This window comes from Ruthenibacterium lactatiformans (genome assembly GCF_000949455.1).
Taxonomy (GTDB): domain Bacteria; phylum Bacillota; class Clostridia; order Oscillospirales; family Ruminococcaceae; genus Ruthenibacterium; species Ruthenibacterium lactatiformans.
In genome coordinates, this window is record NZ_JXXK01000011.1 from 56646 (window position 1) to 108630 (window position 51985).

At 58.0% G+C, this 51985-nt stretch carries 53 protein-coding genes, 3 tRNA genes, 1 pseudogene and 1 riboswitch (1 of these 58 running past the window's edge); of the genes and pseudogenes, 32 read left to right on the plus strand and 25 right to left on the minus strand.

Annotation, left to right across the window (positions count from 1 at the left end; translation table 11 throughout):
• The 4 genes from serS to TQ39_RS09305 all read left to right on the plus strand — a co-directional run.
• Positions 1–40: the final stretch of a serine--tRNA ligase gene (serS, locus tag TQ39_RS09295; protein ID WP_009323683.1), read on the plus strand. 1247 nt of this gene lie to the left of the window's left edge; the window shows 40 of its 1287 coding nt (coding positions 1248–1287); the start codon falls outside the window, past its left edge; the stop codon is at positions 38–40.
• Between the two features lie 10 nt (positions 41–50).
• Positions 51–212: a hypothetical protein gene (locus tag TQ39_RS21235; RefSeq protein ID WP_167541530.1), complete on the plus strand. Its 162-nt coding sequence runs from the start codon at positions 51–53 to the stop codon at positions 210–212.
• Between the two features lie 68 nt (positions 213–280).
• A tRNA-Met gene (locus tag TQ39_RS09300) sits at positions 281–357 on the plus strand.
• Positions 358–448: 91 nt separating this feature from the next.
• Positions 449–523, plus strand: a tRNA-Glu gene (locus TQ39_RS09305).
• A 166-nt stretch (positions 524–689) separates the two neighbouring features.
• On the opposite strand, the gene TQ39_RS09310 is transcribed toward TQ39_RS09305, so the two are convergent.
• The 6 genes from TQ39_RS09310 to TQ39_RS09335 all read right to left on the minus strand — a co-directional run bounded on the left by TQ39_RS09310 (position 690) and on the right by TQ39_RS09335 (position 5652).
• Complete coding sequence (locus TQ39_RS09310) at positions 690–1229, minus strand: rubrerythrin family protein (protein WP_050005344.1); 540 nt, start codon at positions 1227–1229, stop codon at positions 690–692.
• Between the two features lie 484 nt (positions 1230–1713).
• A complete protein-coding gene (locus TQ39_RS09315) occupies positions 1714–2367 on the minus strand; it encodes an HAD family hydrolase (RefSeq protein ID WP_069955725.1) in 654 nt (217 codons plus the stop codon).
• Positions 2368–2446: 79 nt separating this feature from the next.
• The gene (locus tag TQ39_RS09320) at positions 2447–3826 is read right to left on the minus strand and encodes a PH domain-containing protein (protein WP_050005346.1); all 1380 of its coding nucleotides are present in this window, start codon (positions 3824–3826) and stop codon (positions 2447–2449) included.
• Entirely contained in the window at positions 3823–4239 is a 417-nt protein-coding gene (locus tag TQ39_RS09325) for a PH domain-containing protein (protein ID WP_009323041.1), read from the minus strand. The genes TQ39_RS09320 and TQ39_RS09325 overlap by 4 nt, the downstream gene beginning before the upstream one ends.
• Before the next feature lie 42 nt (positions 4240–4281).
• On the minus strand, positions 4282–4950 hold the full coding sequence (locus tag TQ39_RS09330; protein ID WP_050005347.1) for a potassium channel family protein: 669 nt from the start codon (positions 4948–4950) through the stop codon (positions 4282–4284).
• 63 nt (positions 4951–5013) lie between these two features.
• Positions 5014–5652: a potassium channel family protein gene (locus TQ39_RS09335; protein ID WP_009323039.1), complete on the minus strand. Its 639-nt coding sequence runs from the start codon at positions 5650–5652 to the stop codon at positions 5014–5016.
• A gap of 406 nt (positions 5653–6058) precedes the next feature.
• Between TQ39_RS09335 and ilvD the strand changes: the two genes are divergently transcribed.
• Positions 6059–7726 (plus strand): dihydroxy-acid dehydratase, encoded by a 1668-nt coding sequence (gene ilvD, locus TQ39_RS09340; RefSeq protein WP_009323038.1) that lies wholly within the window; start codon positions 6059–6061, stop codon positions 7724–7726.
• 128 nt (positions 7727–7854) lie between these two features.
• Here ilvD and TQ39_RS09345 read toward each other — a convergent pair whose 3' ends face one another.
• The 3 genes from TQ39_RS09345 to TQ39_RS09355 all read right to left on the minus strand — a co-directional run bounded on the left by TQ39_RS09345 (position 7855) and on the right by TQ39_RS09355 (position 10002).
• Positions 7855–8127 (minus strand): DUF6485 family protein, encoded by a 273-nt coding sequence (locus TQ39_RS09345; RefSeq protein WP_009323037.1) that lies wholly within the window; start codon positions 8125–8127, stop codon positions 7855–7857.
• A gap of 106 nt (positions 8128–8233) precedes the next feature.
• Positions 8234–8779: an NUDIX domain-containing protein gene (locus tag TQ39_RS09350; RefSeq protein WP_050005372.1), complete on the minus strand. Its 546-nt coding sequence runs from the start codon at positions 8777–8779 to the stop codon at positions 8234–8236.
• The gene (locus TQ39_RS09355) at positions 8779–10002 is read right to left on the minus strand and encodes a hemolysin family protein (RefSeq protein WP_050005348.1); all 1224 of its coding nucleotides are present in this window, start codon (positions 10000–10002) and stop codon (positions 8779–8781) included. The genes TQ39_RS09350 and TQ39_RS09355 overlap by 1 nt, the downstream gene beginning before the upstream one ends.
• Positions 10003–10365: 363 nt before the next feature.
• On the opposite strand from TQ39_RS09355, the gene nifJ reads away from it, so the two are divergent.
• A complete protein-coding gene (gene nifJ / locus TQ39_RS09360) occupies positions 10366–14040 on the plus strand; it encodes a pyruvate:ferredoxin (flavodoxin) oxidoreductase (RefSeq protein ID WP_050005349.1) in 3675 nt (1224 codons plus the stop codon).
• A gap of 76 nt (positions 14041–14116) precedes the next feature.
• Here the strand turns inward: nifJ and TQ39_RS09365 are convergent, their stop codons facing one another.
• Entirely contained in the window at positions 14117–14335 is a 219-nt protein-coding gene (locus tag TQ39_RS09365; protein WP_009323033.1) for a sporulation initiation factor Spo0A C-terminal domain-containing protein, read from the minus strand.
• A 94-nt stretch (positions 14336–14429) separates the two neighbouring features.
• Here TQ39_RS09365 and TQ39_RS09370 point away from each other — a divergent pair, with 94 nt between their 5' ends.
• The gene (locus tag TQ39_RS09370) at positions 14430–14639 is read left to right on the plus strand and encodes a helix-turn-helix domain-containing protein (protein WP_040909868.1); all 210 of its coding nucleotides are present in this window, start codon (positions 14430–14432) and stop codon (positions 14637–14639) included.
• A gap of 54 nt (positions 14640–14693) precedes the next feature.
• On the opposite strand, the gene TQ39_RS09375 is transcribed toward TQ39_RS09370, so the two are convergent.
• The 3 genes from TQ39_RS09375 to TQ39_RS09385 all read right to left on the minus strand — a co-directional run bounded on the left by TQ39_RS09375 (position 14694) and on the right by TQ39_RS09385 (position 16463).
• Positions 14694–15119: a DUF2871 domain-containing protein gene (locus TQ39_RS09375; RefSeq protein WP_050005350.1), complete on the minus strand. Its 426-nt coding sequence runs from the start codon at positions 15117–15119 to the stop codon at positions 14694–14696.
• Positions 15116–15787, minus strand: coding sequence for a hypothetical protein (locus TQ39_RS09380; protein WP_050005373.1), 672 nt, complete (start codon positions 15785–15787; stop codon positions 15116–15118). Before TQ39_RS09380 ends, TQ39_RS09375 begins: the two co-directional genes overlap by 4 nt.
• A 112-nt stretch (positions 15788–15899) precedes the next feature.
• Complete coding sequence (locus TQ39_RS09385; protein ID WP_009323029.1) at positions 15900–16463, minus strand: TetR/AcrR family transcriptional regulator; 564 nt, start codon at positions 16461–16463, stop codon at positions 15900–15902.
• Between the two features lie 214 nt (positions 16464–16677).
• On the opposite strand from TQ39_RS09385, the gene TQ39_RS09390 reads away from it, so the two are divergent.
• The 10 genes from TQ39_RS09390 to TQ39_RS09435 all read left to right on the plus strand — a co-directional run bounded on the left by TQ39_RS09390 (position 16678) and on the right by TQ39_RS09435 (position 26287).
• Entirely contained in the window at positions 16678–17589 is a 912-nt protein-coding gene (locus TQ39_RS09390; RefSeq protein WP_009323028.1) for a YitT family protein, read from the plus strand.
• A gap of 247 nt (positions 17590–17836) precedes the next feature.
• On the plus strand, positions 17837–20140 hold the full coding sequence (locus TQ39_RS09395) for a vitamin B12-dependent ribonucleotide reductase (RefSeq protein WP_050005351.1): 2304 nt from the start codon (positions 17837–17839) through the stop codon (positions 20138–20140).
• A 499-nt stretch (positions 20141–20639) separates the two neighbouring features.
• Entirely contained in the window at positions 20640–21299 is a 660-nt protein-coding gene (locus tag TQ39_RS09400) for a rhomboid family intramembrane serine protease (RefSeq protein ID WP_050005352.1), read from the plus strand.
• Between the two features lie 115 nt (positions 21300–21414).
• Positions 21415–21738: a cyclic-di-AMP receptor gene (locus TQ39_RS09405; RefSeq protein WP_009323025.1), complete on the plus strand. Its 324-nt coding sequence runs from the start codon at positions 21415–21417 to the stop codon at positions 21736–21738.
• Positions 21738–22649 carry a hypothetical protein gene (locus TQ39_RS09410; RefSeq protein ID WP_009323024.1) on the plus strand — a complete coding sequence of 304 codons (912 nt, stop codon included), beginning with the start codon at positions 21738–21740 and terminating at the stop codon, positions 22647–22649. Before TQ39_RS09405 ends, TQ39_RS09410 begins: the two co-directional genes overlap by 1 nt.
• Positions 22650–22803: 154 nt before the next feature.
• Positions 22804–23664, plus strand: coding sequence for a PSP1 domain-containing protein (locus TQ39_RS09415; RefSeq protein WP_050005353.1), 861 nt, complete (start codon positions 22804–22806; stop codon positions 23662–23664).
• Positions 23665–23894: 230 nt separating this feature from the next.
• Positions 23895–24065: a DUF362 domain-containing protein gene (locus tag TQ39_RS09420; RefSeq protein WP_009323022.1), complete on the plus strand. Its 171-nt coding sequence runs from the start codon at positions 23895–23897 to the stop codon at positions 24063–24065.
• 178 nt (positions 24066–24243) lie between these two features.
• Positions 24244–24966: a tRNA1(Val) (adenine(37)-N6)-methyltransferase gene (locus TQ39_RS09425; protein ID WP_009323021.1), complete on the plus strand. Its 723-nt coding sequence runs from the start codon at positions 24244–24246 to the stop codon at positions 24964–24966.
• The gene (gene rsmI / locus TQ39_RS09430; RefSeq protein WP_009323020.1) at positions 24963–25790 is read left to right on the plus strand and encodes a 16S rRNA (cytidine(1402)-2'-O)-methyltransferase; all 828 of its coding nucleotides are present in this window, start codon (positions 24963–24965) and stop codon (positions 25788–25790) included. Before TQ39_RS09425 ends, rsmI begins: the two co-directional genes overlap by 4 nt.
• A 26-nt stretch (positions 25791–25816) precedes the next feature.
• Positions 25817–26287 (plus strand): metallophosphoesterase family protein, encoded by a 471-nt coding sequence (locus tag TQ39_RS09435; protein WP_009323019.1) that lies wholly within the window; start codon positions 25817–25819, stop codon positions 26285–26287.
• Between the two features lie 184 nt (positions 26288–26471).
• Here the strand turns inward: TQ39_RS09435 and TQ39_RS09440 are convergent, their stop codons facing one another.
• Together TQ39_RS09440 and cysK are read right to left on the minus strand one after the other, a co-directional pair.
• The gene (locus TQ39_RS09440; RefSeq protein WP_009323018.1) at positions 26472–26660 is read right to left on the minus strand and encodes a hypothetical protein; all 189 of its coding nucleotides are present in this window, start codon (positions 26658–26660) and stop codon (positions 26472–26474) included.
• Between the two features lie 25 nt (positions 26661–26685).
• Entirely contained in the window at positions 26686–27618 is a 933-nt protein-coding gene (gene cysK, locus TQ39_RS09445; RefSeq protein WP_009323017.1) for a cysteine synthase A, read from the minus strand.
• 544 nt (positions 27619–28162) lie between these two features.
• Here cysK and TQ39_RS09450 point away from each other — a divergent pair.
• Complete coding sequence (locus tag TQ39_RS09450) at positions 28163–28618, plus strand: GyrI-like domain-containing protein (protein ID WP_009323015.1); 456 nt, start codon at positions 28163–28165, stop codon at positions 28616–28618.
• A 638-nt stretch (positions 28619–29256) separates the two neighbouring features.
• Positions 29257–29688, plus strand: coding sequence for an RrF2 family transcriptional regulator (locus tag TQ39_RS09455; RefSeq protein WP_050005354.1), 432 nt, complete (start codon positions 29257–29259; stop codon positions 29686–29688).
• A gap of 11 nt (positions 29689–29699) precedes the next feature.
• On the opposite strand, the gene TQ39_RS09460 is transcribed toward TQ39_RS09455, so the two are convergent.
• From TQ39_RS09460 to aspS, 5 genes are all read right to left on the minus strand, one after another.
• Positions 29700–31031, minus strand: a complete 1332-nt coding sequence (locus TQ39_RS09460; protein WP_050005355.1) for an MATE family efflux transporter — start codon at positions 31029–31031, stop codon at positions 29700–29702.
• 153 nt (positions 31032–31184) lie between these two features.
• A complete protein-coding gene (locus TQ39_RS09465) occupies positions 31185–31619 on the minus strand; it encodes a MarR family winged helix-turn-helix transcriptional regulator (protein ID WP_009323012.1) in 435 nt (144 codons plus the stop codon).
• Between the two features lie 256 nt (positions 31620–31875).
• A tRNA-Ser gene (locus tag TQ39_RS09470) sits at positions 31876–31964 on the minus strand.
• 99 nt (positions 31965–32063) lie between these two features.
• The gene (gene trhA, locus TQ39_RS09475) at positions 32064–32741 is read right to left on the minus strand and encodes a PAQR family membrane homeostasis protein TrhA (RefSeq protein ID WP_050005356.1); all 678 of its coding nucleotides are present in this window, start codon (positions 32739–32741) and stop codon (positions 32064–32066) included.
• Between the two features lie 182 nt (positions 32742–32923).
• Positions 32924–34243 (minus strand): aspartate--tRNA(Asn) ligase, encoded by a 1320-nt coding sequence (gene aspS, locus TQ39_RS09480; RefSeq protein WP_050005357.1) that lies wholly within the window; start codon positions 34241–34243, stop codon positions 32924–32926.
• Between the two features lie 513 nt (positions 34244–34756).
• On the opposite strand from aspS, the gene TQ39_RS09485 reads away from it, so the two are divergent.
• The 7 genes from TQ39_RS09485 to TQ39_RS09515 all read left to right on the plus strand — a co-directional run bounded on the left by TQ39_RS09485 (position 34757) and on the right by TQ39_RS09515 (position 43750).
• Positions 34757–35557, plus strand: a complete 801-nt coding sequence (locus TQ39_RS09485) for a GNAT family N-acetyltransferase (protein ID WP_009323009.1) — start codon at positions 34757–34759, stop codon at positions 35555–35557.
• Positions 35558–35662: 105 nt separating this feature from the next.
• The gene (gene ptsP / locus TQ39_RS09490) at positions 35663–37267 is read left to right on the plus strand and encodes a phosphoenolpyruvate--protein phosphotransferase (RefSeq protein WP_167541531.1); all 1605 of its coding nucleotides are present in this window, start codon (positions 35663–35665) and stop codon (positions 37265–37267) included.
• 205 nt (positions 37268–37472) lie between these two features.
• The gene (locus tag TQ39_RS09495; RefSeq protein WP_050005359.1) at positions 37473–37964 is read left to right on the plus strand and encodes an SF0329 family protein; all 492 of its coding nucleotides are present in this window, start codon (positions 37473–37475) and stop codon (positions 37962–37964) included.
• Between the two features lie 170 nt (positions 37965–38134).
• A riboswitch (ZMP/ZTP riboswitch) is annotated at positions 38135–38220 on the plus strand.
• 129 nt (positions 38221–38349) lie between these two features.
• The gene (gene pflB / locus TQ39_RS09500; RefSeq protein ID WP_050005360.1) at positions 38350–40581 is read left to right on the plus strand and encodes a formate C-acetyltransferase; all 2232 of its coding nucleotides are present in this window, start codon (positions 38350–38352) and stop codon (positions 40579–40581) included.
• A gap of 3 nt (positions 40582–40584) precedes the next feature.
• Entirely contained in the window at positions 40585–41340 is a 756-nt protein-coding gene (pflA, locus tag TQ39_RS09505; protein ID WP_242853481.1) for a pyruvate formate-lyase-activating protein, read from the plus strand.
• Positions 41341–41663: 323 nt separating this feature from the next.
• Positions 41664–42236, plus strand: a complete 573-nt coding sequence (locus tag TQ39_RS09510; protein ID WP_050005375.1) for a manganese efflux pump MntP — start codon at positions 41664–41666, stop codon at positions 42234–42236.
• Positions 42237–42376: 140 nt separating this feature from the next.
• Positions 42377–43750 carry a sodium-dependent transporter gene (locus tag TQ39_RS09515; protein WP_050005361.1) on the plus strand — a complete coding sequence of 458 codons (1374 nt, stop codon included), beginning with the start codon at positions 42377–42379 and terminating at the stop codon, positions 43748–43750.
• Between the two features lie 65 nt (positions 43751–43815).
• Here the strand turns inward: TQ39_RS09515 and TQ39_RS09520 are convergent, their stop codons facing one another.
• The 3 genes from TQ39_RS09520 to TQ39_RS09530 form a co-directional block, all read right to left on the minus strand.
• Complete coding sequence (locus TQ39_RS09520; protein WP_050005362.1) at positions 43816–45165, minus strand: S1C family serine protease; 1350 nt, start codon at positions 45163–45165, stop codon at positions 43816–43818.
• Positions 45166–45253: 88 nt separating this feature from the next.
• Positions 45254–46732 (minus strand): sensor histidine kinase, encoded by a 1479-nt coding sequence (locus TQ39_RS09525; protein ID WP_069955726.1) that lies wholly within the window; start codon positions 46730–46732, stop codon positions 45254–45256.
• A gap of 47 nt (positions 46733–46779) precedes the next feature.
• A complete protein-coding gene (locus tag TQ39_RS09530) occupies positions 46780–47469 on the minus strand; it encodes a response regulator transcription factor (protein WP_009323000.1) in 690 nt (229 codons plus the stop codon).
• A 583-nt stretch (positions 47470–48052) separates the two neighbouring features.
• On the opposite strand from TQ39_RS09530, the gene TQ39_RS09535 reads away from it, so the two are divergent.
• From TQ39_RS09535 to TQ39_RS09555, 5 genes are read left to right on the plus strand one after another with little or no spacing between them, the layout of a single operon-like run.
• Entirely contained in the window at positions 48053–48874 is an 822-nt protein-coding gene (locus TQ39_RS09535; protein WP_009322999.1) for a ParA family protein, read from the plus strand.
• Complete coding sequence (locus TQ39_RS09540; protein WP_050005363.1) at positions 48855–49340, plus strand: ParB/RepB/Spo0J family partition protein; 486 nt, start codon at positions 48855–48857, stop codon at positions 49338–49340. Before TQ39_RS09535 ends, TQ39_RS09540 begins: the two co-directional genes overlap by 20 nt.
• Positions 49341–49348: 8 nt before the next feature.
• Positions 49349–49858 carry a hypothetical protein gene (locus TQ39_RS09545; protein WP_050005364.1) on the plus strand — a complete coding sequence of 170 codons (510 nt, stop codon included), beginning with the start codon at positions 49349–49351 and terminating at the stop codon, positions 49856–49858.
• Entirely contained in the window at positions 49855–50217 is a 363-nt protein-coding gene (locus TQ39_RS09550) for a type II toxin-antitoxin system RelE/ParE family toxin (RefSeq protein ID WP_050005365.1), read from the plus strand. The genes TQ39_RS09545 and TQ39_RS09550 overlap by 4 nt, the downstream gene beginning before the upstream one ends.
• Positions 50214–50531, plus strand: coding sequence for a helix-turn-helix domain-containing protein (locus TQ39_RS09555; RefSeq protein WP_050005366.1), 318 nt, complete (start codon positions 50214–50216; stop codon positions 50529–50531). Before TQ39_RS09550 ends, TQ39_RS09555 begins: the two co-directional genes overlap by 4 nt.
• 77 nt (positions 50532–50608) lie before the next feature.
• On the opposite strand, the gene TQ39_RS09560 is transcribed toward TQ39_RS09555, so the two are convergent.
• On the minus strand, positions 50609–50935 hold the full coding sequence (locus TQ39_RS09560) for a type II toxin-antitoxin system RelE/ParE family toxin (protein ID WP_050005367.1): 327 nt from the start codon (positions 50933–50935) through the stop codon (positions 50609–50611).
• On the minus strand, positions 50928–51239 hold the full coding sequence (locus TQ39_RS09565) for a type II toxin-antitoxin system Phd/YefM family antitoxin (RefSeq protein ID WP_050005368.1): 312 nt from the start codon (positions 51237–51239) through the stop codon (positions 50928–50930). Before TQ39_RS09565 ends, TQ39_RS09560 begins: the two co-directional genes overlap by 8 nt.
• Positions 51240–51451: 212 nt before the next feature.
• Between TQ39_RS09565 and TQ39_RS09570 the strand changes: the two are divergent.
• Positions 51452–51985, plus strand: a pseudogene (locus TQ39_RS09570) (OmpL47-type beta-barrel domain-containing protein); the annotation flags it as partial.

Below are 51985 nucleotides of genomic sequence, written 5' to 3' on the forward strand. Positions count from 1 at the left end.
TCCCTACATGGGTGGGAAGGCAGAATTGCAGAAAGCATAATTGGAAAATAATGGAAAATATCCCCGGCTTTTCCAATGTGAGCCGGGGATATTTGGATTTCCATGCTTTTTCACCTGTAAAAGATTCAGACAAAGAATTATTTTGTTTGCCTCTGGGAACACTGGAAAGGCGAAGCGGCGAAAAAGCCGGAATACTGCGGGAATTTCCGTGAAAAATGCTTGACAACAGGGCACCTTTTCTATATAATATCAGATGCACCACTTTTCTGTGGTTGTTTGTGGCGGTATAGCTCAGTTGGCTAGAGCATTCGGTTCATACCCGAAGTGTCACCGGTTCGAATCCAGTTACCGCTACCATATTACAGGGTTTTGCTGAAAGTTGCGGGGTACTTGCTGCAATCGCGGCGGGTGTGAGGCTTTGGCAATATTCAGCAAAATCCTGTATTATGGCCCGATGGTCAAGCGGTCAAGACATCGCCCTTTCACGGCGGTAACCCGGGTTCGATTCCCGGTCGGGTCACCAGATGAAAACCGCACTGTACAGCCAAAAACGGTTGTACAGTGCGGTTTTTTATGCATTTAAAATGCTGTGACAACGAAATGAGAACATCTTTTATGCCCTGTTCGTTTCCGTGCCGGCCAAACAGACCCGCATGGCATGAAGAAAGGGCATGCTGCTATTTTTTACTTCAATAATTTTCCGCCTTGATTTCGGTATAGCTCTGGGAATGCCCGCATACAGGGCAAACTTCCGGCGAGCATGCGGCATACGTTACGTTTCCGCATACCATGCACACCCACACGGTGGGGCGCCCCTTACAAAAAACCTGGCAGTCCTCAATGTTGGCAGCCAGCTTGTTGTAACGCTGTTCATGCGTTTTTTCAATGTTCCCCACGCGGGTGAACAGTTCCGCCAGCTCCTCAAAGCCTTCACAGCGGGCGGTACGGGCAAATTCGGCATACATCTCGGTCCATTCATAGTGTTCCCCGGCTGCCGCGTCCCGCAGGTTTTCCAGCGTGCCGGGCACTTCGCCGCCGGAAAGATGCTTAAGCCAGATCTCGGCGTGTTCCTGTTCATTGCGGGATGTTTCATCAAAGATGTTCCCCATCTGCTCGTAGCCGTCTTCCCGCGCACGCAGCGCATAGATCTTATATTTTGCACAAGCGTGCAGCTCGCCCGAAAATGCGGTCTGCAGATTTTTCCACGTCTGACTGTGTTGCAGTTCCATGGTCAATGCCTCCCGTTATATTGATGTGCCGCAAGACGGCAAAGCGCCGTCAAACCATTGTATGCGGCGGTACCCGGTTCTGACCATGCGCACGGGCACCTTAAAAGGAAGGGACAGAAAAAGCCCCGCCAGATTCTTTTGGGATCTGGCGGGGCTTCAGCATTTGGAGCATTGTTCCCGGCAAGCCGCCTCACATCGAAAGAGGCGTTCCTTCGACACGCGGGCCGTCGGAATATAAAAATACGCTCTGCCGTCGTCGGTGCGCAGCAGAGGGATAACGGTCTCCTGTTTATAAGCCTGTGTGCGCTTCCTCAAAATGCTCAAAACGCGGCAGGAATATGTGATAATGGGGCAAGATTTCCACGTCTGTCAGACAAAGCCCGGTGGTGTCCAACAAGCCGGCGGATTTATCATTTCCGGTGTGCAGCGGGCGACGAATGCAATGGAACACTGCATTACAAAGCGGCCGGCGCTGCAGCTGCTCTTAGGCATCCAGCACCAGCACACGGATATCCTCCGGGCTGCGGACGAGATAGGACGCGCCCGCGCCGCACAGCTCGTCCCCGGTGCGGAAGCCCCACAGAACGCCGCAGCCCGCAAGCCCGGCATTGCGGGCTGTTTCAATGTCCACGCCGCTGTCCCCCACATAAAGCACCTGCTGCGCAGCAAGGCCGAAAGCGGCGCGCATGCCGTTCACAAGATGCGGGTCGGGCTTCGTGGGGGTGCCCAGCGTATGGCCGGCCACTGCGTCAAACAGACCCGGAAAATAATGACTGACAACGCTTTTGGTGAGAGCATCCTCCTTATTGGACACGACGCCCAGTTTTACGCCTGCGCCGTGCAGCGCGGCAAGCAGGGCGGGGATGCCGGGATACGGAGCCGTAGCGTCCTCCTTGTGCGCGTCGTAATAAGGGAAAAACAACCGGGCTGCCTGCGCCTGCGTAGCTTCGTCCCGGTGCCCGGGAGGAAGAAAACGCTCGATCAGCTTGGGAATGCCGTTGCCCACCATGTATTTGTATTCTTCTTCCGTATGGGGCGCAAAGCCCATTTCGGCCAGCGTATGATTGGCCGCGGCGGCAAGATCGCCGATGGTGTTCAGCAGCGTGCCGTCAAGATCGAATATCACAGCTCGATACAAAAGAATCAGCTTCTTTCAAGAATGAGAATAAAACGCGGTGCGGTTCCTGCACAGCGGCGGAAAAGCACGGTGACGCCGCTTACAGCGTGAACGGGATTTCCCGCGCCAGATATTGCAGTACGCCGCGCACGCGGTACTGCAGCCCGCAGGGCAGGTGCACCCGCACGTCGCACCGTCCGCCGCTGACGGAAAATGGGTTTTCCAGCAGCGTATAGGAAAGATCCGGCGTGAACACACAAACCTCATGCCGGGTAAAAAAACGGGTATAACATACGGACAGCGTGCGGTTGGCGTTTTTGTGCAGGCCTTCACGGAAAAAGCCCTCCAACGAAACCAGCAGCCCAGCGAGGGCAAGCACCACCGGTACGAAAAGCATGGGCAGAATCTGCGGCATTGCGTAAGAGGCCACGCCGCACAGCGCCAAAGAAAGAGCGAGCAGCGTGCCGGGCTGCCAAAGATACTGCACCGGGCTTTTGCGTGCAGGCATGCACAGCGGACCGTCCGGCGGGCAGAAGTTGGGCAGCAGGCGCTCCACTGTCCGCTCTTCCCCTTTTTTATAGACCAGCACGGGCAGATCGCCTCCGCGGAAGCTGCCTGCGGAAAGGTATACCGGATAGCGCCGCAGAAGGCGCGCCGGCGGCGTAACGCACACATCGCAGGCGGACACACAGGCCACCAGGATACGCCGCTCGATGAGCGTGACAAAGCCGCCTTTGCTGATGATGACTCCGCCGTTCCGGCATACCTTAAAGCCTGCCGTGTGCAGCAGCGCATACAAAAAGGTGAATCCCGTCACGGCAAAGCCCAGCGTTACCAGAAAAGCCAGGCCCGTGGGCAGATACCGCGCCGCAAACAGCTCGACCTCATGAAAAGTGTCCAGCGCGATTTGCTGGAAATTCTGCCCCAGAACCTCATCCAGCTGTTTCACACCCCACAGGGCAAAAGCGCTGCTGGTGATGATATTGGCACTCAGCATCACGAAGCTCAGACGTTCAAAGCCCGTGGGCTCGAATACGGACGTATCGCTGCGCACAGGCAGAAGAACATCCGCCACCGCAGCCGCGTCCTTTTTATGAAGAAACATGGAATAACTTTTGGGCGAGGCGTTCGTTTTGAAATACAGCGTTATACGGCTTGCGCCCAGCATGCGGCAGTACAAAGGGCGGGCGATCTCCAGCGCCGCGATGCTGGCTCTGCCGAAGGTGTGATAGCTGCGGTAAAACACGCCCTGCGTCACCTTTACGGCGCCGTCCTCCAGCCGGAAGGCTGTGGCACGCCAAAGAGCCAGCGCCGCAGCAGCGCAGGCCAGCAGGATAACGGCGTCCTGCCGGAGCGCCGCCCAAAGGCTGTCCAGGTCGAACGCAAGCAGCGCCTGAAGCATCGGTACCAGGCACAGCAGCAGGCCGTACCGCAGATAATGGACCGCAAAAATGATATGGAACCGGCGTTGCCTGTTCACAGCAGCTTCCCCCCGTGCGTCAGCTTGGCGGAAAGGCACTCCGCGTCCGCCTTGCGCATACCGGGCACCAACGTGGTGCAGCCGCTGGAGTACAGGAAGAACAGGCAGGTGCCCGTCATGCGCTGCAGCGGCGTCTGCACGATGTGGCAGCCCGCAAGGAACCGCAGCGGGATGCGCCGCGTTACGGGAAACAGCAGGCCGCGCCGAAGCGTCAGATGGTTGCCGCCCACACGCACGCAGGACGAAGCCAGCCGCGGCGCCAGCACGCCGAAGCACGCCGCAAGCCACAGCAGAAATACCGCCAGCGTCGGCGTAAAGAAATTTTTCCAGAACGGCAGGCACAGCATCGCGCCCAGTGCGGCGCACCAGCCGCTGACGATGGCGGCGCCGTGCCGCGGGACAGAAAATTCCATAGATCTTCCTTTCCGCCGAAACCGGGAGCCGCCCGTGCGGGGCTATTTTACGTCCGCCAGGTTCCAGCTTTGTGCCAGCTCGTGGAACGCCGTGTTTTTGGCCAGCACCACGACTTTATCGTTCACCAGGATCTGCGTATTGCCGCGGGGGACGATCAGCTCACCGTCCCGCGTGATGGAAATGACCACCGCATCCTTGGGGATGATAAGCTCAGCCAGCGTTTTCCCCGCATGGGCGAAGCCCTGTGGAATGAGCACCTCGGTGAGCGAGGCCGTCCCCCCCGCAAGGCTGAGCAGCTGCTGGATGGCCGCCGTCTCCACCTCGCGCTCGATGAGGTGCGTCAGGTTATCGGTAGCGCTCACGGCAATGTCCACGCCCAGTTTTTTCAGCACTGCGGCGTTTTTGGGGTTGTTCACTCGGGCCACCGTGCGCTTGACCTTGAACACCTGCTTTGCAAGCTGGCATACGATCAAATTGTCTTCGTCCCGGCCCGTTACCGCAACCATGGCGCTGCAGTGAGCCACGTCCGCACTCTCCTGCACTTCGGCAAAAGTGCCGTCGCCGCACACCACGGTCAGGTCCAGGCTGTCGGCCACCTTGCGGCACATGGCCGGGTCGTCCTCGATGAGCACCGGCGTGTGGCCGTGCTCCAGAAGGGTCTTGGCAAGATAGTAGCCCACTTTGCCTCCGCCCACGATACAAACACGCATATTTGTGTACTCCTTATGATGTTTCCCCGCATGGGCCGCTATCCGCGGCGGCGGGAGTATTCCTCAGTCCGCCAGTTCCGCAAACAGGATCTTATCATCCACATGCAGCGTAGGCTGGGTGTTGGCAAGTTCCATCGTGCCGTTGGCGCGCAGCACGCCGAATACCATCATGCCCGCCCGGGGCGGCTGTACGGACGAAAGCGGACGGTTCCACTGATGCTTCGCGGCAGGTACAGCTGAAAAATTTGCCGTGGAGGAACCGAACATCACGCACTGGTCCTCGTCGTCCTCCTCCTGCAGAATACCCGCCAGCAGGCCTTGGGCCGTCAGATTGGTGCCGCACACGATGCGCAGGCCAAAGCGCTCGGTGTAGACCTCTTTGCGGGAGGGCTCGGCCACGCGGGCGATGACGTGCTTCACACCGAACAGCTCGCGCGCGATCTGCGCTACCATCAGATTGATGTTGTCATCCTTGGTGACGGCGGCCACGGCGTCGCAGGCCTCAATGCCCGCACTGCGCAGTACATCGCCGTCGATGGGCACGCCCGCCACGGCCATGCCGGAAAATGGCGGCTCCAGTTCATTGAGCAGAGCCAGATTGGCGGCGTCTTCGTCCAGCACGGAAACATCGTGCCCCAGCCGCTCCAGCACATGTACCAGCCTGCGGCCCACGCGGCCGCAGCCTACGATCAGGATATTCATAGCTTGTCTCCTTCGGTCTCCGCCGGGACGGAGCCCGGAGGCCCGCGCCGCGCGGACAATGGCGCGGCCGTGCGGCGGCGCTCTGCCCTCATTATACCCGTTCCCCGGCGGGGTTGCAACCGATACACATTTATGCTTTGCAGTTTTGCCGCGCCTGTGCTATAGTATCAGTGTATAAAAACAGCGGTTTTCCGCCGCGCGGCGGAAAGCTCCGAAGGCTTCATCCGATGCCGCAGGCGCGAACGGAAAGGCCGCGGAGCGCCGGCCGGGCCCGGGAAAGCGTTCAGCGCCCGTCCGCGGCCTTGGCTGTGCGCCGTTTTTGGTACATTGCGGCTAGTTAAAAAGTACCGCGTCTATTGTACATGGGATACGGTGGGGAAAAAAGCAAAAAAAGGAGAGGAACACCATGCAATTGAACAGCGAATCCGTACTGAAAGGCGCTGAACGTGCGCCGAACCGGAGCCTTTTTTATGCTCTGGGTTATACTGATGAAGAAATCAACCGTCCGTTGATCGGCGTTGTGAGCGCGTACAGCGAGATCGTACCCGGCCATGCTCATTTGGACAAGCTGGCCGAGGCTGTCAAGGCGGGCGTGCGCATGGCGGGCGGTACTCCTATCCTGGTACCGTCCATCGGTGTGTGCGACGGAATCGCCATGGGCCATATCGGTATGAAGTATTCCCTGCCCAGCCGTGAGCTGATCTGCGACAGCGTGGAGACGATGGCGCGCGCCCACGGGTTTGATGGCTTGGTACTGGTGCCGAACTGCGACAAGATCGTGCCCGGCATGCTGATGGCCGCGGCCCGGTTGAATATCCCGTCCATTGTCGTCAGCGGCGGGCCGATGCTCTCGGGCCGGCAGGGCACGCGCCACGTTTCGCTTTCCCAGATGTTCGAGGCGGTGGGGAGCTACAAGGCCGGCATCATCGGCGAAGACGTGCTGGACGATTACACCAAAAACACCTGTCCCGGCTGCGGCAGCTGCTCGGGTATGTATACGGCCAACAGCATGAACTGCCTGTGCGAAGCCATTGGCATGGCGCTGCCCGGCAACGGAACCATCCCTGCGGTATACGCGGCGCGCACGCAGCTGGCAAAGCACGCGGGCATGCGCATCATGGATCTGGTGCGGGACGGGGTGCGTCCCCGGGATATTCTGACACCGGCGGCATTCAGAAATGCACTGGCCACGGATATGGCGCTGGGCTGCAGTTCCAACAGCGTTTTGCACCTGCTGGCCATTGCCAACGAGGCGGATGTGCCTATGAGCCTGGAGACTTTCAATGAAATGAGCGCGAAGGTGCCCAACTTCTGCCACCTTGCTCCGGCCGGCCCCACGCATATCGAGGACCTGTACGCCGCGGGCGGCGTGCCCGCTGTCATGGCGCAGCTGGCCGGGCTGGGCCTGCTGGATACAAGTCTGCCCACGGTGACGGGCAAAACTGTGGGCGAGAACATTGCAGGCGCGCAGAACCGCGATACAAACGCCATCCGTCCCGCGGACGACCCGTACAGCAAGACGGGCGGCATCGCCGTGATGTGGGGCAACATTGCGCAGAACGGCTGCGTGGTGAAGCGCAGCGCGGTCGCTCCCGAGATGCTGGTGCACAGCGGTCCCGCGCGGGTGTTCGACGGTGAGGAAAGCGCCATCGACGCCATTTACAACGGCCGCATCCAGCCGGGAGATGTGGTGGTCATCCGATACGAAGGCCCGGTGGGCGGCCCCGGTATGCGCGAGATGCTCAATCCCACCAGCGCGCTGGCGGGTATGAAGCTGGACAAATCCGTGGCGCTCATCACCGACGGACGCTTCTCGGGCGCGTCCCGCGGCGCGTCCATCGGACATGTGGCGCCTGAGGCCGCCGTGGGCGGAAATATCGCGCTCATCGAGGAGGGCGACGTCATCGATATCGACATCCCGGGCGGGCGTATCGGCGTGCGCGTGGACGACGATACGCTGGCGCGCCGCCGCGCGGCATGGACGGCTCCTGCACCTAAGGAGACCACAGGCTGGCTGGCGCGCTATGCAAAGCTGGTGTCGGGCGCAAACGAAGGCGCCGTGATGCAGAAATAAGATTTTCCGCACAGAAAAAACAGCGGCCGGGAAGTATCCGGCCGCTGTTTTTCATCCCAACGATTCCCCCGGCCGCAGCCCGCGTGAAAAGCGGCCGCATGGCCTGAAAAAATATCCTGTGGATGTTCTTAAGTTTCCGGCGGCGGAGATTGCATCTGCTCCGCGCCCGCCTGCCGCGGGCCCGCCGTGCAGGGCCGCTCCGCCTCCAGCACAAGCTGTGCAAAGCCCTGATAGGTATAATCCGCGTCCGGTCCCCGGTAAGGGGCCACCGCGTTGAAAAAGCAGCTCGGCAGCTCACCTTCCCGCAGGCATTTCCCAATGCAGGGCGTGCAGCCCCTGTCGTGGTTCACGGGGTTCAGCGGACATTTTGTGTCCCGGCAGGTGCAGAAAGCAACGTTCATTCCGAAAAGCTCCTTTCCAAAACGGCAGATGCCGCCGCAGGGGCGCGGCCGTTCTGTCTGGCAGAACAGGGACTGCCGTTTTCCGTGCTCCGCGTGTTGAAACTGTTTAAAACCGGCCCGCGTCCCGCAGGGCTTTCACCTTCAGTACAGCGGCTACGGTCTTACTGTCGGTGATCTCACCGGAGAGAACCATTTCCGCGGCCTTGTCCAGCGGCAGCGTGAACACCGAGAGAAATTCGTCCGCGTCCAGGTGCTGCCCCACGGGAGAAAGGCCCTTGGCCGCATACAGGTAAATGATCTCGCTGCAATATCCGCAGGTGGGAATGATATACCCCAGGTCCCGGTATTCGGCGGCGGCAAGGCCCGCTTCCTCGCCCAGCTCACGCTTGGCGGCTTCCAATGGGTCCTCCCCCTTTTCCAGCTTGCCGGCAGGAATCTCGATCAATTCCCGGTCCAGCGCGTAGCGGTACTGGCGCACCAGATAGAGCTCACCCTCGTCGTTGAGCGCTGCAACGCCCGCACCGCCGTGATGGCGTACCACCTCCCGGGTGCTGGTGCCGCCGTTTTCCAGTTCCACCCTGTCCAGCGTCACGGTGATGACGCGTCCCTCGAATTTTGTCTCGCTCGAAAGCCGTTTTTCAAAATGTGCCATCATGCATCCTCTTCTTCGTCGTCGTCATTTTCGGGGTTCAGCTCCGGAGTGCGGGTGCATTTTACCTTGCCCACTCTCCGGTCCTCCACTTCCAGCACTGTGAATTCCAGCCCGCCGTATTCCAGCGTCACATCTTCCCCCGCTGCGGGGATACGGCCCAAGCGGTCGATGATCAGGCCGCCCACGGTATCGAAATCGGCCTCGCCGTCCTCGTCCTCATCGGGCGGTTCCAGGCCGAAGGCCTCGAACACTTCCTCCAGGTCCGCGCTGCCTGCGGCAACAAACCCGTCCTCGGTGGCCACAAGGTCCTCGTCCTCGTTGTCAAATTCGTCCTGGATGTTGCCCACGATCTCCTCCAGGACGTCCTCCATCGTGGCAAGTCCGCTGGTGCCGCCGTATTCGTCCACCACCACGGCGATCTGCGTGTGCTTTACCTTAAAATCCACCAGCAGCTCCTGGGCGCGGCAGGCTTCCGGCACGAACATCGCGCCGCGCATGAACCGGCTCACCGGGGCCTGCGCCTTTTCCGGCGTGTCCCAAAGCGCGAACAGGTCCTTCACATACAAAATGCCGACAATGTCGTCCAGTGACTTGCGGTATACCGGGAGGCGCGAAAATCCGTGCTCCAGAGAAAGGCGTACCGCGTCGGCGGCGGGCGTGTTTTCCTCCACGCTTACGATCTCAGTGCGGTGGGTCATCACGTCGCCTGCCGTCACGTCGTCCAGCTCGAAGATGTTGGTGATCATCTTCTTCTGGCTTTCGTCTATCAGATCGTGCTCCTCCACGTCGTCCACGAAAGAGAGCACATCCTCCTCTGTTACGTCGGACTGGGCCGAGAGCCCCAGCGCCTTGAACACCAGCTTCGCGGGAGCGGCCAGCGGCGCACCCAGCATACAGGCGGCCGTGAAGCCGCTTTTCTCCTTTATGCGGCCCTTCGCCCGGCCAAGGCTGTACAGCAGCACGGCCAGCGCGGCCAGCGCCGCCAGGCACAGAAGCGTCCACCAGGGAGCTTGTGCAAAAATGCGAAGAAAGCCGTAAACAAAAAATCCGCACGCAAACACAAATGCCGCGCAAAGCCCGGCCATCCTGTCGGAAAACCCAAGGATGCCACTCTGCTGCCGCTCCGGTTCGCTTGCGGACACTGCGCCCGCGCGGTAAGCCGCCGCAAGCGCGCCAAACGTGGAAGCTGTTGCGATGAGGATACTAAGACCATCAGGGTCCATCTGAAAAAAACTCCTTCTTTCCGCCCGCCGCCGGAGCGCGGGCCATAGAATGCGGGCGCATAAGCCCGGATATTTACCTTATAATATACTGGATTGAAAGCGGCGTGTCAAATGCGGGGCGTAAAATCCGTGTAAAAGGAGGCGCATGGAGGTGTGAAGGTGGGATTTTTTTGTAAAAATGGCCGCGGTTCCCCATAAAAATCCCCTGCCCCTTGTTTACTTTCCCGCAAAACTTTGCTACAATAATGACGAGCGTAATGCAGAAACGATGCCCCCGCAAAACGCCTGTTTCTGCTCACACCACCCCCCGCCCGGAATCATCTGCCGCCGCGGGGGAATAAAGAAAGAACCGGAGGAAGAAAAATGCCAAGATCCAAGAAATCTATGGACGGCAACACCGCTGCGGCTCATGTAGCCTATGCGTTTACCGAAGTTGCCGGCATCTACCCCATCACCCCGTCGAGCCCCATGGCCGACCAGGTGGACCAGTGGTCCGCCCTGCACCAGAAGAACATCTTCGGCACCGAAGTGAAAGTTGTTGAGATGCAGTCCGAGGCGGGCGCGGCCGGCACCGTGCACGGCTCCCTGGCTGCCGGCGCGCTGACCACCACGTTCACCGCGTCCCAGGGCCTGCTGCTGATGATCCCCAACATGTATAAGATCGCCGGTGAGCTGCTGCCCGCCGTGTTCCATGTTTCCGCCCGTACCGTGGCCAGCCATGCGCTGAACATCTTCGGCGATCATTCCGACGTATATGCCTGCCGCCAGACGGGCTTTGCCATGCTGGCCGAGTCCAACCCGCAGGAGGTCATGGACCTGGCTGCTGTGGCGCACCTGGCCACGCTGGAGAGCCGTGTGCCGTTCATCAACTTCTTCGACGGCTTCCGTACCAGCCACGAGATCCAGAAGATCGAGGTCTGGGATTACGACGACCTGAAGGAAATGACGGACATGGAAGCGGTGAAGGCGTTCCGCGCCCATGCGCTGAACCCCGAGAACCCCGCTATGCGCGGCTCCCACGAGAACGGCGATATCTTCTTCCAGCACCGTGAGGCCTGCAATAAGTTCTACGAGGCCGTGCCCGGCATTGTGGAAAAATACATGGGCAAGGTGAACGCGAAGCTGGGTACCAACTACCAGCTGTTCGAGTACTACGGTGCTCCCGACGCAGACCGCGTCATCATCGCCATGGGCTCCATCTGCGACGTGGCCGAGGAAGTCATTGATTACCTCACCGCCAAGGGCGAGAAGGTCGGTCTGGTGAAGGTCCGCCTGTACCGTCCGTTCGCGGCCGACAAGCTGCTGGCCGCCATTCCGGCCACCGCGAAGAAGATCGCGGTGCTGGACCGCACCAAGGAGCCGGGCGCTCTGGCCGAGCCGCTCCATCTGGACGTTATGGCCGCGTTCCGCGAAGCGGGCCGCGAGGGCACCATCATCGGCGGCCGCTATGGCCTGGGCAGCAAGGATACCCCGCCGTCCAGCGTGTTTGCCGTATATGAAGAACTGGCGAAGGACGCTCCGAAGGAGCGCTTCACACTGGGCATCAACGACGACGTCACCTACCTCTCTCTGGAGGAGAAGCCCGCGCCCAACACGGCTGCCGAAGGCACCGTCGAGTGCAAGTTCTGGGGCCTGGGCGGCGACGGCACGGTCGGCGCCAACAAGAACTCCACCAAGATCATCGGCGACCATACCGACAAATATATCCAGGCCTACTTCCAGTATGACTCGAAGAAGACCGGCGGCGTGACGATCAGCCACCTGCGCTTCGGCGACAAGCCCATCCGCGCGCCGTACTATATCAACAAGGCCGATTTCGTGGCATGCCACAACCCGTCCTACGTCATCAAGGGCTACAAGATGGTCAACGACGTAAAGCCGGGCGGCGTGTTCATGATCAACTGCCAGTGGACGCCGGAAGAGCTGGATCACCACATGCCCGCCGAGGCGAAGCGCTATATCGCCAAGAACAACATCCAGCTGTATACCATCAACGCCATCGACAAGGCCATCGAAATTGGCCTGGGCAAGCGCACCAACACCATCCTGCAGTCCGCCTTCTTTGCTTTGGCAGGCGTGCTGCCGAAGGAAGACGCGCTGAAGTTCATGAAGGAAGCGGCCTACAAGTCCTTTGCCAAGAAGGGCGACGCCATCGTCGAGATGAACTACAAGGCCATTGACGCGGGCTTTGACGCTTTCGTCAAGATCGACGTGCCGGCTTCCTGGGCCGACGCGAACGACGCCGAGGGCGACCACGAGCTGGCCGGCAACCCCGCCACCGTCAAGATGGTCAAGGAGATCCTGTTCCCGGTCGACAAGATGGACGGCGACAGCCTGCCGGTTTCCGCTTTCGTGGACCATGTGGACGGCCAGTTCGAGCAGGGTGCTTCCGCATATGAGAAGCGCGGCGTTGCCGTGAGCGTGCCCGAGTGGGATGTTACAAAGTGCATTCAGTGCAACCAGTGTGCCTATGTCTGCCCGCATGCCACCATCCGTCCGTTTGCTTTCTCCGCCGAGGAAGTTGCCGCCGCCCCCGCCGCGCTGAAGGTGAAGCCGATGACCGGCAAGGGCTGCGAGAACTACCAGTTCGGCATGACGGTCTCTCCGCTGGACTGCATGGGCTGCGGCGTCTGCGTCGACGTCTGCCCGGCCCCCGGCAAGGCGCTGAAGATGATGCCTCAGGAGAGCCAGCTGGCCCAGCAGGAAGTGTTCGACTATGCTGTAGCCAACGTGGGCAAGAAAGAGGGCATGATGGCCGAGACGACCGTCAAGGGTTCTCAGTTCAACCAGCCGCTGCTTGAGTTCTCCGGCAGCTGCGCGGGCTGCGCCGAGACCAGCTACGCCCGCCTGATTACCCAGTTGTACGGCGAGCGTATGTATATTTCCAACGCCACCGGCTGTTCGTCCATCTGGGGCGGCCCGGCCGCAACGTCCCCGTACACCCGCAACCGTCTGTCCGGCAAGGGCCCGGCCTGGGCAAACAGCCTGTTCGAGGACAACGCAGAGCACGGCTTCGGCATGTATCTGGGCCAGAAGACCATCCGCGAGAGCCTGGCCGACAAGACCCGTGCGCTGATCGCTGTTGAGTACGCGCTGCCCGACCTGAAGGCCGCTGCGCAGGAATGGCTGGACACTATGGAGGACGGCAAGCTGAACCCTGCCGCCGCCGATAAGTATATTGCCGCGCTGGAGAACGGCGTGCTGACCGTAGAGGAAGGCATCACGTTCCTGGAGAGCGCCGAGGGCAAGGCGAAGTTCGGCGACAACGCCGCGTCTATGCTGGAGCATATGAAGAGCCTGAAGGCTGCCGGCAAGGCCACCTGCGACTGCGAGGCCTGCACGCTTGCGGCTGAAATTCTGGAGCAGAAGCAGTACCTGGCCAAGAAGTCCGTCTGGATCTTCGGCGGCGACGGCTGGGCCTATGATATCGGTTTCGGCGGTCTGGACCACGTGCTCGCTTCCGGCGAAGACGTGAATGTCATGGTCTTTGACACCGAGGTTTACTCCAACACCGGCGGCCAGGCCTCCAAGGCCAGCCAGATCGGTCAGGTGGCTCAGTTCGCCGCGGCGGGCAAGGCCATCGGCAAAAAGAATCTGGCCGAGATCGCCATGAGCTACGGTTACGTGTATGTGGCGCAGATCGCCATGGGCGCGGACAAGAACCAGACCATCAAGGCCATCACGGAGGCCGAGAGCTATCACGGCCCGTCCCTCATCATTGGCTATGCCCCCTGCGAGATGCACGGCGTCAAGGGCGGTATGACCAACTGCCAGAATGAGATGAAGCGCGCCGTTGAGGCTGGCTACTGGAACATGTTCCGCTTTGATCCGCGCAAAAAGGCCGAGGGCAAGAACCCGTTCACCATCGACAGCAAAGCGCCGACGGCGGACTACAAGGAATTCATTGAGAGCGAGACGCGTTACAGCCGCCTGCAGCGCGCCTTCCCCGAGCGTGCGCAGGTGCTGTTCGACAAGGCAGCCGACGCCGCGAAGGACCGCTACGAGTACCTGGGCAAGCTTGCCAAGCTGTACGAATAATCGGCACAAGCGAAGTAAAGCAGAGAGCGCCCCGCACCGAAAGGTGCGGGGCGCTCTTTTAATCAAAAAAGAGACATTATGCTTTTTTGATTTCTTTTGCGATAACCTCCAGAAATTCCGAAAGCTGCGGCTTTCCAGCGGGAAACAATACTTTTTGACGACCGCGAGCGCTGGAATCGTCGGTATCCCATGCGCTGTTTCGTGCGGCTTCCATTTCCCGGCGTACTGCTTCTGGCGTGGTCCCATTTCTCTCAGCAATTGTTTTAGTCAATTCTTCTAAATGTTTGCTGTCCATTCTATTTCCTCCTTTCTTTACTATAACAGTCCAATTGCGACTAAATTTCAATAGTCACAATAAGACTAGGGTATAGTAAACATGGGTGAAGGCAATGGATTTGACGCGCATCCGCGCGCTGCGAGAGGATAACGATAAGACTCAGCAGGAAATAGCGGACTTGTTATGCATTAAGCAGACCACATATTCAAAGTATGAATTGGGCCGTGTCGCGATTCCCATCGACGCGTTGATGACGCTGGCCGATTTTTACGGGGTATCCTTGGATTATCTTGCGGGGCGTTCCGATGAAAAAGGAAAATAAAAAAGCCAACGTTCTTCGAAGAGAAAAACGCTGGCTTTTGTTTTTTAAAGCTAATTATTGCACATTGGCCGTGCACGCCGTTTTTTTCAGGGAGAGGAAAAACACCACAAGCCCTGCGCCCAGGCAGATATGTCCCAGCCCCGCGACGCCGGAGATTGCCGCGTCCATCCCGCGGGAAAGCGGAAGCGCCAGTACCTGTGCCGCGCCGCGCACGGCCAGCATTACCGCCGTCACGCAAAGCCCGGTATTGTACAGCCCGTAGAACAGCCGGAAGTTTCTCCCCCGGGCCCAGTCAAGCTCTTTGGAAAACAGCGCGGCAAGCAGGAAAAACACCGTTCCCAGCAGGAACAGGTGCGTGTGTACCAGGCCCAGCGCCGTGCGCCCGGAAAACCCGTTGAATTTTGTGAATTCACGGTAGAATACGCCGCCGGCCATCGCGGCCAAAGCGTAAATGAATGCGGTGTTCAGCAATTTTTTCATTTGACAGTCTCCTTCCTTTTACGATGCATATCCGAAAAGCCCATCCAGACCACCCACACATAAGCGCAGGTCTTGGGGATCATGAGCATGCCCACGAGCGGAACGATGTCGGCCCACAGCACCACCGGGATATAGAACGCGAAGCTGAGCACGATGGCCAGCCACATCCAGCGGAAGGCCCTGTCCCCCGCCTGCCGCGCGCCGCGCAGGAATACCACGATGACCAGCGCGCCCAGCAGTGCGAACGGAACGTTGCGCCAGATGCCCCAGGACAGCGGCGGGTTCGCCGAAAGCCACGCATTCTGCGGGAACAGGCACAATCCGATGCGTGCCGCGGCCAGCGCGTATACGGCGCCCGTCAGCGCCCGGATGTGCAGGCCATAGCGCCGTTTTCCAATATGGTAAAGAATAACGTAAAATATTGTCATTATAATGGACGTGATGAATTTGCCCGCTCCCAGTGCTGCCGCGTGGGCCGCCAGGCCGTCGGTACACAGCGCCCAGGCCCGGGGCACCAGATGAAATGCATCGCCGCAGCCCAGAATGACGGCCATCCAGCCGAATAATTTCGTTTCCCGGTCCTGCGCGCTTTTTACCATGATACACCCCAGCGTCACCACCGTGACAAGATAGGCGGCGTCGAACAGAGTTTCCATAATTGCCTGCATATGCTTCTCTCCAATCTGAACGATGTTCATTTTGATGAGTGTATTTCCCCGCACCCGGCTGCCCGGGCACGGGGAATTTTCCTTTTTCAGTGCAAGGCCCGCACTGCCTGCATCAATAAATCAGGCGGCAGACGACTTCCTGCAAAAACGAGGCGTCCTCTCTGTCCGCCCGCAGCATCGACATCATCGTGCCGAATACGAAGGATACGAATTGCTCACGGGTGAAAGCCTCCGTAAATGCGCCGGGCCGCACACGGGCATCCCTGGCAAGTACAGCCAGCATGCCCGCTCGAATGTGCTCCCAATACTGCATTTCCAGCGCTTTTCCCTGCTGGCGCTCGGCCTCGTTCAGGCTTGCCAGCTCCCGCAGGAAGGTGTGCTCAAACTGGGCCAGATGCGTGCGCAGCGCGGTATAGATCTGCCCGCATACGGCGCTGAAATCCGAGCCATGGGTAAAATCACAGGAGAGGCCGCCGTGGAACACGCGTTTCCAAAAATCTTCAATCACAGCCAGCACAAGGTCCGCCTTGGCGGGATAATAATTGTATACAGTGCCGATAGACACGCCGCACATGGCGGCCGTGCGGCGGATGCTGATGTGTCCCAGCCCGTCCCGCCGCGCGATCTCCCGCGCGGCTTCCAGAAGCGCCTGCCGGGACGTCGCAGTTTTATTCATCGAGTTCGACCTCCAAACTGAACAATGTTCATTTTATTCCCTTTCTTTCCGCCTGTCAATCCCTTTTCCGCAATTTGCCGCCAAAGAATCCCCTTTGTTTTGCGGCCCGAATCGTGTATAATAAAAAGTGCGCGGCGGCGTTTGGGTGCCGGAGCAACGCGCGGCGCCCGCGCAGACAGTGCGGGCGGTGTGTGGAAAGGGAGGCGTCTGTTTTATGAAAAAAGAAAAGCAGCAAAAGAGGCCGAAGCGCACGAAGGCCCAGCGCGTACAGGCGCTCAAGACCTTTGCCGTGGATACGGTATACGATGTTGTGGGCAGTATCCTGTTTGCTATCGGCGTTTATACGTTTGCCAAATCAGCAGATTTTGCGCCCGGCGGCGTGTCGGGCCTGGCGCTGATCTGCAATTATTTGTGGGATCTGCCCATCGGCACGATGACCCTTATCATCAACATTCCCATCATCATCATCAGCTATAAGGTGGTGGGGCGCAAGTTTCTGCTCAAGAGTTTCAAGACGATGGTCATTTCCACGTTGTTTTTGGACCTTGTGTTCCCGCTGACGCCGCTGTACACGGGCAACAGTTTCCTGGCGGCCATTTTTTCCGGTGTGTTTATGGGCGCAGGTCTGGCGCTGATCTATATGCGCGGCTCGTCCACCGGCGGCACGGATTTCCTCATCGTCACCATCAAAAAGCTCAAGCCGCATTTCTCCATGGGCCAAGTGACGCTGATGACGGACCTTGTTGTCATCGTGCTGGGCGGTTTTGTGTTCGGCAACATCGACGCAGTGCTGTACGGCGTTATCTCCACCTATGCGGCGTCGGTGATCATTGATAAGATCATCTACGGCGCGGGCAGCGGCAAGCTGGCCATCATCATCACCACCGACGGCTATGCCACTGCGAAGAAGATCGATGAGGAAACGGGCCGGGGTGCAACGCTTATCAAGGCCATCGGTACGTATTCGGGCATTGAGCGGCATCTTATTCTGTGTGCCTGCGGCAAGGCGGAGATATTCAAGGTGCGCAACGCGGCCCATGCAGTGGACCCCAACGCCTTTGTGATGATCACCGAGGCCAGCGAGGTGTTCGGCGAGGGCTTCACCCCGCCGGAGCTGGACCAATAGCCCGGCAGAAAAGCATATTTTGGCTGCGTTCCGTGTTTTCGGCGGGGTGCGGCCTTTTTTGTGCGGCACGGGAGAGTCCCGGCGGGCGGTATGCCGCCGGCTTTGGTTACCCCGCACAAAAAGTGCAGAAATAGTTCTACAAGATTTATGTGCGGATGAGCCGGAATTCTCTTGATAGACACAATATATGGTGTTAGAATGAAAAGCGTATGATAATTGGAGAATTGAAGAAAGGTGAGGAAAAGAAATGGCGATCGAAGACATTGGGAAAAATGCGCTGCAGGTGCTGGAAAAGCGGTATCTGGCCAAGGACGCGGAGGGCAACCACACGGAGGATGTGGCGGGCCTGTTCCGCCGTGTTGCCGCGGCCGTGGCGCCGGAAGACCGGAATTATGATGAAAACGCGGATACTGCTGCGCTGGCGGACAGCTTTTACGAGCTGATGACCAGCCTGCGTTTTTTGCCAAACTCTCCCACGCTGATGAATGCGGGCCGCCCGTTGGGGCAGCTTTCGGCCTGCTTTGTGCTGCCTGTGGAGGACAGCATGGAGGCGATTTTCGAGACGGTGAAAAACGCCGCGCTCATCCACAAATCCGGCGGCGGCACGGGCTTTTCGTTCTCCCGTCTGCGGCAGAACGGCGCGCCCGTCAATTCCACAGGCGGCGTGGCCTCCGGCCCCGTCAGCTTTATGCGCGTGTTCAATATGGCTACCGAGGCCGTGAAGCAGGGCGGCACCCGGCGCGGGGCGAACATGGGCATCCTGCGGGTGGACCATCCCGATATCCTGGAATTCATCGACTGCAAAAAGGTGAACGGGGACATCACCAATTTCAATATTTCGGTGGGCATCACCGAGGCGTTCATGCAGGCCGTGGAGGAAAACCGGGACTACGACCTCATCGACCCGCAGACCCGGCGCCCGGTGGGCAAACGCAGCGCCCGGGAGCTGTTTGAAAAGATCGTGGACGCGGCATGGCGCAACGGCGAGCCGGGCATCATCTTCCTGGACCGCCTGAACCGGGACAATGTGGTTCCATCCCAGGGGGAGATCGAATCCACCAATCCCTGCGGTGAGCAGCCGCTGCTGCCCTACGAAAGCTGCAACCTGGGCAGCATCAATCTGGTGAAAATGCTTGCAAAAACGCCGGAAGGCTATGCCGTGGATTACGGCCTGCTGCGGGACACTGTGCGCCAGGCCATACATTTTTTGGACAACGTTATTGACGTGAATAACTATCCGCTGGAGCAGATTGGCGCGGTGACACGGGCCACACGCAAAATCGGCCTGGGCGTGATGGGCTTTGCCGATATGCTGCTGTATCTGGGGGTGCCCTACAATTCCGACGAGGGCGTTGCGTTGGCGGAGAAGCTGATGGCCTTTATCAACGCCGAGGGGCACGCGGCCAGTACTGCGCTGGCGGCCCAGCGCGGTGCGTTCCCCTTGTTTGCCGAGAGCATCTACAAGGATGGCGATCTCCTGCGCAACGGCACCGTCACCACCATCGCGCCCACGGGTACGCTGTCCATGATCGGCGGCTGCTCCTCCGGCGTGGAGCCTGTGTTTGCCTATGTGTATATCCGCAACATCATGGACGGTACGGAGATGCTGGAGGTAAACCCGGTGCTGCGGGAAAAGCTGCAGGAGCGCGGACTGTACTCCGACGCTTTGATGCGCAAAATCGCCAAAGAAGGTACCATCGCCCATATCGCGGAGATTCCCGAGGACATCCGCCGTGTGTTTGTTTGTGCCCACGACGTAAGCCCGGTATATCATACCAGGATGCAGGCCGCTTTCCAGCGGCACACGGACAACGCGGTGTCCAAGACCGTGAATTTTCCCCACTCCGCCACCCGCGAGGAAGTGGCTGAAGTGTATATGCTGGCCTATAAAATGGGCTGCAAGGGCGTCACCATCTACCGGGACGGCAGCCGGGACAGCCAGGTGCTGAACATCGGCAGCGTCAAAAAAGAAGGAGGAGCCGCCGCGCAGCATCCCTTTGGACGCATCGTGCCCCGCCCGCGCCCGGCCATCACTATGGGCTTTACCGAGCGTATGAAGATTGGCTGCGGCAATCTGTACGTCACGGTGAACTACGATGAAAACGGCATCTGCGAGGTGTTTACCAGTACAGGCAAGGCCGGCGGTTGCCCCAGCCAGAGCGAAGCAACGGCCCGCCTTGCCAGCGTGGCGCTGCGCAGTGGCATCAGCGTGGAGGAAGTGTATGACCAGCTCAAGGGCATCCGCTGTCCGTCCACAATCCGCCAGCAGGGCATGAGCTGCACCTCCTGCCCGGACGCCATCGCTAAGGTTTTGGCCAAAGTGGACCGTTTCATCCGTGAAAACAACAACGCTGTCCAGCATCCTGAGGCGGAGCCCACGCCCGGGCAGCGCCGCGCGGCGGCCGGCGGCCCGGCCACGGCCGGACCCCGCGGCAGCCATGTGCCTGCCGCGGCGTCGGAGATACATATCTGCCCCGAATGCGGCGGCCCCGTGGAGCATGAGGGAGGCTGTGTCATCTGCCGCAACTGCGGTTTCTCCAAATGCGGATAAAGATGCGTCGGCATAAGGCGGCAAACACATCCCCAATATTTTGTGGGTGAGCCCGTGAGAAAAAGATTTGAAGCCCCATCTCTAGAAAATATATATTTTCATGCGGCAGCTTCAAATATATATGCGCCCAAACTGCATACTTCAAAACAAAAGTACATGCCATGCTTCGCTTCGCGCCGGGATCCGGCGCGGAGCGTTTTTCAACACGGACAAGGAAAACTTTCAACATTTCAACCGAGTTTTACACCGAGTATAGCGGGTTTTCCACAGCTTTTGTTGAAAACCCTGTGGAAAGCGTTGAAAAGGGCGTAAAATAGGCCCCGGTTTTCCACAATATTCCGCGAATGTTACAGTTTGTACATAACTAATTGTTGAATACTGAAAGAGGTTTTGATACAATATCTTTATATCGCCGCCGGTTTTTTCCGCCCGCGGCGGATTCAACAAAAAGCAATATCCGCCCGCGGCGCGGGCGGTGGAGAAAGGAACCAAACGTTTCATGAAATGGGTCTATAAGCTCGAACGGAAATTCGGCCGCATCTGCATTCCCCATCTGATGCTGGTCATCATCGCGGGGCAGGCCATGGTGTATCTGGCCAATCTGCTCAACCCAGACATCCTGCTGCTCAGCCGTTTTTCGCTGAACTGGGCCGCCGTGATGCACGGCGAGGTGTGGCGGCTGCTCACCTTTGTGTTCATTCCCCAGAGCACCAGCCCGCTGGGCCTTGTGCTGACGCTTTATTTCTGCTATCTCATCGGCAACACACTGGAAAATACCTGGGGCGATTTCCAGTTCAACGTCTATTACTTGTGCGGCATGCTCGGGGCCATCTTGGCGGCTGCGCTCACAGGTTACGGCACCAGCTACTACATCAACCTGTCGCTGTTTTTTGCTTTTGCCATGCTCTACCCTGATTTTCAGGTGCTGCTGTTCTTCATCATCCCCATTAAGATGAAGTATATGGCCCTGTTTTCGGGCGCGCTGTGTCTCATCGACCTGCTGATGGGAGGCTGGAGCACCCGGGCGGCGGTGCTGCTCTCGCTGGCAAACTTTCTTCTGTTTTTCGGCGGGGATTTCTTCCGCACGGTCAAGCAGGAGATCAAATACCATAAGACGCGCCGTACCTGGCAGAACCAGAACCGCAGCAACTGGCGCTGACACGGGGAATTTGTGCCTGCACCCGCGCGGCAGTGGATTTTTCGTGCGATCTGTGCTAAAATGAAAGTAAGCAGAAGGCGCACCCCGCGCCCTGTAATGTTTAGGGGGTATTGTTATGAAAATGATCACCGCGATCGTCAACAAGGAAGACGCAAATGCTGTTTGTAACGCACTGACGAAGGGCGGCTTTTCGGTAACAAAGCTGTCCACTACGGGCGGTTTCCTGATGGCGGGCAACATGACGCTGCTCATCGGCACCGACGATGAAAAGGTGGATAAGTGCATTGATCTGATCGCCTCCTGCTCCAAGCAGCGCAAAGAGGTGGTGCCCAGCACCGCCAGCTACGGCATCGGTGTCACGACGGCCTATCCGCTGGAAGTGACTGTGGGCGGCGCGACGGTGTTCGTCACCAACGTGGAACGCTTTGAAAAGCTGTAATGGCTGCGCTGGATTCCCTGCTCGGAAATGAAACACTCAAGGAAAGCCTCTCGGCCGCGCTTGCGGCCGGGCGGCTTTCTCATAGTATCCTGCTTTGCGGCGAGGCAGGCACAGGCGCGGGCTTTGCCGCGCGCTGCCTGGCCGCGGATTACCTTTACCCAAACGGCGGCGCCTCCGCCGCTCAGGTTTTGGCGGGTCAAAGCCCGGAATACCTGCTGCTGGCGGGCGAAGGCGTTTCCGGGGATATCCGCGTGGACCGTGTGCGCGAGGTGCGGCGGGAGATATTCAACACCGCGCTCTCCGCTGGGGGACGCGCCGTGCACATCAAAGGCGCGGACAAGCTGAACGGCGCCAGTGCCAACGCCTTGCTGAAGGTGCTGGAGGAGCCGCCTGAGGGTGTGCTGTTTATCCTGACGGCGCCCAGCGAGGCGAACGTGATGGCCACCATCCGCAGCCGCTGCTGCGCCTATTCCCTGGCCCCCGTGGCCGAGGAGGTGTGCGCGGCGTATCTGAAGAAGCACTTTCCAAAGGAGCCTGAGGCCGCTCGGTATGCGGCGCTGTTCGGTGGGAAGATCGGCAGTGCGAAGCGCTGCCTGGAGGACGCGGCCGGGCGGACGCTTTTGCTGGACGCGCTGAAGCTGGCGGGCCTGGCCGAAAAACAGGACGTTTACGGCGCATTGGCGCTGCTTTCCAAATATGAAAAAGACCGCGCGGGCACACAGGCGCTTCTTGGCCTGCTGCTGAACGTGTGTAGCGCTTCACTGCGGGGCAGCGAGGCGGCCCAAAGCCCTGTAAGCCCGGCCCGCGCCGCGCGCTGCGCAGGGGAAGCCGGAAAAACGGCCCGGCTGCTGGCAGGCAATGTCAGCGGTAAACTGGCGCTCACCTGCCTTGCCGCGCGCCTGACGGCATGAGCCTGCGCTTTGGGCGGGAGGGCTTTGCCGGCGGGCGGAGACTTTGCGCGGATATTTCTTCCCCGCGCCCCCACTCTCTTGATAAAACGCCGCTTCAAATGCCGCGGGCGGCGGAACTGACACCCATTGCAGCGGCGGCGAAAGGAAAGAAGCTATGACAAAAGTGATCGGCGTCCGCTTCAAAGCGAACGGCAAATCCTACTATTTCAGCCCCGGCGATCTGGAACTCCAACAGGGGGACTACGTTATCGTGGAAACGGCCCGGGGAACAGAGTGCGGCGAGGTAGCAAAAGGCCCTCATGACGTGCCGGATTCCAGCATCGTCAAGCCGCTCAAGACGGTCACGCGCATGGCGGACGCCGTGGATGTGCGCCGCATGCAGCAGAACCGCGCGGACGAAAAACGCGCCTTTTCGGTGTGCGAGGAGCGCATTGCCAAGCACAAGCTGGACATGAAGCTGGTGGATGTGGAGTATACGCTGGACCGCAACAAGATCCTGTTCTACTTTACGGCCGACGGACGCATCGACTTCCGTGACCTTGTCAAGGACCTTGCCGGTGTGTTTCGCACGCGCATCGAGCTGCGGCAGATCGGCGTACGGGACGAGAGCAAAATGCTGGGCGGCTTGGGTATTTGCGGCCAGCCGTTCTGCTGCAGCCGTTTTCTGCGGGATTTCCAGCCGGTGTCCATCAAAATGGCCAAGGAACAGGGACTCTCGCTCAATCCGGCCAAAATCAGCGGCAGCTGCGGCCGCCTGATGTGCTGTCTTGCCTACGAGCAGCCGGCATATGAGTATCTGAACAGGATCACTCCGGGCGTGGGGAGCATTGTCAAAACGCCTGAGGGAGTGGGCGCCGTGGTGGAGACCAATGTCATCTCCGGTACCCTGCGCGTGCGGATGGACCCCCCAGCCACCGGCTTCAAAACGTTCCACAAGGACGAATGCCAGTATCTGCGCGGCGGCAAGCGCGCACCCATCGCGCCGGACCCGGAGCCGGAAGAGATCACCGAATGAACGCTTTTGCCCCGCGTAGGTCTGCGTCTGCCGGGCCGCGCGGGGCAAAGCTGTTTCCCGGCGTGTAAAAAGTGCGTGAAAGTGGCCCTGCGCCCCTTGAAAAATCCGCATTTTATGTTAAAATGAGAACACATGGAGGCACAGCCTCTGGCGGCTGCATGCGCTGACCCGCGCCGCTCGCGCACGCTGCCGTAAAAAATTCGATCGCGCGGAGAAGAGGATGGATACTTATGGCTTACAAAATTTCTGACGACTGCATCGCTTGCGGCACCTGCGCTGGCGTGTGCCCGGTTTCTGCGATTTCCGAGGGCGACGGCAAGTATGTCATCGACGCGGACGCCTGCCTGGATTGCGGCACCTGCGCCGGCGAATGCCCGGTTTCCGCTATTTCCGAGGGTTGATTTCCCGGGAAAAGCAGAGCAAAGCAACAAAGAGGCGGGCACCGTGCGTGCCCGCCTTGCTTTTTCCTTATTCAGGCGATTTTGGCCTCTGCATCCGCGAGGGGCCTGAATTTTTGATTTGAGCGGCCTCCTCTACTTGGGCGTGCCGCTGAAACCGATTCGAAAGGAGCCTCCGCCTTTGCAGCAGGAACACCTTGCCAACGGCACACCCGTTTTCATCACGCAAAGCCACCGTTTTGGCCAGGATGCACTGCTGCTGGCTCACTTTTGCCGCGTGCGCCGCGCCGAGGCTGTGTGCGATCTGGGCACCGGCTGCGGGGTCATTCCCCTGCGCTGGCACGACAGAGGGCACCGCGGCCCATGCCTTGCGCTGGATATCGCGCCCGGCGCCGTAGCGCAGCTGCACGCGGCGGTGCAGGCTGCGGAGGCCTGGCATATCACGCCGGTCACAGCAGATCTGCGGGACCTTGCAGGCCTGCACCCATATGCCCAGAGCCGCGATGTCGTGGCCTGCAACCCGCCCTATTTTACAGGTGGGCGCGTCAGTCCGGACGCGGCGCGGGCGGGTGCGCGCCATGAGCTTTCCTGCACGATGCCCGATGTATGCGCGGCTGCGGGTCTGCTGCTGAAAGACGGCGGCAGGCTGTGTGTGTGCCAGCGTCCGGAACGCCTGGCGGATGTGCTGTGCGCAATGCGCGGCGCGCGCATTGAACCCAAGCGCCTGCAATTTGTTATGGCCCGGCCTGAAAAAGCGCCCTGGCTGGTGCTGGTGGAAGGCCAGAAAAACCGCGCGCCGGGCCTGCGCGTGCCGGCCCCGCTCGTTACCGCGCGGGCAGACGGCCGCCCCAGCGCGGCCATGCTGGAAATTTACGGAACAGAACCGAAAAAGGAGGCCCCATGAGCGGCACTTTGTATATCGTGGCAACGCCCATCGGAAATTTGGGCGACCTTACCCCGCGCGCGGCGGAAACCTTTGCAAAAGCGGATTTTATTGCCGCCGAAGACACCCGTGTGACGCTGAAGCTGCTGAACCACCTGGGCCTGAAAAAGCCGATGGTGAGCTATTATGAGCACAATCTGAAAGAGCGGGGCGGTTATATTCTGGACCGCATCGAGGCCGGGGAATCCTGCGCGCTGTGCAGCGACGCGGGTATGCCCGCCGTTTCCGACCCCGGGGAGGTCATCGTGCGGGACGCACACGCCCGGGGCATTCCCGTAGTGCCCGTGCCCGCGGCCAGCGCCGCTGTCACGGCGCTGTGCGTTTCCGGGCAGCCGACGGGTCGGTTTGTGTTCGAAGGTTTTCTGCCTACCAACCGCCGTCAGAAAAAGGAGCGGCTGGCCGCACTGCAAAACGAGGAGCGCACCGTGATTTTTTACGAGGCACCGCATAAACTGCCCACGACTTTACAAGACTTGGAGCAGGCGTTCGGACCGGAGCGGAGCCTGACCATCTGCCGGGAGCTTACAAAGCTGCACGAGGAGATCCGTGTCACCACCGTGGGGGACGCCAGCGCTTACTATAAAGAAAACCCGCCCCGGGGCGAGTTTGTGCTGGTGATGGCCGGCGCACAGCCATGCCCTGCGCAGGAACTGACGCTGGACGACGCCGTCGGCCTGGCGCGAAAACAGATGGCCGCGGGCCAGAGCGCCACGGCGGCGGCAAAATATGCCGCTGCGCACAGTGCATTTTCCAAGAGCGAAATTTACCGCCGCTGCCTGGAGTAAGGCGCGGCCTGAAAGGCGGAAAGCATATGAAGCTGCTGGTCGTTTCCGACGTCCACGGAGATTTGGACGCGCTGGAACGCGCGGTGGATGCCGAAGCGGATGCAGACGCCGTTATTTTTTTGGGAGACGGTCTGCGGGAAGCGGAGGACCTGCAGGATATGCGCCCGGAGCTGAAGATTTACAGCGTGCGGGGCAACTGCGATTATGCCTCCTTTGCCCCGCCGGACGGGCTGGCCGCTTTCGGCGGTGTGTTATTTTATTATACACATGGTAATTTATATAATGTAAAAAACGAACTGGATACACTTGCTGATGCGGCACGTGCACGCGGTGCGGACGCAGCGCTTTATGGACATACCCACTGTGCTGGCTGCGAGGAGCGGAGCGGTGTGGTGCTTTTCAACCCCGGCGCGCTTTCCCGGGTGCAGGGGCGCGGCAGCTATGGTGTGGTCATGGTGGAAAACGGCGCGCCGCGTTTTGAGCACAGACGGGTTTGATACGCGCCTGTCCCGAGATAAAGGAGAGCGACAACTGTAAAAAAACCCGCCGCCCGCGCAGCCCTCATAAGAGGGAATCCGCGGGCGCGGTTTTTTGATTGTTCCGTAATGCTTACCCGGTTGGACGCGGGACGGCATGCAAGGCCTGAAAAAACGACCTCGATGACCGTGGCGGGATGTACGATCAGAGCAGATAGCGAAAAATTTCATCCCGCTGCTCGTATTCACACAGCACAGAAAGGCCGAAGCAGAATACACGCTGTGCTTCCGACAACGGGCTTGGCAGCGGCGCGTCCTCCAATGCACAGCGCGCCAGCGCATCCCGCTGGGCCGGGGTGAGCAGAGCTTCCGCTTCCTCAAACGTCATAGCCATATATGCTCATCCTTTCCGGCAGCGTTCAGTCGGCGAACAGCGGTGTGGAAAGATAGCGGTCGCCGGTGTCGGGCAGCAGTGCCACGATGGTCTTGCCCGCGTTTTCCGGCCGTTTGGCCAGCTGAATGGCGGTCCAGACAGCCGCGCCCGAGGAGATGCCCACCAGCACGCCCTCCAGACGGCCCACCAGACGGCCTGCGGAAAAGGCGTCCTCATTCTCCACGGGTATGACCTCGTCATAAATATGAGTGTCCAGAACTTCGGGCACAAAACCTGCACCGATGCCCTGGATCTTGTGCGGCCCGGCTGTGCCCTTGCTCAGCACCGGAGAGGCCGCAGGCTCCACGGCTATTACGCGGATGGCAGGGTCCTGCGCCTTGAGATAAGCGCCCACGCCGGTGACGGTGCCGCCCGTGCCCACGCCTGCGATAAAGATATCGACCTTCCCGTCGGTATCGGCCCAAATTTCCGGCCCCGTGGTGGCTTTGTGTACAGCGGGGTTGGCCGGGTTGACGAACTGCCCGGGGATAAAACTGTCCGGAATCTCTTTGGCCAGATCTTCCGCCTTGGCGATGGCGCCTTTCATGCCCAACGCACCCTCGGTGAGCACCAGCTCTGCACCGTAAGCCTTCATCAGCTGGCGGCGCTCAACGCTCATGGTGTCAGGCATGACGATGATGATTCGGTAACCCCGCGCGGCTGCCACAGAGGCAAGGCCGATGCCGGTGTTGCCGGAGGTGGGTTCGATAATGACGGAACCGGGCTTCAGCAGGCCGCGGGCTTCCCCGTCGTCGATCATGGCTTTGGCGATGCGGTCTTTCACGGAACCGGCCGGGTTAAAATATTCCAGCTTGGCAAGGATGCGGGCCTTCAGCCTGTGTTCCCGTTCAATGTGGGACAGCTCCAACAGCGGTGTTGCCCCGATCAGCTGGTCAGCGGATGTATAGATACGGCTCATAAAAATTTCCTCCCTGAATGATGTGCTTGTATGTTCCGGCAAAGCCGGGCGGAAAGGGCTGTCAGCAACAACGCCAGCACAGGCACAGCCGCCCCGGCGGCTGTGTGCGGAAAGGATCTGAGGTGTGAGGCTTCATAAATACCAACCTTTCAGATAGGTTTATAGGGATTATAACCCGAACCGGTCCGCTTGTCAAGGAGAAAGCAGGAAGTTTTTGCCGAGGTCTGCAGTTGAATTCCTATTAACCCAACAGTATAATAGGTTTATATGTGGAAATCTAAAAAATAGCTTTTGGTGGGTCTTGGACTATATGGGCAGTCCTCGGCCATTGAGATAAGTTTTTTATTGCAGAGAAATAAAAAAACAGGGTTTGAACTTTTGCTATCGAAAAGTTTTAAAACATAAATACCCTTGCAAATACTGGTTTTTGTGTATCAAGACACTTAAAATTACAATGACTTTGGCACTTTGGCGTCCCCGGAGTTGCCCGAATTTCTTAGGGCAATAAAAGGCACCAACTTTAAATTTATCGAGGAGGCGAACAATGATTAAAGTAATAAAAAAAGCGTTTGTTGTCATTGGGAAAGAGGGTTCAACGCTAGACGGCGCGGGCTTTATTCAGAAATTGTGGGATGATGCAAACGGTCACTTCAGTGAAGTAGCACATCTGGCGAAGAAAGATACAAACGGAAATATTGTGGGAATATGGGGGGCCATGTCCGATGGTTCTCACGCATTTAATGCTTGGGAAGATGGCTTTAGCAAAGGCTTGTATCTGGCGGGAGTGGAATGTGTTGATAATGCAGAAGCACCGGCTGGATGGACAAAATGGATAATACCAGGTTATGAGTATATAGTTGTTGAAAACCATAATGGAGCGTTTGAAGATACCATTAAACAAATGAATGAGGAAGGTATGTCGCTGGTCGGAGCAGTTCACGACTATACCGATCCAGCAACGGGAAAGGGTTATATGTATTTTCCGATAAGAGAAATTTAATAAATTTGTATTTGTATACTGTCATAGATGAAAACGAGTGATTTTTACGGGAAGGGTGCCCCTTTCCACTGCTTGCTACGGGATTTTTCGCAAAGGAACAGAAAGGAAATGATAATCTCAAGGCAGGGTCTTTTCTTTGATATATTGCGCAGCTAAATGGCGTTTTCAGGGGGACATGTATAAGCATTTTACCCCATCGGTTTTATTGCCGGTACTGTTTTTATGGCAAGGTTTTTGAACTTCGAATGCGTAACCATAATGGTGTACAAAGTTATCCTAAATTGCCTTTGCAGGCGTGATTGCATCCCTGTGCCTGTTCTGTATCATCTTAGCTGTAGTGTTAAAATGGTATCCAACTCTACAAAACCAACCTATACGGCGATGTGAGAAGGTACAAGCGGAAATGGGAAAACGGTTGAAAATGCAGGCAGTTTCCGCACCTCAATAAAACTCGCAAGATGTTATAAGACAATTTCCGTCTATACAATCCATAAAAAATAGCCGCAGGCTGTTTTTAGGCTTTGCGGGACGTCCCCGGCCCGCGGTCAGTAAGATAAGCTTTTTATTGCGGAGCAATAAAAAGGCCGTGGGAAAGGGCCCGCGGCAGAGGAAACAAAAAGAAACGGAGGAACGGCTGTATGATGGTGTCCACCAAGGGGCGCTATGCGCTGCGTGTTATGATTGACCTGGCCGAGCACCAGGCAGAGGGATATATCCCTCTCAAAGCTATTGCCCGGCGTCAGGATATCTCGGAAAAATATCTGGAGAGCATTCTCAAAAGTCTGGTGCAGAGCCAGTTTCTGACAGGCGTGCGCGGAAAGGGCGGGGGCTACCGGCTGACAAGGTCGCCCGAGCAGTATACCGTGGGAAGCATTCTGCGGCTTACGGAGGGCAGCCTGGCCCCCGTGGCCTGCCTGGAACAGGAGCCGGTGGAATGTCCGCGCAGGGCCGAATGCCGCACGCTGCCCATGTGGCGGAAGCTGAACGCGCTGGTGCAGGATTATCTGGACGGCGTCACGCTGGCAGATTTGACAGCCGAGGCCCAGTCCGCCGACCATTATGTGATTTGACCCGGCTCCGTTCAGGCATAGCGGTATTTTCCCCTTTTTCGCCACAGAAACCAGGCGCTCACCGCCAGAGCCAGAAGTTCGGCCACAACGATGGCGAGCCAGATGCCGTCCGTCCCCATGAGAGCGGGCAGCACCAGAACCACGGCTGTCTGGAACACCAGCGTGCGCAGGAACGAGATAACGGCGGAAACAAAGCCGTCGTTCAGCGCTGTAAAGAAGCCGGAGCTGAAAATGTTGAAGCCTGTGAGCAGGAACGAAAGCGAATACAAACGAAAGCCGCGGCAGGTCATCGCCAGCAGCGCCGCATCATAGCCCACGAATATCTTTGTCAGCGGAAGAGCCAGTGCCTCGGCGGCTACAGTCAGTGCCACTCCGGCCGCGCCCACCAGCAGCAGGCTTTTGCGGAACAGGCTTTTCAGCTCCGTGCTGTTCCCCGCTCCATGATGGTATCCCACCACGGGCGCGCTGCCGATGGAATAACCGATGAAAATGGCAATGAAAATAAAGTTGACGTACATGATGACGCCATAGGCGGCAATGCCGTCCTCCCCCGCCAGCTGCATGAGCTGAAAATTGTACAGCACTGTCACCAGTGAAGAAGAGAGGTTGGTCATCAGCTCCGACGAGCCATTGGTGCAGGCTTTCAGCAATGCACGGCTGTCCAGCTTCGTTTTTCCAAGCCGCAAAAGGCTGCGGTTGGGCCGGGCAAAATACAGCAGCGGTACGCCGCCGCCCACAAACTGGCTGGCGGCCGTGGCAATGGCAGCGCCCGCCACGCCCCAGCGGAACACGGCGATGAACAAAAAGTCCAGTATGATATTGGTAAGCCCCGCGGCCACGGTAACGCCCAGGCCAAAATGGGGCTTTTCTGCTGTGATGAGAAAGCTCTGGAACACATTTTGCAGCATGAACATCGTCTGGCCCGCCAGCAGGATTCCGCCGTAAACGACGCAGTCCTCCAGCATGGCACCCTGTGCGCCCAAAAGCACGGCGATGGGGCGCAGGAACAGCAGCCCCAGCACGGAAAAAACGATGCCTCCACCGATGGTCACATAGACAAGCATGGAAAAGTAACGCTGGGCCCGGCCGCTGTCCCCTTCACCAAGGGTACGGGCCACAAGAGCGCTGCCGCCGGTGCCGATCATGAAGCCAAGCGCGCCCAGGATCATCAGCAGAGGGAAAATCAGGTTCACGGCCGCAAAAGCCGTTTTGCCCACAAAATTGCTCACAAACAGGCCGTCCACAACGCCGTAAACGGAGGTAAAGATCATCATGACGATGGACGGCGCCACAAAGCGCAGCAGCTTTCCCGTGGTGAAGTGGTCGGATAATTGGATCTTCATAGTATGCTACTCCTTGAAACGGTTGGGATAAATGTGCCGCGCGCATGTCCGCGCGGCAGAAAAATTGCGCCCGGATTTCCAAAACCGAGCGCACTCGTCATCTTCTCCGGCTGTATGGCTGCGGCCATACGCCCTCCGATGGGATATGGAAATTTACAGGATGCGTCCGGCCTCTGCCCGCAGGCGGGCAAGATAGGCGTGCGTCAGACGCAGAAGGGCCTGCTGGTCCTCCTGCGGCATGCCGGAAAACGCGCGTTCCTCCATGGCGGCCACAGGGGCGGCTTTTTCTTCCACCAGCCTGCGGCCCTCCGGCGTCAGGCAGATGTGCATGTCTCTGCCCCGTCCGGGCTGAAGATACAGATAGCCATCCTGTTCCAGCCTGCGGATGGAGGAATTGATGGTCTGCTTGCTGATGTAGGACAGATCGCAGATATCCCGCTGCAGGCAGCCGTCGCCCAGAAGATAAAGCGCATACAGAATGATGGAGGCGCTGTCGGAAAGCCCCTGCCGCAGTGCAAGATTGTGGTAAAGATCGTCCAGCTCTTTGTAAAGCCGGTTGAATTCCCGTATTCCGGGGCCCTGTCCCATATGCATGCCTCCCATATCCGATTTCGGACTCAATGCGTTTATTATAGTCCGATTTCATACTTAAGTCAAGGCTCTCAAGCAAAAAGGGATAAAAACAGTCGGCGCAGCTACTATTTTTTACGCGCATCCGGGCACTTTGTGCCCGGGCGCCTGAGATCTTAAGGCCGTGGGACGGAGGGCCCACATGGCCGCTTTTTATAGCTTGCTGTGCAAAGCTATAAAAAAGCAGCCGGCCGGAAGATCCGGCCGGCTGTTCTGGCGCAGCGGGAGGGATTCGAACCCTCGTGCGATTGCTCGCAAACTGATTTCGAGTCAGCCCCGTTATGACCACTTCGATACCGCTGCAAATGCTGCGCTGCAAATAAATCTGCTCACAGCCCAATTATTATACCAAAAAGGCCGATGGCAGTCAATGCTTATGCGCGGCTTTGCAACGGTTGTGTGTCAGGCATACGCCCGGGGCAGCACATACAGCAAAATACACAGATAATGCAGAACACTGCCCAGCAGCACGAACAGGTGCCATACGCCGTGCATGTAATGCACACGCCCTTTTTTATGCCAGGTGTAGAATACGATGCCGCCCGTATAGCTTACGCCTCCCAGCAGCAGAAGCCAGAATCCGGCGGACGGCAGTGCGCGTACCACATCCCCCACTGCAAATACAACGGCCCATCCCATGGCGATGTACAGCAGCATGGAGAACTTTTCAAACCGCTCCACACTGACGGCATTGAGCGTGACGCCCAGAAGGGCGGCGGCCCACACTACGCCGCAGATGACCGGGCCCTTCCAGGTGCCGTCCAAAAGGATAAGCGTGAACGGCGTATAACTGCCCGCAATGAGCAGGTAAATGGATGAGTGGTCGAACACGCGAAACAGGCGTTTCACGCCCTCGAACGGGAATGCATGGTACAGAGTGCTCATGGTATATAAAACCACCAGTGAAAGCCCGTATACAAGGCAGATGAGCACTGTCCGCCAATTGGCCAAAGCAGCGGCCAGCGCCACAAGCGCCCCGGTGCCCCCGATGGCCAGCACACTGCCCGCTCCGTGGCTGACCGCATTGAAGATCTCCTCGCCTTTTGTGTAGAACCCGGCTGGGTTTTGCTTTTGATGCATCGCGACAGCTCCCCTCTTGTGTGAATATTATTATACGCTGTTTTTAATATAAAATAAAGAGGTTTTAGAAAATATATAATATAGTTTTAAAAAACAGATTATTCCCAAAAAACTGCCGCCCGAAAACCGGGCGGCGGTATTTTTAGGCGGCAAAGCGGCGGTAAAAACAGCCGGCCGCCATGTCAGGGCACAAGATGATTGATGTCCCGGGGGAACAGACTGGCGTCGCGAATATTGGACAGCCCGCACAGCTTCATGGTCAGGCGCTCCAGCCCGATGCCCAGGCCGCCATGGGGCGGCAGGCCGCAGCGGTGTACGCCGATATAGCTTTCAAATTGAGCAGGGTCCAATCCGCGGGCCTGCATCTTGGCCACCTGCGCGTCATAATCGTGGATGCGCTGGCCGCCTGTCGTCACCTCCAGCCCGCGGAACAGCAGGTCGAAGCTGAGCGTTTCCCTGGGGTTGTGCGGGTCGTCCATCACATAGAACGGACGTTTGGCCGTGGGAAAATGCGTCACGAACACGAATTCGCCCAGCCCCTTTTCCCTGTAATACTCGAACAGCAGCACTTCGTCCTCGGGCGTGAGGTCGTTCCGGTTTTTGCCGCCGCCGAGCGTTTTCAACAAAGCCAGTGCGTCTGCGAACCGGATACAGGGAATTGCGCCGATCCGGGGCACATCAACGTCCAGCAGCGCGATCTCCGGCGCGCAGTGTTCTTTCACATAGGCCATGGTGTGCTGCAGCATGGCGGTCTCCATCTGCATCACGTCCTCCATGCCGTCGATGTATCCCATCTCAAAGTCCAGGCCTGTGTATTCGTTCAGATGGCGGCTGGTGTTGTGCAGCTCCGCCCGATAGACGGCTCCCACTTCAAACACGCGGTCGAAAAAAGCGACACAGGTCTGTTTGTACATCTGCGGGCTCTGCGCCAGCGTGGCGGGCATGCCGAAGTAGTCCAGCTCGAACACTTCTGCGCCGCCCTCGGCACCGATGCCCGTGATCTTCGGAGTATGGATCTCAGTAAAATCCTGGGAAAGCATGAACTCCCGGAAGCCGCAGGCGAGAGCCTGCTGGATGCGGAATACCGCGCGTTCCCTGGGATGACGCAGCGCCACGGTGCGGTACTCCATTTTGGTGCCCAGCGTGGCCTTCAGCTCTTTATCGGCCAGGTTCAGCGGCAGCGGCGAAGCCGGACGGGACAGAACGGTGAAGCCGTGGAGCAGCAGCTCCACGCCGTTTTCAGCGCGGGGTTCGGCGCGCAGCAGGCCCGTTGCGCGGACACAGTCGCCTGCGGAAAGCTGGCTCAGATTATTATCCGGACACACCTCCTTGTCGTACACGGACTGAATGAGATAACGCCCGGTGCGCAGCACCACGAATGCGATGCCGCCAAGCTCCCGGATGTTGTGAACGCACGCCTTGAGGGTGATTTCCTGCCCGGCGGCGGCCAGCAGCTCTGCGGGGGACGGACTGTGCCAGATTTGATCGCCTTTGATCTCCATGACTTACACCACCTTTTCTTTTCGTTTTGTAAAAGCCATAATTCTTCCGGCAGGCCGGAAAAATTATTTTAATATTTTAGCAAGATGAAGTGAAAATAGCAATATTTTTGATGGATTTTTTTTACAGAAAAACGCATTTTTTACCAATTGAACAAAAAAACGAAAAAACAACGCCGCAATCCCGCTCAATGCGGATTTCCGGGTATGCGCAAAATGTGCTATACTAATAAAAAATAGCAGCACAGCTGCTGGTTTTTACGCGCATCCGGACACTTTGTGCCCGGGCGCTTGAGATCTTAAGGCCGTGGGCCGGGACAGTCCACATGGCCGCTTTTTATAGCTTTGCATAGAAAAGCTATAAAAAGAGCTGCAGATCATTCCCGGCCATACGGGTTGTTCTCGGCTTATAGTCGTTAAGAAGGGCCTTTTATTGCGGAGCAAAAAGGGGCGGCATGCCGCGGGAGAGGGCGACCGCCGCGCCCGGAAGACAATGTAGAGAAGGAGTGGAAAGGAATGGAAAAACTGACGGAGCAGAACCGGGCCGAGGTAGAGGCATATATCTCTGCCGAACCGGAATACAATGTATTTGTGCAAGGCGACCTTGAAAATTACGGCTTTGAATCGAAAACGGTGGAGATCTTCGGCACACGTGCTGCGGACGGCGCGCTTTGCGCGCTGCTGCTGCGGTATTTCAACAATTACTGTCTGTGCATGAGCGGGACAGCGCCGGTGGAGGAGCTGGCGGCGTTTCTGCAAGCCCGCGGGGCGCAGTATCTTTCGGGCAAGGAAGCAGATGTGGCCGCTTTGGCCGCACGCATGCCCGGCTGGAAGCTGCGCGGAACGAATCTGGCGCGCATGGACCGCCTGGCCGGCGGCGCGGCACTGCCGGAGGGCTTTTCTCTGCGGATGCTCGGGCCGCAGGATGCGCAGGCAGTGATCGGGCTGGAAGTACAGATCGATGAATTTGCCGACAGCTTCCGCGGTGTGGACCGGGAGGAAAAGGTGGAGGAATGCCGGGAAAACCTGACGCGCGGCGGCCATGCCTTCGGTGTGTACGATGGGGACAGGCTGGTGGCGCTGGCAGAGACGACTGCGGAAAACAGCGTTTCGGCCATGGTCGTCGGTGTGGCGACGCTGCCGGGATGGCGCGGGAGAGGCTTTGCCCGTGCCTGTGTGCACGCGGCCGCGGCCCACAGTTTTGCCGCCGGGCGGCGGTACCTGTGCCTGTTCTACGACAACCCCGCGGCGGGGCGCATCTATCACGCGCTGGGCTTTGCCGATGTGGGGCGTTTTGGTATGGCAATGCCCGAATAAAAAGAACAAAAACCGATTTTCAAGGGACGCGAACCATTGGAGCAGGAAGAGGACGGCGGCGGGGCGGCTTGTAGCCTCTGCCGCGAAACCGGGAGGTGCGCGGATTTGAAGTATATCACGGCAGTGCCGGCCTCGGCGGGGCTGGCGGTGGGGACGGTGCGGTATTTGCGCCATACGCAAAGCGGGCTGGGGCGCGCGGTGCGGTCCCCCAAGGAGGAGCAGGAGGCGTTTGAAAACGCGGTGCGGGAGGCGCAGGACCAGCTCATCCGGCTGGAGCGGCGCGCCGCCGCACAGGACAGGGATATTTTTATGGTGCAGCGGGTGCTGCTGGAGGACGAGGGCCTTCGGCAGGAGGTGGCGTCCTATATCCGGGTGGGCGCGGGTGCGGCGGCGTCGGTGGAGCGCGCGGCGGGCATTTTTGCGGGCCGCATTCGTGCACTGGAGGACCCGTACATGCGCGAGCGTGCCTGCGATATCCTGGACGCGTGCCGCCGGGTCGTCAAGGTACTGGACGGCCAGCCCCACGAGACGCTGCGCCTGACAGGCCCGGCCATTTTGGTGGCTGAGGAGCTGTATCCCACGGATATCGTCACGCTGGACCGCAGCCTGGTGCTGGGGTTTATCACCAGTGCGGGTTCCCCCAATGCCCACGCGGCCATCATCGCCCGCACCATGGGTATCCCTGCCGCGGTGATGGCGGGGCCGGAGCTGCTGGAGGGCTGTGACGGCCGCACGCTGGCGCTGAACGGAGACACCGGCGAAGCGTATCTGGACCCGGATGAGGCCACGAAAACACGCTTTGCCCACAAACTGCGCCTGCAGCGGCGGCACACGCTCTCGCAGGAGCGGCTGCGGGCAGTGCCGTGCACCACAAAGGACGGCACGCGCATCTCGCTGATGGCGGACTGCGCGTCGGTGGAGGACGTGCGTACGGCTGTGGAGACGGGCGCGGACGGCGTGGGCCTGCTGCTGAGCGAATACCTGCTGCTGGCCGGGCGCGTGAACGGCGAGGAGGAGCAGTACGGCTTCTATACTGCCTGTCTGGCGGCGGCGCAGGGCAGGCCCGTTACCATCTGTACCTTTGACGTGGCGCCGGATAAGACGGGGACGGAATTTCCACGGGAGGAAGAAGCAAATCCCGCGATGGGGCTGTGCGGCGTGCGCTACTGCCTGGCGCATCCGGATTTTTTTGAAACGCAGCTTCGGGCGCTGCTGCGCGCCGGGCTGGCGGGAAATCTGCGCATCCTGCTGCCCATGGTCTCTACGCGGGATGAGTTCGAGCATGCTCTGGACGCTGTTTACCGCGCCAAATGCGCGCTTCGGGAGCGGGGCGTACCCTTTGCCGAAACGGTTCCCGTGGGTGCGTTTATCGAAACGCCCGCCGCGGCGCTGACAGCCGGGGACCTGGCGCGCCGCGCCGCGTTTTTCAATGTGGGCACCAACAATCTCATCCAGTATACATATGCGGCCGACCGTGTGAACCCCCAGGTGCGGGCCTATCTGCCCGCTGCCTCCCCCGCCGTATACCGGCTTGTACGGTTCGCCGTGGAGGCCGCGGCCGAAGCACGCATCCCGCTGTGCCTGTGCGGCGAGGGCGCGGCGCAGCCCGCGCTGGCCGAGGCCTATGCCCGCCTGGGCGTGCGCGCCTTTTCCCTGCCCGCGCGGGAGCTGCTGGAGGTAAAGGAGTACCTGATGGGCGTCACGCTGTAACAGGGCGTTCTGCCGGGGATAAGCGGCGGATGAACTTTGCGGGACACGGCGACACAGGCGTAAAACGAAGGCAGACAGCCGCTTTCATACAGCCCGGCGGCCCGGCAAACTGGAATCGGCCAGGCGGAACAGGAGATGCTTTCTGCATGACAGGGCAAGAAATGGGGCAATAAAACAATCAAAAGCTGAAGAGGAAGAACCGCAAATGGCAACAGGGAGCGGTATCAGGAAAAAGCTGGAAACAGAATATTTGGCGCAGAGTCTGCAAGGCCATATTCAGTATTACGCAACGTCGTATAGCAGAAGTCCTGACCATGAGGGGCGGGCGGCAATAAGATATGATGGCAACGAAATCATCAAGGGATGTTATTGGAATAACTGGATGAAAGCAGATTTGTTTCCCGGAGATGAAAAATACAAAAAACGCATGGAAGTGGAAAATGCGCATATGGATGATACAGCTTTAAGACTAAGTGTTTTTGGTCAACGCTGTTTTTACAACGCCTTTGCAGAGTTTGATGATCAAGATATTGAAATGAGCCTTAACAGTGCTAATTTAATCGTAAGAATATTTGCTGTATTGGATAGGCGGGTTGGCAAACGGAGATTAACCTTGATGAAAAAGACAATACAGGAAAAATCAGATACGTTTCAGGAGTTTTTTGCAATTCGTGCAAAAGCAGAAGAACTGTTATAATTTCCAATTTACCAATTTTATGTTATCCACATACAGGCATCCTTCGTAAAGCAGAGCGCTGGCATCCCGAAGGCCGGTTTAACCATATTTTTGAGTTGTGCGGCCTGCGGATTCGGCTGTTTGTCCGTTGACAGCCTTTGCCGAAGCGTGGTATCATAAATACATAACCGAGACGCGGCCGTAACTGACGGAACGAGTGGGCTTACCACAGGGGAACGGGCGCGGAGTTTTGATGCCGGCCGTCTGGGCAACACCGCTTTTGCGGTGCTGCCCTTTTTTGTTGCCCTGAAACAAAAAGATTTTCTCAATGGCCGCCGCCGGGACGGTACAGGAATGAAAAGGGGCCGCGCCTCCGCGGTGTGTGAGCGAACAGGAGGTACAGGAAATGTGCAAGGCATGGGAAGGGTTTACGACCGGGGCGTGGCAGAGCCGCATCGATGTGCGGGATTTTATCCAGAAAAACTATACGCCCTACGGAGGAGATGAAGCGTTCCTGGCGCCGGCAACACCGCGCACGCAGGCACTGATGCATAAGCTGCAGGGCCTGATGAAGCTGGAGCAGGAGTTCGGCGGCGTGCTGGATGTGGACACCCAGACGGTGTCCTCCCTGCTCAATTACAAGCCGGGCTATCTGGACAAAGACAACGAGCTGATCGTCGGCCTGCAGACGGACAGGCCGCTGAAGCGCGGTGTGAATCCTTTCGGAGGCATCCGCATGGCGCGGGAGGCCTGCCGGGCCTACGGCTATGAGCTTTCCGGGCAGGTGGAGCAGGAGTTCGCCTACCGCACCACCCACAACGACGGCGTATTCCGCGTGTACAACGAGCAGACCCGTGCGGCCCGGCACTGCGGCCTGATCACGGGCCTGCCCGACGCATATGGCCGGGGCCGGATCATCGGCGATTACCGCCGCGTGGCGCTCTACGGGACAGACCGACTGATCGAGGAAAAGAAAAAGGACAAGGCGGAGCTGGGCCGCGGCGCGATGACGGACGAGAACATCCGTCTCATCGAGGAAGTCTGGCGGCAGATCGACTTTCTGGGCAAGCTGCGGGATATGGCCGCGCTGTACGGCTGCGACATCAGCCGCCCGGCGCAAAGTGCCCGCGAGGCCGTGCAGTGGACCTACTTCGGCTACCTTGGGGCCATCAAGGAGCAGAACGGCGCGGCCATGAGCCTGGGCCGCGTGAGCACGTTTCTGGATATCTATTTCGAGCGGGACCTGGCCGCGGGCAGGCTGGACGAGGCGGGCGCGCAGGAGCTGATGGACGACTTTGTGATGAAGCTGCGTATGGCGCGCCACCTGCGTACGCCGGAGTACAACGCGCTGTTCGGCGGCGACCCCATGTGGATCACCGAAGCCGTGGGGGGCATGGGCTCGGATGGCCGCACGCTGGTGACGAAAACTTCCTTCCGCATGCTGCATACGCTTTACAATCTGGGGGCGTCGCCGGAACCGAACCTGACCATTTTGTGGAGCGGTGCGCTGCCCGCCGCGTTTAAGACATACTGCGCCCGCGTCTCCTGCGAGACAGACGCCATCCAATACGAAAACGACGACCTGATGCGCCCCATTTACGGCGACGATTACGCCATCGCATGCTGTGTCTCAGCCATGCGGCTGGGTAAAGACATGCAGTTTTTCGGCGCGCGGGTCAATTTGCCAAAGCTGCTGCTCCTGTCCCTCAACGGTGGCCGGGACGAGATGAAGAACATGCAGGTCGGCCCGGTGCATACGCCCTATGAGGACGAGTATCTGGAGTACGGCAGGGTGACGGCGCTGCTGGACGCATACCGCCCCTGGCTGGCGGAATTGTATGCCGATACCATGAACGTCATCCATTACATGCACGATAAATATGCTTATGAAAAAACGCAGATGGCTCTGCACGACACCCATGTGCACCGCTACATGGCTTTCGGTATGGCGGGCCTGTCCGTGCTGGCAGATTCACTCTCGGCCATTAAATACGCGAAGGTGCGCTGCATCCGCGACGCCGGAACGGGCCTCATCACGGATTTCGAGGTGGAGGGAGACTACCCCGCTTTCGGCAACGATGACGACCGCGTGGACGCCATTGCCTGCGAACAGGCCGAAGCGTTTTACAACGAGCTGGCAGGCCATGCGCTGTACCGCGGAGCCGAAGCCACGCTCTCGGTGCTGACGATCACCTCCAACGTGGTGTACGGTAAAAAAACAGGCTCCACTCCCGACGGCCGCAAAGCGGGGCAGCCCTTTGCCCCGGGCGCGAACCCCATGCACGGCCGGGAAAAAAGCGGCGCGCTGGCCTCGCTGAACTCTGTGGCAAAGCTTTCGTACCGGTACTGCAAGGACGGCATCTCCAATACGTTTTCCATCGTGCCGGGAGCGCTGGGCAGGACGGACGAACAGCGCCGGGCCAATCTCGTCAGCCTGCTGGACGGCTATTTTTCCCAGATGGCCCACCACATCAACGTCAACGTGCTCAGCCGTGAAACGCTGGTGGAGGCGTACAATGACCCGGAAAAATACCCCAATCTGACCATCCGCGTTTCAGGCTACGCGGTGAACTTCCACAAGCTAACGAAAGAACAGCAGCGCGAGGTCATCGCCCGCACGTTCCACGAGGCGATGTGAGCCGTGGACGCACAGATGCAGACGCCGGAAAACGGCGTGAAAGGGCGCATACACTCGTTTTTGTCCATGGGAGCGGTGGACGGACCGGGGCTGCGCTATGTGGTGTTTCTGCAGGGCTGCCCGCTGCGCTGTGCCTGCTGCCACAACCCGGACACCTGGAACGCGGCGGGCGGCACGGAATACACGGTGGAGGATGTGCTGCGGCGTGTGCGCCGCTGTAAGCCGTACATTTATGAGTCGGGGGGCGTTACGGTTACGGGCGGTGAGCCGCTGGCCCAGCCCGTGTTCACTGCGGCGCTGCTGAAGGCGTTGCGGGCGGAGGGCTACCACACGGCGCTGGATACCTCCGGCGCGGGTGCTCTTGCCGCCGCGCGGGAGGTGCTGGCGCATACGGACCTGGTGCTGGCGGACCTGAAGTTCAGCTCCGAAGATGGATACCGCGCCCATACGGGCGGCAGCCTGGCCCATACGCTGGATTTTCTGGCGCTGACACAAGAGCTGGGCGTGCCGCTGTGGGTGCGGCACGTGGTGATCCCCGGCTTGACGGACGGCGAGGCACATATCCGCGCATTGGCGCGCATGGCCGGACAGTTCCATAATTTGCAGAAGGTGGAGCTGTTGGGCTTCCGAAAGCTGTGTCTGGAAAAATACGGGGCTATGGGCGTTCCGTTCCCTCTTGCGGACACACCGGAGATGGACGCCGCAGCGCTGTGCCGGCTGGAGGACGCGGTGCGGCGAGAACTGCCGGACCTTGCGTGAAAAAGGCGCGCCGGACGAAAAAACACTTGCGCGCCGCAAAAGGGTATGGTAAAATATGCTTATACCTTTGAGGGAGTAGTTCGCGCCGGGCCTGTACGGCGTGTAAAGTCAACATGATGGCGCGCCGGCACGCGCCTGGCTTTGCTTAATGAACAAGACTCATGGGCGGCTTTGCGCCGTCCGTGGGTCTTTTTTTTGCGGCCCCGCCCCACAGGGCCGCAAAACGGACGCCTCCCTTTTCCGGCGCGCGCTGCGGGCGGAACAGATTATCCGGCCGCAGACACGCATATTCTTATGAAAGCAGATTTGGAGGAAAAAGCGTTATGGATTCGATCACCCTGTTCGTACTCGCGCTGGGGCTTTCGATGGACGCATTTGCGGTGTCCATCTCCAACAGCATGTGTTTTTCCGGCCTGCGGCGGAACGAGGCCGCCCTCACGTCGCTGTCCTTCGGCGTGTTTCAGGGCCTGATGCCCGTGGCCGGGTATTTTGCGGGCCGCGCCTTCGCCGATGTGGTGAGCGCGTTTGACCACTGGATCGCCTTTGCACTGCTGGGCTTCATCGGCGGCAAAATGATCTGGGACGCCGTCAAGGAGCTGCGCGCGCCGGAGGCGTGCCCTGTGGGCCGCGCGTTCAGCTATAAGCTGATGGTGGTGCAGGCCTTCGCCACCAGCATCGATGCGCTGGCTGTCGGCGTCAGCTTTGCCGCGCTGGATGTGAACATCGCCGCGGCGGCTTCCTTCATCGCCTGCGTCACGTTCGTCTGCTGCCTTGCGGGCCATCTGCTGGGCAAAAAATTCGGCAGCTGGCTGGGCGGTAAGGCCGAGATATTCGGCGGCGTCATTTTGGTGTGCATCGGCGCAAAGATCCTCGTTGAGCATCTTTCCGGCGGCTGAGGGCCGGAAAAAACAGAGAAAATGCAAAAACGTGCGCGTGTTTCGTTGACACACGCACGTTTTGTTTGCTATGCTGGACAAAGACGGCGCTCTATGCGGATGCGCCGGGTATCGGAGAAGGAAAAAGAGGGATCAGGGTTATGGAAAAACGAGAAAAATTTGCCTCGCGGCTGGGCTTTCTGCTCATTTCGGCCGGGTGTGCCATCGGCATCGGCAACGTATGGCGCTTCCCCTATATTACCGGACAGTACGGCGGCGCGGCGTTCGTGCTTATTTACCTGTTTTTCCTGGTCGTGCTGGGCTTGCCCATCATGGCCATGGAGTTCGCCGTGGGCCGGGCGTCCCGCAAAAGCTGCGCGGTCAGCTTCCGCGTGCTGGAGCCTGCGGGCACCAAATGGCATTGGTACGCCTGGCTGGGCATGGCGGGCAACTATCTGCTGATGATGTTCTATACCACGGTGGCGGGCTGGATGCTGGCCTATGTGGTAAAAATGCTGCGCGGTGCGTTCACAGGCGCGTCCGCCGAGGCGGTGGGCGGCATTTTCAATGACATGCTGGCGCAGCCGGGGCCGCAGATATTCTGGATGATTGTGGCTGTGGTGCTGGGCTTCGGCGTGTGCAGCCTGGGCTTGCAGAACGGTGTGGAGAAAATCACAAAAGCCATGATGGTCTGCCTGCTGCTGCTGATGGTGGCGCTGGCTGTGCGCAGCGTCACACTGCCGGGCGCGGACGAAGGCCTCAAATTTTATCTTGTACCGGATTTCGGGCGCCTTGTGGAGCAGGGCGTGGGCAATGTGGTGTACGCGGCCATGGGACAGGCCTTTTTCACGCTGTCTCTGGGCATCGGCGCCATGGCCATTTTCGGCAGCTACATCGGCAAGGAGCGCACGCTGCTCAGCGAGAGCGTCAACATCACGCTGCTAGATACCTTTGTGGCGCTGATGGCGGGCCTTATCATTTTTCCCGCCTGCTTTTCCTTCGGCGTCAACCCGGGGCAGGGCCCAGGCCTTGTATTCGTCACGCTGCCCAATATCTTCGGCGGCATGGCGGGCGGCCGGGTATGGGGCGCGCTGTTTTTTGTGTTCATGAGCTTTGCGGCGCTGTCCACCGTTATTGCCGTATTTGAAAACATCGTTGCCTTCGGTATGGACTTGTGGGGCTGGAGCCGCAAAAAAGCCGTGTTGGTAAATTTTTTCGCCATTCTTGTGCTGTCGCTGCCCTGTGTACTGGGATACAACGTGCTTTCGGGCTTTATGCCCTTCGGCGAGGGCAGCGCCGTGCTGGACCTGGAGGACTTCCTTGTTTCCAATACGATCCTCCCGCTGGGCAGCCTTGTATACCTGTTGTTCTGCACGTCCCGCTACGGCTGGGGATGGAAAAATTTTGTGGCCGAGGCAGACGAGGGCAAGGGCATACGGTTTCCAAAATGGGCGCGGGTATACGTCAGTTACATTCTGCCGCTCATCGTGCTGTTCATCTTTTTGATGGGCTATAAGGACAAATTCTTCACCTGAGGAGAAAAACAAAAAGAGGCGCCGCCGCGGGATATATCCGCGGCGGCGCTTTTTGTTTTGAAGCTTCAGTTGCTGCGGCTCTCGGCCAGCACCGCGTCCACGGTGACGACATTGCCGCTGCCGCGCTTTTGGATCTCCAGCCGCACGGTTTCGCCGGGCTTGTGCGTCTCCAGCACATCCAGCAGATCGGACGTGGTTTCCAGCGTTACGCCGTCCGCCGTCAATATCACGTCGCCCACGGTGATGTCGTGGTTGTTCAGGTCGCTGTAATCTTCCACAGATGAAATATATAAGCCCTGGCTGGGCAGGTCGTTGGCAGGGCCTGTGACGGGCGACAGCGCGATTACCATCACGCCCAGTGCCACGCGGTCCTTTACATAGCCGTAGGCAATCAGATCCTCCACCACGGGCTGCGCGTCCGCCGAGGGGATGGCAAAGCCGATGCCCTCAAACATGGAGCTGTTGAGCTTGGCGGAATTGATGCCGATCACCTGGCCGAAGCGGTTCACCAGCGCGCCGCCGGAATTGCCGGGGTTGATGGCCGCGGAGGTCTGGATAAGGTTCATCGTGACGACGCTGTTGCCCGCCTGCATGCTGATCTCACGATTGAGGCCGGAGATGATGCCCTGGGTGACGGTGCCGGAGAGCTGTCCGGCCGCATTGCCGATCGCCACGGCCCGCTCGCCCACCTGCAGGATGTCCGAATCTCCGAAGGAGGCGGGCACCAGCCCGTCCGCCGTGATTTTGACCACGGCCAGGTCCGTACGGGTGTCGGAGCCGACGATCCATGCGTCCAGCTCACGGCCGTCGTCCAGCAGCACGGTAACTGCGGAGGAGCCCTCCACCACATGGGCGTTGGTGACGATGAAGCCGTCCTCGTTGAGAATGATGCCGCTGCCGCTGCCTGCAATGGAAATGCTGCCCGGCTCATATACATTGATGCATACCACGCTGGGGCCAACGGTCTTGGCAATCTCCACCGTGGAGAGCCCGCCGTCCGCGTCCTCGGGAAGATCCTCGATGGTAAAGCTGGGCACCTCTCCGGGCGCGGGACGCCGGCGCGCGGCGCCGCCGCTGCGCAGTGCGTCAAAAGCCTCTCCCGCCAGAAAAACGGTTGCGGCAAGCCCCAGGCAAAGCAGAACAGCCACCAGCGGCGCACGGTTCCTGCGCCGGCGGGGCGGTTTCCCGCCGGGGACGCCCGGCATCGAGCCGGGCGTCTGATATACATATTGGGGCGCCCGCGGCGGCACGGGGCCGCCGCCCTGCCCGTAAACGGGGCCGCCGTAGGGCGGGGCTGCGGAGCCCTGTCCGCCATAGGGCGGATAAGGCGGATACTCCATCCCGGGCTGTTGTACATAGGGCGGGCAGGGCCCGCCGGGCTGCTGCGGATATTGCGGATACTGGCGCTGATCCATGATTCCCTCTCTCCCTGCCGGGCCTCCCGGCAATGCGCAGCACTGCGGCCGCGAATATTTCTCTTCCATGCCTCATGCGGCGCGGTGGTCACTGATCCTTGAGCTTGCCGCCCTTAATGGGCGAAGAAGGCGGCGCGGGCAACGTGAACAGGAATTCGCAGTATTCGCCCTCCTTGCTGTCCACCCAGATCTTGCCGCCGGACAAATTGATGAGGACTTTGCAGATATGCAGACCCAGGCCGCTTCCGGTGGTGTTCAGCCCACGGCTTTTGTCTTCCTTGTAAAAGCGGTCGAACACATAAGGCAGCGCCTCGGGCGCAATACCCGCGCCTGTGTTGCGCACGCCTACGGTAACGGCGCCCTTGCTCTGTGTGACGGAAAAACGGATCTCCCCGCCCACATTGCAGAACTTGATAGCGTTGTCCACCAGATTGTAGATGACCTGGTACACCAGATCCTGATCCGCCAGAACCAAGGTCTTGGTTGGGGCGAAGCCGCTGATTTGGATGTTGTTGGCCTCCAGCCGCTGTTCCGCGCCGAACACCACGCTGGTGATGCTCTCCCAGATATCATAGGTAGTGGCGTTTACTTTATACTCCCCGGCCTCCAGCTTGGTGATGTCCAGCATGTTCTTGATGAGACGCGTCAGGCGGCCCACCTCCTGAGAGACAATGCCCAGGTAGTGGTTCTGGTTTTCGGGCGGGATGGTGCCGTCCAGCATGCCGTCGATAAAGCCCTTGATGGTGGTCATGGGCGTGCGCAGCTCGTGAGCGATATTGCCCATGAAGCTGCGGCGGGACTGGTCGATTTTTTCCAGGCTGCCGGCCATGGTGTTAAAGGTCTCGGCCAGCTGGGCCAGTTCATCGTCGCCCTCCACGGGCACGCGGGCGGAAAAATCTCCGCCGCCGAACTTTTTCGCGGCGTCCGAAATGCGGCGCAGCGGCGTGGTCATGCGGTTGGTCAGCACGATGGAAAGCACGCTGGATACCATCAGCATCAGCCCGGCGGAGAGGATGAACGTAGAGAACAGGTTTGCCAGGTATTCCGTGAGGCTGTCGGCGTTTGCCCCCGCGAATACAAAGCCCTGGAGCATGCCTTTCTCGTCGAGAATGGGCTTGCCCGCGATATAATATCGGCTGCTGAAGATACCGCCCAAAGTGCCCATTTCGTCGTAAATGCCCCGGCTGTATGTGGCATTGCACGTTTTTACAGACACTTCCATGCCCTGATATTCCGACGGGATGGAAAGCACCACGGAGCCGTAGGCGTCCGTCACAAGGATGCTCTTTCCGGCGGCGCGGGCCGTCAGCGTGATGCCCCTTTTGATATCCTCCACATCCAGCCCGGCGGCTTCGGCGGCTTCGGCCCTTTTTTCAACGATGCCGTCATCTGCGGCCTCCTGCATGGCGAGGATGGCGTTGTCGATGGTCTGGATCAGGGCGGTGCCGTTTTCTTCGCGGAAGTAGCCCATGGCCAGATACATCTGAATAAAGCCCATCACGGCGATGCTGCAGATGAGCAGGACTGCCGTGGAATAAAAATACCGCGTGGTGATGCTTTTGCGCACGGGGGCACCCCCTTTTCTTCCGGCATGCCGCGGACCCCGGCCCGCCGTCATTCTTTCACTTCAAATTTATAGCCCACGCCCCAGACGGTCTTTAAACTCCACTGGTCGCTGGTGTTTTCAAGCTTTTCGCGCAGACGCTTCACGTGTACGTCGATGGTGCGGGAATCGCCGTAGTATTCAAAACCCCATACCTCGTCCAGCAGCTGGTCGCGGGTGAATACCCGGTTGGGATGGCTGGCCAGATAATACAAAAGCTCCAGTTCCTTGGGCGGCGCGTCCACTACCTGGCCGTTCACCTTCAGCTCATAGCGCGTCAGGTCCACCGAGAGCTTATCATAGCTGATGACGCCGTCCGGCTGGGCCTCGGCGGGCGTGCAGCGGCGCAGCACGGCTTTGATGCGCGCCACCACTTCCTTGGAGTCGAACGGCTTTACTACATAGTCGTCCGCACCCAGCTCCAAGCCGAGCACCTTGTCGAAGGTCTCGCCTTTAGCCGTGAGCATGATAACGGGTGTGTTGTCCGCCGCGCGGATGCGGCGGCACACCTCCCAGCCGTCCATTTTGGGCATCATCACGTCCAGCAGCACCATGTTGGGCTTTTCCTTTTCAAACGCGGCCACGGCGGCCTCGCCATCGTTGGCGATCACCGTCTCATAGCCCTCCTTGGCCAGGTACAGGCGCAGCAGCTCACAGATATTTTTGTCGTCGTCCGCGATCAGAATTTTCTCGTTCGCCATGGGTCACACTCCTTTATTCCCCTGTACCGCGCCCGTTTTTGCGCGGCATGCCGTATGCGGTGTACCGCAGATGCTCTGCGGGGCGCAAAAAAACAGCAGTTTAACAATATTATACGATATAATTGTGTATAAAAAAAGTCCTGCGGGAGCTCCCGCGCAGTTTTTTGGGGTGCTCCGCGTCCGGCGCATTGCGCGCAGGGCTGCCTGTATGGTAGAATAATCAAAGATATACCCGGGGCTGCCGCCCCGCTTGAGAAGAGGAAGGTTTTATATGAAGCTTGGAATCGAAGTTCGAGCCTAATTTTCATAAATCTCCAATTCTCCATGAATGTCCATAAAACCGCATAGCTATGCGGTTTTCAAGGTGCTCAACAATTTAAATCTCCATGCCTCTCCATATATCTTCACGCCGAAATGGTGTAGAAATGGTGTCAGTGGATGATGAAGCAATCAACAAAAAGAGCCAATGCAACAGCACATCCACAGGCTAATATAGAATCATCAACGAAACGGTCCGATGCCTTGTTATAGGTGTCGGCTTTTTGTTTTTACAGAAAAACATTGAAATCGAAGGAGTACTTTTATGAATGAATGTAAAATAGTTGCCGTCTTAAATCGAAAAGGCGGTGTTTGTAAAACCACTACTACGCACAATTTAGGCGTAGCTCTTGTACAACGAGGATACCGTGTATTGCTGGTAGACTGCGATACTCAGAGAAATCTATCTATTAGCTTAGGCCTCAATCGGCCGGATGAAGAGTGTTATACACTCTGTGAACTTCTGCAGCCGTTGATTGATGTAGAAGTTGATGAAGTGGATATTCAAAACTGCATCCATCATCTTGAAAACGGAGTGGATTTTATTCCCAATAAGCAGGCTTTGTCTACTGTGGAAAAGCAAATCAGTACATTAGATTTCCGCCGTGAATGCATACTGTTTGACGCATTGGAAGATGTAAGGTTGGATTACGACTATATCCTTTTGGATTGTATGGCATCTTTGGGAATGCTGGCTGTCAATGTGATGATGGCATGCGATACCGTTCTTTTGGTGTCTACGCCTGAAGAGGACTCTATTGAGGGACTTGAATTAGCTTCTGACTTTATTCAGGAAGCTGCCCGAGCGTTGAGAAAAGAGATCCCTGTCTGTGGGGTGTTGATTTGTCGGGTAGATATGCGATACCGTAAGAGCCGGAGCGGCGTGGAAAGAATTCGCCAATTATTTGTGCCTCAATATCCTATTTACCAAGAAATGATCCCTGACCGCGTTTGTGTGGCAGATGCTCGTAATAAGCAAGTAAGTATCATTGAGTACGCTCCGGAAAGTGAAGCAGCGCGGGCCTATCAAGTGGTCTGCGATTCGTTTGTGAAGGAGGTTGAATATCATGGCATCCACACCGCTTAATCTATCCGGAATGTTTGAAAACTCCCCGGCGGCGGCACCGCGTTCACGGGAACGTGTAGAAAACATTCCAGTCGATCTGATTGACAGCCATCTGCGAAACACTACATATGTGACAGAAACCATGTTGGATCCGGCGTTCCGCGAAAGCGTTGCCGCATTTGGTGTACTGCAGCCGGTTCTCGTTATTCCTAATGATAATGCCGCTGGCCGCTATTATTTATTGGCTGGTCATAAGAGGTTGCTCGGGAGCCGGCTTTGTGGCAGGTCATATATTCCAGCGATTATTCGTAAAGGCTTGCCGCCTGGTTTGGAAGGAATCTATATTACGGATACGAACCTTCAATACGGGGTACAGAATATGCTTCCCAGCGAGAAGTGCCGCACTTTATGGGAACAACATCAAAGTCTTAAAGAGTTCGGCAATACTGTCGGACACATGCTGAAGAAAAACAGGAGATCGAATTAGGCGGTAAAGTGTTCAAATTTGGGCACCTTGAAAAAACGCGAGAGACATTGGCAACTGCGTATGGGCTAACGCCTACCGATGTGCAACGGTTTTTAGGACTTCATACTCTATCACCTGTTCTGTTTGAATGTGTCGACCGCCGTACATTGGCGATATCAGCTGCGACCTATTTGGCACAGTTGCCTAAAGAATGGCAGCTTGAAGCAGCCCGCTGGATACCAGATAAAAAAATAAGTGCTTATCAGGCACAACAGATTTTATTTTTGTATCAAAATGGCGGCAACGAGAAAGGGATTAAGGATATTGTCCAAAACACCCAAAACGATAGTCGCCACAAAATCACTGGAAGTTATAAAATATCCCGTCGGATGCTGAAGTCATATAGCCCATACTTAGCAACTATGAACGATGATGAAATCGCTTCGATCTTGAAAGCTGCTTTGACGCTTTATTTTGAAAGTCATCCTCTTGAAAACTCCGAGCAACGAGGGTATAATATAAGCGAGGAAGCTGTATGACAAGAGAATATATAATTATGCCGGAATTTGAGCGGCAATGGAAAGCGATGGGACAGAGCGATACGGAGCTGAAGTACCTGCAGGAACAGCTGCTTCTTAATCCTCAGCAGGGACCGGTGATGAAAGGTACGGGAGGGCTGCGAAAAATTCGTGTTGCTTTTGAGCATCAAGGGAAAAGCGGGAGTGGCCGTGTGGTTTACGTAGATTTTCCCGCTTACGAAACCATCTACTTAATCACAGCATATCCTAAAAATGAAAAGGATAATTTGTCTGCAGCTGAACGCAATGCCATCCGAAATTTGATTGAACAGTTGGAGCAGTTTTTGAAAACAAAATGCGAAAAGGGGCGATTACGATGAGTACAGGTGTATATGAAAGTATCCTGCAGGGGTTAAATGAAGCCATTTCCACAGAAAAAGGCCATCTGCGTGCAAAGCGTTGCAGGATGACTGTACAGCCTCCTGAAGAATTCGATGCTGAGGAGATCCGCACCATACGGTTGAGCGCTAATATGACACAGAAAGTCTTTGCAAGTTTTCTCGGGGTTTCGCCCAAAACTGTAGAGTCATGGGAGGCTGGTCGTTATAAGCCGGATGGCCCCGCACGCCGGGTCATGGGGCTTTTGCGTCAGGACCACATGTTGGCGCAAAAATACGGATTGATCTCACAGTAAAAAATTAAGGTGTCCAATTTTGGACACCTTAAAAATAAAAACGCCAGAGCGCTGATCCTCGCTTTGGCGTTTTGCTTTTATAGAGTTGGAACTCCTTGCTGAAAAAGTTCCGGATAATTACTTGAAGCCCAAACGATACGTTCAATGATTACTGTTTCCGTATCAACACGGTAAATCACGATATGATTGTCATGGGCCAGCTTGCAGAAGTTCAATACTTTCAAGTATTCGTCTGGATGTTCTTCTCCCATGCGGGGGAAGCGCATTAGTTTGTCAATGTTATTCTGCAGGGCGTCAACCGCGCGCAAAGCAGCGCTTTCTCCAACTTTATCGAAATAATAATCGGAAATCCCCAAAATATCCTGCATTGCCTCGGTGGTATAGACAATTTGAAGTTCATCCATTTTTCCGTCTCTGTCTGTTGCTGAGATTTGCGCGAACCAAATCGCGTACCTGTGTGGAGGTGTATGTCGCCGCTCCATTTAATCGCTTTAGTTCGGCTTCTAAAACCACAGCGCGATGCGCAAGAGCCGCTTCTTTTCGATCAAGTTCTTCTTTTCGTCGGGTGTAGGCAGCAAGATCCATCAAGACGGTGTCCCCTTTGCCGTTGCGCGTGATGTAAATTGGCTGTCCAGTCATACGGGAACGAGTGGCCAGCTCATTGTACTCTGTACGAAGCGCGGAAGCAGGGCGAATATCCATAGCCATATAACGGCCCCCTTTCTGCTTTTGTTATATCTTATATCGCGAAAACAAGTAACAATCATTTTTTGATTTAATTTGCTTTGCGGAAATTGAGGGTTTGTATTTTTGGCAAGCAACTCAATATGATACTAATCGGGAATGCTTCACGGGCATTCCCTTCTTTTTTGGATGCAAAACGGTGTATTCCAAAAAACATCAAGGAAAGGATACAGACTATGAAACAAAAATTAAAGTACTGGAGTATATGTTTTCTTTCACTTTTTCTTCTGATATCTGCGTGCGCATCTCCAGCGTTCGCTGCGGGCGGCGCGCTGGGCGCGGACCGAAACGGCACGCCATATACTTACGTGATCGGGTACATGTATTCCGGCAGCTCCCAGACCGTCAACACACGGGAGATCTTCACATCACCCAACAACTATGACATCTGGCTCTGCCCGGTGTGCGGGCGAGACCCGTTGGGAAATTCGCAGGGAACGGCGCTGGCACCGAATCTGTATATGCCGTGCTATGGATACGATATTGCGGCGACAGGCGGGGACATGAGCATCCGCTACGCGCTGGTGCGGCACAGGCACAACAACGGGCAGCTGTCGGATGACCGGGTGTACATCCCGGTCAACGTGCCGATGTATGCGGGCTGCTATTACGGCTATGACCTTACTGAACCGGCCGGCGTGCAGGTCAGCGCGCCCACGGGCTGGCAGCGGGACAGCGCGGTGGTGCGGTTTTCCGGCGGCACGGACACA

Coding starts and splice junctions, on each gene's coding strand:
- TQ39_RS21235 (WP_167541530.1), top strand. CDS start 51: ATGGAAAATATCCCCGGCTTTTCCAATGTGAGCCGGGGATATTTGGAT.
- TQ39_RS09310 (WP_050005344.1), bottom strand. CDS start 1,229: ATGGAACTGCAACACAGTCAGACGTGGAAAAATCTGCAGACCGCATTT.
- TQ39_RS09325 (WP_009323041.1), bottom strand. CDS start 4,239: ATGGAATTTTCTGTCCCGCGGCACGGCGCCGCCATCGTCAGCGGCTGG.
- TQ39_RS09330 (WP_050005347.1), bottom strand. CDS start 4,950: ATGCGTGTTTGTATCGTGGGCGGAGGCAAAGTGGGCTACTATCTTGCC.
- TQ39_RS09335 (WP_009323039.1), bottom strand. CDS start 5,652: ATGAATATCCTGATCGTAGGCTGCGGCCGCGTGGGCCGCAGGCTGGTA.
- ilvD (WP_009323038.1), top strand. CDS start 6,059: ATGCAATTGAACAGCGAATCCGTACTGAAAGGCGCTGAACGTGCGCCG.
- TQ39_RS09345 (WP_009323037.1), bottom strand. CDS start 8,127: ATGAACGTTGCTTTCTGCACCTGCCGGGACACAAAATGTCCGCTGAAC.
- TQ39_RS09350 (WP_050005372.1), bottom strand. CDS start 8,779: ATGGCACATTTTGAAAAACGGCTTTCGAGCGAGACAAAATTCGAGGGA.
- TQ39_RS09355 (WP_050005348.1), bottom strand. CDS start 10,002: ATGGACCCTGATGGTCTTAGTATCCTCATCGCAACAGCTTCCACGTTT.
- nifJ (WP_050005349.1), top strand. CDS start 10,366: ATGCCAAGATCCAAGAAATCTATGGACGGCAACACCGCTGCGGCTCAT.
- TQ39_RS09365 (WP_009323033.1), bottom strand. CDS start 14,335: ATGGACAGCAAACATTTAGAAGAATTGACTAAAACAATTGCTGAGAGA.
- TQ39_RS09370 (WP_040909868.1), top strand. CDS start 14,430: ATGGATTTGACGCGCATCCGCGCGCTGCGAGAGGATAACGATAAGACT.
- TQ39_RS09375 (WP_050005350.1), bottom strand. CDS start 15,119: ATGAAAAAATTGCTGAACACCGCATTCATTTACGCTTTGGCCGCGATG.
- TQ39_RS09380 (WP_050005373.1), bottom strand. CDS start 15,787: ATGCAGGCAATTATGGAAACTCTGTTCGACGCCGCCTATCTTGTCACG.
- TQ39_RS09385 (WP_009323029.1), bottom strand. CDS start 16,463: ATGAATAAAACTGCGACGTCCCGGCAGGCGCTTCTGGAAGCCGCGCGG.
- TQ39_RS09390 (WP_009323028.1), top strand. CDS start 16,678: ATGAAAAAAGAAAAGCAGCAAAAGAGGCCGAAGCGCACGAAGGCCCAG.
- TQ39_RS09395 (WP_050005351.1), top strand. CDS start 17,837: ATGGCGATCGAAGACATTGGGAAAAATGCGCTGCAGGTGCTGGAAAAG.
- TQ39_RS09400 (WP_050005352.1), top strand. CDS start 20,640: ATGAAATGGGTCTATAAGCTCGAACGGAAATTCGGCCGCATCTGCATT.
- TQ39_RS09405 (WP_009323025.1), top strand. CDS start 21,415: ATGAAAATGATCACCGCGATCGTCAACAAGGAAGACGCAAATGCTGTT.
- TQ39_RS09410 (WP_009323024.1), top strand. CDS start 21,738: ATGGCTGCGCTGGATTCCCTGCTCGGAAATGAAACACTCAAGGAAAGC.
- TQ39_RS09415 (WP_050005353.1), top strand. CDS start 22,804: ATGACAAAAGTGATCGGCGTCCGCTTCAAAGCGAACGGCAAATCCTAC.
- TQ39_RS09420 (WP_009323022.1), top strand. CDS start 23,895: ATGGCTTACAAAATTTCTGACGACTGCATCGCTTGCGGCACCTGCGCT.
- rsmI (WP_009323020.1), top strand. CDS start 24,963: ATGAGCGGCACTTTGTATATCGTGGCAACGCCCATCGGAAATTTGGGC.
- TQ39_RS09435 (WP_009323019.1), top strand. CDS start 25,817: ATGAAGCTGCTGGTCGTTTCCGACGTCCACGGAGATTTGGACGCGCTG.
- TQ39_RS09440 (WP_009323018.1), bottom strand. CDS start 26,660: ATGGCTATGACGTTTGAGGAAGCGGAAGCTCTGCTCACCCCGGCCCAG.
- cysK (WP_009323017.1), bottom strand. CDS start 27,618: ATGAGCCGTATCTATACATCCGCTGACCAGCTGATCGGGGCAACACCG.
- TQ39_RS09450 (WP_009323015.1), top strand. CDS start 28,163: ATGATTAAAGTAATAAAAAAAGCGTTTGTTGTCATTGGGAAAGAGGGT.
- TQ39_RS09455 (WP_050005354.1), top strand. CDS start 29,257: ATGATGGTGTCCACCAAGGGGCGCTATGCGCTGCGTGTTATGATTGAC.
- TQ39_RS09460 (WP_050005355.1), bottom strand. CDS start 31,031: ATGAAGATCCAATTATCCGACCACTTCACCACGGGAAAGCTGCTGCGC.
- TQ39_RS09465 (WP_009323012.1), bottom strand. CDS start 31,619: ATGGGACAGGGCCCCGGAATACGGGAATTCAACCGGCTTTACAAAGAG.
- trhA (WP_050005356.1), bottom strand. CDS start 32,741: ATGCATCAAAAGCAAAACCCAGCCGGGTTCTACACAAAAGGCGAGGAG.
- aspS (WP_050005357.1), bottom strand. CDS start 34,243: ATGGAGATCAAAGGCGATCAAATCTGGCACAGTCCGTCCCCCGCAGAG.
- TQ39_RS09485 (WP_009323009.1), top strand. CDS start 34,757: ATGGAAAAACTGACGGAGCAGAACCGGGCCGAGGTAGAGGCATATATC.
- TQ39_RS09495 (WP_050005359.1), top strand. CDS start 37,473: ATGGCAACAGGGAGCGGTATCAGGAAAAAGCTGGAAACAGAATATTTG.
- pflB (WP_050005360.1), top strand. CDS start 38,350: ATGTGCAAGGCATGGGAAGGGTTTACGACCGGGGCGTGGCAGAGCCGC.
- TQ39_RS09510 (WP_050005375.1), top strand. CDS start 41,664: ATGGATTCGATCACCCTGTTCGTACTCGCGCTGGGGCTTTCGATGGAC.
- TQ39_RS09515 (WP_050005361.1), top strand. CDS start 42,377: ATGGAAAAACGAGAAAAATTTGCCTCGCGGCTGGGCTTTCTGCTCATT.
- TQ39_RS09520 (WP_050005362.1), bottom strand. CDS start 45,165: ATGGATCAGCGCCAGTATCCGCAATATCCGCAGCAGCCCGGCGGGCCC.
- TQ39_RS09530 (WP_009323000.1), bottom strand. CDS start 47,469: ATGGCGAACGAGAAAATTCTGATCGCGGACGACGACAAAAATATCTGT.
- TQ39_RS09535 (WP_009322999.1), top strand. CDS start 48,053: ATGAATGAATGTAAAATAGTTGCCGTCTTAAATCGAAAAGGCGGTGTT.
- TQ39_RS09540 (WP_050005363.1), top strand. CDS start 48,855: ATGGCATCCACACCGCTTAATCTATCCGGAATGTTTGAAAACTCCCCG.
- TQ39_RS09550 (WP_050005365.1), top strand. CDS start 49,855: ATGACAAGAGAATATATAATTATGCCGGAATTTGAGCGGCAATGGAAA.
- TQ39_RS09555 (WP_050005366.1), top strand. CDS start 50,214: ATGAGTACAGGTGTATATGAAAGTATCCTGCAGGGGTTAAATGAAGCC.
- TQ39_RS09560 (WP_050005367.1), bottom strand. CDS start 50,935: ATGGATGAACTTCAAATTGTCTATACCACCGAGGCAATGCAGGATATT.
- TQ39_RS09565 (WP_050005368.1), bottom strand. CDS start 51,239: ATGGCTATGGATATTCGCCCTGCTTCCGCGCTTCGTACAGAGTACAAT.